Source organism: Jutongia huaianensis (assembly GCF_014384985.1).
In the GTDB taxonomy this organism is placed as follows: domain Bacteria; phylum Bacillota; class Clostridia; order Lachnospirales; family Lachnospiraceae; genus Jutongia; species Jutongia huaianensis.
In genome coordinates this window covers 1-57,671 of the sequence record NZ_JACRSX010000016.1, presented here as the reverse complement: position 1 = coordinate 57,671, position 57,671 = coordinate 1, and the positions used below count along the sequence as shown (strand labels likewise).

At 45.7% G+C, this 57,671-nt stretch carries 43 protein-coding genes and 1 CRISPR repeat array (1 of these 44 running past the window's edge); of the genes, 34 read left to right on the top strand and 9 right to left on the bottom strand.

Annotation, left to right across the window (positions count from 1 at the left end; all coding sequences use genetic code 11):
* The 20 genes from atpH to metG all read left to right on the top strand — a co-directional run.
* Positions 1-366, top strand: partial view of an ATP synthase F1 subunit delta gene (atpH, locus tag H8704_RS10965; RefSeq protein ID WP_022464301.1) — the 3' portion only. The gene continues 207 nt to the left of window position 1, outside the view; 366 of the gene's 573 nt are visible here — the last part of the coding sequence; its start codon lies beyond the left edge, outside the window; it ends in the stop codon at positions 364-366.
* Positions 367-413: 47 nt separating this feature from the next.
* Entirely contained in the window at positions 414-1,922 is a 1,509-nt protein-coding gene (gene atpA / locus H8704_RS10960; protein ID WP_249298292.1) for a F0F1 ATP synthase subunit alpha, read from the top strand.
* Between the two features lie 53 nt (positions 1,923-1,975).
* The gene (gene atpG / locus H8704_RS10955) at positions 1,976-2,854 is read left to right on the top strand and encodes an ATP synthase F1 subunit gamma (protein ID WP_022464303.1); all 879 of its coding nucleotides are present in this window, start codon (positions 1,976-1,978) and stop codon (positions 2,852-2,854) included.
* A gap of 93 nt (positions 2,855-2,947) precedes the next feature.
* Positions 2,948-4,351: a F0F1 ATP synthase subunit beta gene (atpD, locus tag H8704_RS10950; RefSeq protein WP_022464304.1), complete on the top strand. Its 1,404-nt coding sequence runs from the start codon at positions 2,948-2,950 to the stop codon at positions 4,349-4,351.
* Positions 4,352-4,362: 11 nt separating this feature from the next.
* Complete coding sequence (locus tag H8704_RS10945) at positions 4,363-4,770, top strand: F0F1 ATP synthase subunit epsilon (RefSeq protein WP_118677553.1); 408 nt, start codon at positions 4,363-4,365, stop codon at positions 4,768-4,770.
* 192 nt (positions 4,771-4,962) lie between these two features.
* Complete coding sequence (locus H8704_RS10940) at positions 4,963-7,362, top strand: ABC transporter ATP-binding protein/permease (protein ID WP_249298291.1); 2,400 nt, start codon at positions 4,963-4,965, stop codon at positions 7,360-7,362.
* 44 nt (positions 7,363-7,406) lie between these two features.
* On the top strand, positions 7,407-9,878 hold the full coding sequence (locus tag H8704_RS10935; RefSeq protein ID WP_249298290.1) for an ATP-binding cassette domain-containing protein: 2,472 nt from the start codon (positions 7,407-7,409) through the stop codon (positions 9,876-9,878).
* A gap of 69 nt (positions 9,879-9,947) precedes the next feature.
* Positions 9,948-10,982 (top strand): tRNA dihydrouridine synthase, encoded by a 1,035-nt coding sequence (locus tag H8704_RS10930; protein ID WP_249298289.1) that lies wholly within the window; start codon positions 9,948-9,950, stop codon positions 10,980-10,982.
* A gap of 69 nt (positions 10,983-11,051) precedes the next feature.
* The gene (locus tag H8704_RS10925) at positions 11,052-12,176 is read left to right on the top strand and encodes a glycoside hydrolase family 5 protein (RefSeq protein WP_249298288.1); all 1,125 of its coding nucleotides are present in this window, start codon (positions 11,052-11,054) and stop codon (positions 12,174-12,176) included.
* 271 nt (positions 12,177-12,447) lie between these two features.
* Positions 12,448-13,434, top strand: coding sequence for a DUF975 family protein (locus H8704_RS10920; protein WP_249298287.1), 987 nt, complete (start codon positions 12,448-12,450; stop codon positions 13,432-13,434).
* 53 nt (positions 13,435-13,487) lie between these two features.
* Positions 13,488-14,738 (top strand): sensor domain-containing diguanylate cyclase, encoded by a 1,251-nt coding sequence (locus H8704_RS10915; protein WP_249298286.1) that lies wholly within the window; start codon positions 13,488-13,490, stop codon positions 14,736-14,738.
* A 31-nt stretch (positions 14,739-14,769) separates the two neighbouring features.
* The gene (locus H8704_RS10910; protein ID WP_249298285.1) at positions 14,770-15,537 is read left to right on the top strand and encodes a transporter substrate-binding domain-containing protein; all 768 of its coding nucleotides are present in this window, start codon (positions 14,770-14,772) and stop codon (positions 15,535-15,537) included.
* A gap of 320 nt (positions 15,538-15,857) precedes the next feature.
* Entirely contained in the window at positions 15,858-17,264 is a 1,407-nt protein-coding gene (locus H8704_RS10905) for a C40 family peptidase (protein WP_249298284.1), read from the top strand.
* A gap of 163 nt (positions 17,265-17,427) precedes the next feature.
* A complete protein-coding gene (locus H8704_RS10900) occupies positions 17,428-17,877 on the top strand; it encodes an Lrp/AsnC family transcriptional regulator (protein WP_118677539.1) in 450 nt (149 codons plus the stop codon).
* A gap of 148 nt (positions 17,878-18,025) precedes the next feature.
* Positions 18,026-18,373 (top strand): zinc ribbon domain-containing protein, encoded by a 348-nt coding sequence (locus tag H8704_RS10895; RefSeq protein WP_118677601.1) that lies wholly within the window; start codon positions 18,026-18,028, stop codon positions 18,371-18,373.
* Positions 18,374-18,621: 248 nt separating this feature from the next.
* Positions 18,622-19,560 carry an L-lactate dehydrogenase gene (locus H8704_RS10890; RefSeq protein ID WP_249298283.1) on the top strand — a complete coding sequence of 313 codons (939 nt, stop codon included), beginning with the start codon at positions 18,622-18,624 and terminating at the stop codon, positions 19,558-19,560.
* A gap of 185 nt (positions 19,561-19,745) precedes the next feature.
* On the top strand, positions 19,746-20,534 hold the full coding sequence (locus tag H8704_RS10885) for an NUDIX hydrolase (protein WP_249298282.1): 789 nt from the start codon (positions 19,746-19,748) through the stop codon (positions 20,532-20,534).
* Positions 20,519-21,037, top strand: coding sequence for a cysteine hydrolase family protein (locus tag H8704_RS10880; protein WP_022464318.1), 519 nt, complete (start codon positions 20,519-20,521; stop codon positions 21,035-21,037). The genes H8704_RS10885 and H8704_RS10880 overlap by 16 nt, the downstream gene beginning before the upstream one ends.
* Positions 21,038-21,154: 117 nt before the next feature.
* Entirely contained in the window at positions 21,155-22,603 is a 1,449-nt protein-coding gene (locus tag H8704_RS10875; RefSeq protein WP_249298302.1) for a nicotinate phosphoribosyltransferase, read from the top strand.
* 157 nt (positions 22,604-22,760) lie between these two features.
* Positions 22,761-24,740, top strand: coding sequence for a methionine--tRNA ligase (metG, locus tag H8704_RS10870; RefSeq protein WP_118677533.1), 1,980 nt, complete (start codon positions 22,761-22,763; stop codon positions 24,738-24,740).
* Between the two features lie 32 nt (positions 24,741-24,772).
* Here the strand turns inward: metG and H8704_RS10865 are convergent, their stop codons facing one another.
* The 6 genes from H8704_RS10865 to H8704_RS10840 all read right to left on the bottom strand — a co-directional run bounded on the left by H8704_RS10865 (position 24,773) and on the right by H8704_RS10840 (position 30,273).
* Positions 24,773-25,429, bottom strand: a complete 657-nt coding sequence (locus H8704_RS10865; RefSeq protein WP_249298281.1) for a phosphatase PAP2 family protein — start codon at positions 25,427-25,429, stop codon at positions 24,773-24,775.
* Complete coding sequence (locus tag H8704_RS10860; protein WP_249298280.1) at positions 25,413-26,231, bottom strand: phosphatidylserine decarboxylase; 819 nt, start codon at positions 26,229-26,231, stop codon at positions 25,413-25,415. Before H8704_RS10860 ends, H8704_RS10865 begins: the two co-directional genes overlap by 17 nt.
* 26 nt (positions 26,232-26,257) lie before the next feature.
* Positions 26,258-26,962 carry a CDP-alcohol phosphatidyltransferase family protein gene (locus H8704_RS10855; protein ID WP_249298279.1) on the bottom strand — a complete coding sequence of 235 codons (705 nt, stop codon included), beginning with the start codon at positions 26,960-26,962 and terminating at the stop codon, positions 26,258-26,260.
* A gap of 2 nt (positions 26,963-26,964) precedes the next feature.
* Entirely contained in the window at positions 26,965-28,020 is a 1,056-nt protein-coding gene (locus H8704_RS10850) for a lysylphosphatidylglycerol synthase transmembrane domain-containing protein (protein ID WP_249298278.1), read from the bottom strand.
* Between the two features lie 197 nt (positions 28,021-28,217).
* On the bottom strand, positions 28,218-28,925 hold the full coding sequence (locus H8704_RS10845) for a LytR/AlgR family response regulator transcription factor (protein ID WP_249298277.1): 708 nt from the start codon (positions 28,923-28,925) through the stop codon (positions 28,218-28,220).
* A 79-nt stretch (positions 28,926-29,004) separates the two neighbouring features.
* Positions 29,005-30,273: a sensor histidine kinase gene (locus H8704_RS10840; protein WP_249298276.1), complete on the bottom strand. Its 1,269-nt coding sequence runs from the start codon at positions 30,271-30,273 to the stop codon at positions 29,005-29,007.
* A 198-nt stretch (positions 30,274-30,471) separates the two neighbouring features.
* Here H8704_RS10840 and H8704_RS10835 point away from each other — a divergent pair, with 198 nt between their 5' ends.
* From H8704_RS10835 to H8704_RS10795, 9 genes are all read left to right on the top strand, one after another.
* Positions 30,472-33,519 (top strand): leucine-rich repeat protein, encoded by a 3,048-nt coding sequence (locus tag H8704_RS10835; RefSeq protein ID WP_249298275.1) that lies wholly within the window; start codon positions 30,472-30,474, stop codon positions 33,517-33,519.
* A 218-nt stretch (positions 33,520-33,737) separates the two neighbouring features.
* Complete coding sequence (locus H8704_RS10830) at positions 33,738-34,940, top strand: transcription initiation factor TFIID subunit 1 family protein (RefSeq protein ID WP_249298274.1); 1,203 nt, start codon at positions 33,738-33,740, stop codon at positions 34,938-34,940.
* A 136-nt stretch (positions 34,941-35,076) separates the two neighbouring features.
* Complete coding sequence (locus H8704_RS10825) at positions 35,077-36,975, top strand: OPT family oligopeptide transporter (protein ID WP_249298273.1); 1,899 nt, start codon at positions 35,077-35,079, stop codon at positions 36,973-36,975.
* 5 nt (positions 36,976-36,980) lie between these two features.
* The gene (locus H8704_RS10820; RefSeq protein WP_249298272.1) at positions 36,981-38,423 is read left to right on the top strand and encodes an aminoacyl-histidine dipeptidase; all 1,443 of its coding nucleotides are present in this window, start codon (positions 36,981-36,983) and stop codon (positions 38,421-38,423) included.
* 28 nt (positions 38,424-38,451) lie between these two features.
* Positions 38,452-39,234, top strand: a complete 783-nt coding sequence (locus tag H8704_RS10815; protein ID WP_249298271.1) for a sugar phosphate isomerase/epimerase family protein — start codon at positions 38,452-38,454, stop codon at positions 39,232-39,234.
* Positions 39,224-40,234: a sensor domain-containing diguanylate cyclase gene (locus tag H8704_RS10810; protein WP_249298270.1), complete on the top strand. Its 1,011-nt coding sequence runs from the start codon at positions 39,224-39,226 to the stop codon at positions 40,232-40,234. The genes H8704_RS10815 and H8704_RS10810 overlap by 11 nt, the downstream gene beginning before the upstream one ends.
* A gap of 20 nt (positions 40,235-40,254) precedes the next feature.
* Complete coding sequence (locus H8704_RS10805) at positions 40,255-41,253, top strand: TIR domain-containing protein (RefSeq protein WP_249298269.1); 999 nt, start codon at positions 40,255-40,257, stop codon at positions 41,251-41,253.
* 54 nt (positions 41,254-41,307) lie between these two features.
* Positions 41,308-42,828 (top strand): adenylate/guanylate cyclase domain-containing response regulator, encoded by a 1,521-nt coding sequence (locus H8704_RS10800; RefSeq protein ID WP_249298268.1) that lies wholly within the window; start codon positions 41,308-41,310, stop codon positions 42,826-42,828.
* Complete coding sequence (locus tag H8704_RS10795; protein ID WP_118689408.1) at positions 42,807-43,865, top strand: hypothetical protein; 1,059 nt, start codon at positions 42,807-42,809, stop codon at positions 43,863-43,865. The genes H8704_RS10800 and H8704_RS10795 overlap by 22 nt, the downstream gene beginning before the upstream one ends.
* Here H8704_RS10795 and H8704_RS10790 read toward each other — a convergent pair whose 3' ends face one another.
* Together H8704_RS10790 and H8704_RS10785 are read right to left on the bottom strand one after the other, a co-directional pair.
* Positions 43,866-46,298, bottom strand: a complete 2,433-nt coding sequence (locus tag H8704_RS10790; RefSeq protein ID WP_249298267.1) for an ATP-dependent DNA helicase — start codon at positions 46,296-46,298, stop codon at positions 43,866-43,868.
* A gap of 15 nt (positions 46,299-46,313) precedes the next feature.
* Complete coding sequence (locus H8704_RS10785; RefSeq protein WP_022464339.1) at positions 46,314-46,868, bottom strand: restriction endonuclease; 555 nt, start codon at positions 46,866-46,868, stop codon at positions 46,314-46,316.
* Between the two features lie 251 nt (positions 46,869-47,119).
* Between H8704_RS10785 and H8704_RS10780 the strand changes: the two genes are divergently transcribed.
* The 3 genes from H8704_RS10780 (at position 47,120) to H8704_RS10770 (ending at position 50,243) form a co-directional block, all read left to right on the top strand.
* On the top strand, positions 47,120-49,096 hold the full coding sequence (locus tag H8704_RS10780; RefSeq protein WP_249298266.1) for an Ig-like domain-containing protein: 1,977 nt from the start codon (positions 47,120-47,122) through the stop codon (positions 49,094-49,096).
* 336 nt (positions 49,097-49,432) lie between these two features.
* Positions 49,433-49,732 carry an AAA family ATPase gene (locus H8704_RS10775; protein WP_243101857.1) on the top strand — a complete coding sequence of 100 codons (300 nt, stop codon included), beginning with the start codon at positions 49,433-49,435 and terminating at the stop codon, positions 49,730-49,732.
* Between the two features lie 88 nt (positions 49,733-49,820).
* Positions 49,821-50,243 carry a DUF234 domain-containing protein gene (locus H8704_RS10770; RefSeq protein ID WP_243105518.1) on the top strand — a complete coding sequence of 141 codons (423 nt, stop codon included), beginning with the start codon at positions 49,821-49,823 and terminating at the stop codon, positions 50,241-50,243.
* Between the two features lie 333 nt (positions 50,244-50,576).
* Here H8704_RS10770 and H8704_RS10760 read toward each other — a convergent pair whose 3' ends face one another.
* Positions 50,577-53,579 (bottom strand): leucine-rich repeat protein, encoded by a 3,003-nt coding sequence (locus H8704_RS10760; RefSeq protein ID WP_249298265.1) that lies wholly within the window; start codon positions 53,577-53,579, stop codon positions 50,577-50,579.
* A 279-nt stretch (positions 53,580-53,858) separates the two neighbouring features.
* Between H8704_RS10760 and H8704_RS10755 the strand changes: the two genes are divergently transcribed.
* Both H8704_RS10755 and cas1 read left to right on the top strand, forming a co-directional pair.
* Entirely contained in the window at positions 53,859-54,164 is a 306-nt protein-coding gene (locus H8704_RS10755; protein ID WP_022464214.1) for a DUF1292 domain-containing protein, read from the top strand.
* A gap of 346 nt (positions 54,165-54,510) precedes the next feature.
* Positions 54,511-56,386: direct repeats of the CRISPR family, unit length 36 nt; unit sequence GTAGAAAGATAGAAACCCCGAAAAGGGGACGAGAAC.
* A 49-nt stretch (positions 56,387-56,435) separates the two neighbouring features.
* Positions 56,436-57,440, top strand: coding sequence for a CRISPR-associated endonuclease Cas1 (cas1, locus tag H8704_RS10750; protein ID WP_022464207.1), 1,005 nt, complete (start codon positions 56,436-56,438; stop codon positions 57,438-57,440).
* Positions 57,441-57,671 lie beyond the last annotated feature (231 nt).

The window sequence follows — 57,671 nt, the reverse complement described above, 5'->3', positions numbered from 1 at the left end:
AGTGATGAGCTGACGGGATTTTTCCTGACCATCGAGGATAAGGGCAGATTTAAGGAAATCTATGATATTTTGTCCTATTTCGTTGATGAGTGCAGAGAATATAAAAAGATTGGCGTAGCACATGTGACATCGGCAGTGCCTTTGAAGGATGCGGAAAAGGACGCTGTGGAAAAGAGACTGCTTGAGACGACAAAGTATGAGTCGTTTGTGATGAAATATGAAGTTGATCCGGCGCTGATCGGTGGAATGAAGATCCAGATCGGCGACAGGGTAGTGGACAGCAGTATAAAAACAAAGCTGAATAATATGGCGAAATCCTTGTCGGAGATTCAGTTATCGAATGAAACAGGCAAATGCAAAGAATAAAAAGTCTTCTGTGTTTGCTGAAATAGCAAGTTGAATGGAGGAGTATCATGAATTTGAAACCGGAAGAGATCAGTTCCGTGATCAAGGAACAGATTAAACATTACAGTACCAAATTCGATGTATCTGATACTGGTACTGTCATTCAGGTGGCGGATGGCATTGCCCGTATTCATGGTCTGGAAAATGCCATGCAGGGCGAGCTCCTGGAATTTCCAAATGACGTATTTGGAATGGTACAGAACCTGGAGGAAGATAATGTCGGTGCAGTACTCTTAGGTGATCATAAAAACATCAATGAAGGTGATGTGGTTAAGACCACAGGCCGGGTGGTTGAGGTACCGGTAGGGGATGCCCTGCTGGGACGAGTTGTCAATGCACTGGGACAGCCAATTGATGGAAAAGGACCTATCGAAACCGAGAAATATCGTCAGATCGAGCGTGTGGCATCGGGCGTTATTTCCAGAAAGTCCGTAGACACACCGCTGCAGACAGGTATTAAGGCGATTGATTCCATGGTGCCGATCGGAAGAGGACAGCGTGAGCTGATCATCGGTGATCGTCAGACAGGAAAGACGGCCATTGCCATCGACACGATCATCAATCAGAAGGGTCAGGGAGTAAAATGTATTTATGTTGCCATTGGCCAGAAAGCATCTACCGTAGCTACCATCGTAAAGAAGCTGGATGAGTACGGTGCGATGGATTATACAACGATCGTTGCGGCAACAGCAAGTGAGCTGGCACCGTTACAGTATATCGCTCCGTATTCCGGATGTGCCATCGGTGAAGAGTGGATGGAGTCAGGAGAGGACGTGCTGATCATTTATGATGATCTGACCAAGCATGCAGCAGCATACCGTACCCTTTCCTTACTGCTCAAGCGTCCACCGGGACGTGAGGCATTCCCTGGAGATGTATTCTATCTGCATTCCCGTCTGCTGGAGCGTGCAGCCAGACTTTCTGACAAGCTGGGCGGCGGTTCCCTGACAGCTCTGCCGATCATTGAGACTCAGGCAGGCGATGTATCAGCATATATTCCGACCAACGTAATTTCTATTACAGATGGTCAGATTTATCTGGAAACAGAGATGTTTAACTCCGGATTCCGTCCGGCAGTAAACGCCGGACTGTCTGTATCCCGTGTTGGTGGCGCAGCGCAGATCAAGGCAATGAAGAAGATTGCCGGACCGATCCGTATCGAGCTGGCGCAGTTCCGTGAGCTGGCAGCATTCTCCCAGTTCAGTTCTGATCTGGACCCGGAGACAAAAGCACAGCTGGCACAGGGAGAGCGTATCCGCGAGATCCTGAAGCAGGATCAGTATAATCCGATGCCTGTAGAAAACGAGGTTATGATCATTTATGCAGCAACCAAGAAATATCTGATCGATATTGAGCTGGATCAGATCCTTGAGTTTGAGAAGGGACTCTTTGAGTATGTCGATACCAGGTATCCGGAAATTCCTGACGAGATCCGCACGAAGGGCGAGATGAGTAAGGAGATTGAGGAGAAGCTTGTAAAAGCCATCGAGGAGTTCAAGGCAGATTTTGTAAAATAAGCTGCTGTCGCAGATGTATCGTAGAAAGAAAATAGAATGGAGGAACAAATCATATGGCCTCTATGAGAGATATTAAACGGAGGAAGGAGAGCGTACAGAGTACGGAGCAGATCACTAAGGCAATGAAGCTGGTGTCTTCGGTTAAGCTGACCAAGGCAAAGCAGAATGCCGAGGAATCCAAGCCGTATTTTGATACGATGTATGAGACGGTAGCCGGAATGATCGCAAAGTCCGGACAGATGTCTCATCCTTTCCTGCAGAAAGGAACGTCGGACAAGAAGGCTGTGATCGTTGTGTCATCCAACCGTGGACTGGCAGGTGGTTACAATTCCAACATTGTCAAAATGATCTCCAAGGATGATCGTTTTACCCCGGACAATACAAAGATTTTTTCCGTGGGAACCAAGGGCCGTGACGCACTGGAGCATCTGGGATATGAGATCGTAAATGATTATTCGGAAGCCATGAATGGTCCTATGTATGATGATGCGATTGCTGTGGGAAAAGATGTCCTCAGCCAGTTTACCATGGGCAATATTGGTGAGATCTATCTGGTTTACACCATATTCAAAAACACTGTGGTACAGATTCCGACAATGGTAAAGCTTCTGCCGATCGATGCAGACGATATTACATCGGAGAGCGAGGAGGCGGCTGATCCGCTGGAGCGCATTACGCTGATGAATTATGAGCCGGCGGCAGAGGAGGCTTTGGACGCCATTGTGCCAAAGTATATCAACAGTCTGATCTTTGGCGGTCTGACCGAGGCGTATGCCAGCGAGAATGGAGCCCGCATGCAGGCGATGGATTCTGCAACGAGCAACGCGGAGGATATGATCAGTGATCTGTCCCTGCGTTATAACCGTGCCCGTCAGGCGTCTATTACACAGGAGCTGACAGAGATCATTGCCGGTGCTTCGGCGATTCAGTAATGATAAGAAATGAAAAAATGATTGAAACAGTACCTTGCTGAAGGATAGGCAAAGTACAGCAGAAATATAGTAAAAAGGAGTGAGATAAGAAAGATGGCAGATTTAAAGACAGGTAAGCTGACGCAGATTATTGGTGCCGTCCTTGATATCAAATTCCCAGAGGGTGGACTGCCTGAGATCAACGATGCAGTAAATGTCCCATTGGAAGATGGGAAAAAGCTGGTGGTTGAGGTGGCACAGCATCTGGGAGATGACACCGTGCGTTGTATCGCCATGGGTCCTACTGATGGATTAAAGCGTGGTATGACAGCGGAAGCTACCGGCGGTCCGATCAGTGTACCGGTTGGTGAGGCAACGCTGGGACGTATGTTTAACGTACTGGGTGAGCCGATCGATGAGAAGCCGGCACCAACGGACGTACAGTATGATCCAATTCATAGAAAAGCACCATCCTTTGAGGAGCAGTCTACAGCCACAGAGATTCTTGAGACAGGTATTAAGGTCGTTGATCTTCTGTGTCCATATCAGAAGGGTGGTAAGATCGGTCTCTTTGGAGGTGCCGGTGTAGGTAAGACCGTACTGATCCAGGAGCTGATCACAAATATCGCGCAGGAGCATGGTGGATATTCTGTGTTTACCGGTGTAGGAGAGCGTACCCGTGAGGGTAACGATCTTTATTATGAGATGATCGAGTCCGGTGTTATTGACAAGACCACCATGGTATTCGGTCAGATGAATGAGCCGCCTGGAGCGCGTATGCGTGTAGGTCTGACAGGACTTACTATGGCAGAGAATTTCCGTGACCGTTCCGGTAAGGATGTCCTCTTGTTCATTGATAATATTTTCCGTTTTACACAGGCTGGTTCTGAGGTGTCAGCACTTCTTGGACGTATGCCTAGTGCCGTAGGTTATCAGCCGACACTGCAGACCGAGATGGGTGCGCTGCAGGAGCGTATCACATCTACCAAAAAGGGATCTATCACTTCGGTACAGGCTGTATATGTGCCTGCCGATGACTTAACAGACCCTGCTCCGGCCAATACCTTTGCACATCTGGATGCAACAACTGTACTGGCGCGTTCCATCGCAGAGCTGGGTATTTATCCGGCAGTAGATCCGCTGGAGTCCACATCGCGTATCCTTGATCCGCATATCGTAGGAGAGGAGCATTACCGGGTAGCCAGAAGCGTACAGGAGCTTCTTCAGAGATATAAGGAGCTGCAGGATATTATCGCCATTCTTGGTATGGACGAGCTTTCCGAGGAGGATAAGCTGGTAGTAAACCGTGCAAGAAAGGTACAGAGATTCCTGTCACAGCCGTTCCATGTAGCAGAACAGTTTACAGGACTTCCCGGCAAATATGTACCGGTATCTGAGACAATCCGTGGTTTCCAGGAGATTCTGGATGGTAAGCATGATGCGATTCCGGAGAGCTATTTCCTGAATGCCGGCAGTATTGATGACGTCGTAGAGCGTGCAGCTTCGGCATCCAAATAAGGGGGGCTTAGATGGCTGAAAAAACATTTCATTTGCAGATCATCTCTCCGACCCGTGTGTTTTTTAATGAAGCTGTGGATATGGTAGAGATGAAGACCACAGAGGGCGAGATCGGTGTGCTGGCGGGGCATATTCCGCTGACGACGATCCTGGAGCCGGGTGTGCTGCGGATCAAGACGGACGGAAATGTCCGGGAGGCAGCGCTTCATGATGGTTTCGTGCAGATCCAGAAGGACAAGGTCACTGTGCTGGCGGAGTCATGCGAATGGCCGGATGAGATCGATGCCAACCGTGCCCGGAAAGCGAAGGAACGTGCAGAACGCAGGCTGACAAGCGGTTCCAAAGAGGTAGATATGGTCCGTGCAGAGCTTGCACTGAAGAAGGCATTGATCCGAATTGATCTTGCCGGAAAGCATTAAATAAAATCTTAAGAAATTTGTAAGAATTTAAGAGAGATACGAATAAAAAAGATTGAATAATTCGTGTAATTTTGATTCAATAATTCGTGCAACTGAAAAAATCACTGTAAATTTTATGAAATTTGCAGTGATTTTTTTTGCTTTTTTCTATGATAGGATTGATGTAGCGAAATGGACGAAAGGAGAAACGATATGGCAGAGACGATATTGCGGCTGCAGAATATCAGCAAATATTATTATTCCGATACATCTGTCACGCAGGCACTGCGTAAGATCAATCTGGAATTTTCCATGGGAGAGTTTGTGGCGATCACCGGAGAGAGTGGAGGAGGAAAATCCACTCTTTTGAACGTGATCAGTGGAATGCTTCCTTTTGATGAAGGAGAAATGTACTTCCGGGGAGAGCCGACCTTCCAATATGATGATCAGGATTGGGAGGAGTACCGGCGCAATAAGATCGGATTTGTGTTTCAGGATTACAGTCTGATCAATCACTATACGGCACTGGATAATATTCTTGCGGCATTGGTGATCCAGGGAAAGGACCCGGAAAGTTCGAAGGAAGAGGCAATGGCTTATCTGGAGCAGGTAGGTCTGACGGAGCAGGCGGCGCAGAGAGCATCACAGCTTTCCAGCGGACAGAAGCAGAGGCTTTCGATTGCCAGAGCGCTGGCAAAGAATACCGATATCATTGTGGCAGATGAGCCGACCGGCAATCTGGACAGTGAGACGGGAGAACAGATTGTGGAGATTCTGGAGCGGTTATCCCATGAGAAACTGGTGATCATGGTAACGCACAATTATGATCAGGCGGAACCGTATGTTACCAGAAGAATCCGGCTTCACGATGGAGAGGTGGTAACTGATGTTCCTGTGAATAAGCGGGATGAAAATGTGGATCAGGACCACCAGAATCCCTCCGAAGGTGAAATTAAAAGCAACTCAGGAGAAAAAACGAAAAAAAAGCATCTGGAGAATTTTTTTGCGTTAAAAAATATCAAAATGCAGAAGGCAAGAGCGGGACTGTTCTTTACCTTTTTTCTGATCACGGCAGTAGTGTCATTCCTGTTTATCGGGGAGTTGTTGGTGTATCGGGATGACAGAATCACAAAGGAGTATAACAGTGATGCTTATCTGCAGAAAAATGATACCCGTCTGGTAGTGCGTCATCCGGACAACAGTGTATTGACCGAGAAGGATCAGGCGGCAATCGCCGGTGTAAAATATGTAACCATGACAGATCTTTGCGATTATGCCAATGATATCAATTATTACATAGAAGAGGATAAGGATTACGAAAAGACTCACGGCAGTCAGGATAAGCAGATTACAAATGTGGATAACGATGGTATGACAGAGGAAGAAAAGAATCAGGGAATCCGCTTGTTGGACAAAACACATTTTATGAAATCCTCCACGGCGATCACCAAGTCGGATCTGGCATCAGGCCGCCTTCCGAAGGAACGAAATGAGATCGTGCTGTATACCACAGACAAAAAGAAGCTGAACAGTCAGATCCGGTGCTATTTTTCATCCGAAAATTTGTGGAAAGAGGGAGAAAGCTGCTTTCAGGATCTGAAGATCGTGGGGATATTAAAGGACAATACAAGACAGGTGTATTTTCATCCGGAGCTTTGCCAGATGTTGACATATGGTATGGATAAGTTCGTGGTGTGGGGAGAGTTTTGCTGGGACATGAGATATGAGAAATATTATGGGACCATGAAACCGGTGTATGTCGTTGTTGCCGATGATCTCAAAGACAATCAGGTGCGTGTTTCAGAGAACTATATCATACCATCCACCGGTTATGGACTTGTTCCGAGTGATCTGAAAATGGCATTTTCGGGGCAGCAGGGAGTTCTTCATATAGAAAAGGAAGAATCCGGTAACGATACGGCCGGTGCGCAGGCGGATGAGATCGATCAGAATATGAAAGCAGCCGGTCTGGAAACAGATTCGGAGGAAACATCCCAAAAAGCCAATCGTATCTCGATAGATATTGAATATGCCGAAGATTTCAGTCAGCAGGGAGGAGATTTTATCGAGGTCAGCCCGGAGATTTACCAGAAGCTGAGGGATTATTACAATATCGGAACCACACAGGCAAGTGTGTATATTGCAAATTACAGCAAAACCGATAAGGTGCTTCGGGAGCTGCAGGATATGGGTTATGATGCCATCAGCACATATCAGGTAAGTGCCACAAAATATGTACAGGAAAAGGTATATAAAAGACTGGAGGTTATTGGAATCTCCACTCTGATCCTGATCGCACTTGCAATCTTGCAGATCCTGATCATTCGCTCCATTTTGAAGATTAAGAAAAAGGATTACAGTGTATTGCGTTTTATAGGAATGAGGCGCAGGCAGATGGGCAGGATCACGTATCTGGAAATGGGAATTCACTGTATTGCAGCGGTGATCGTTACAGCGATCATTATGGTGATTCTGCAGCAGACAGGTGTATCCTTTATCCGCAATATGATGTTTTATTACGGAATCATAGGCTTTGTTCTGTTTATCGTATATAATGCGGTCCTGCTGTTTTTGACGGTATTCTTTTTTAATCGTACGTTGAGACAGGAATAAGTCGGTTCCGGTCATTAAACGGGGACAGAATGGAGGAATAAGAAATGATAAAAATAGAAAAACTCGATAAATATTTTAATAAAGGCAAGTCCAATGAAAACCATGTATTAAAAGAGGTCAGTCTGGAGCTGGGGGACCGGGGGCTTGTGTGTATTCTGGGAGAGAGCGGATCAGGAAAGACCACTCTGCTGAACACCATTGGAGGACTGGATACCTTCAAAAGCGGCACAGTCAAGGTTGATGATGTGGTGCTTCGAAAGTATGAGCAGAACAAGATCGAACGTCTCCGAAACCAGAAATTTGGTTATATTTTCCAGAATTATTATCTGCTGCAGGATTATACGGTAGCATACAATGTGAAGCTGGCTCTGAATGTATTTGATCTGACGGAGGAGCAGAAAGATGAGCGTGTGGATTATGTTTTGGAGGCATTGGGGATGTCGCGCTACAAAAAGAAGCGCATCTCGCAGCTTTCCGGAGGACAGCAGCAGAGAGTTTCCATTGCAAGAGCTCTTGTGAAGTCGCCGGAGATCATTCTGGCGGATGAGCCTACGGGCAATCTGGATGAGGAAAATACGCTGAAAACCATGAGCATCCTGAAAAGTATTTCAAAAGAATGCCTTGTGATTTTAGTTTCTCATGAGAAGGCGATCGCTAAATTTTTTGCTGACCGTATCATTGAAATTAAGGATGGAGAGATCAAGCGGGATTATGCCAATGATCCAAGCGGCGGCTATCAGAAAATTGATGATTCCGATATTTATCTGAAAGACATGGAGCGGCAGAGGGTAGAGGAAGATTTTATCGACCTGTCCTTGTACCGGGAAAAATTCCATCGGGATGATCCGGAGGGGCAGCCGGATGGAAAGCTTCACATCAATCTGGCATGGAAGGACGGAAAGCTTTACATTCAGACAGAGGACAATGTGGAGCTGGTGCTGACAGGAGAGGAATCCGGCTGTGTAATGCGGGATGCAAGCCGTCCAAAGCTGGATCAGAGCCAGATGGAGGAAATATCTTATCATTTGCCAAAACTCAAGGCAGGACGGAGTATGGGGCTGCCTGTGGGACAGATCTGGAAGCTTGCCTGCGAAAACATAAGAATGCTTGGGAAAAAACATCGTTTTATCGTGGGGATCCTTTTGGCAACCTCTGTTCTGCTGGTGCTTGCACTTGCAGATTTTATGATGCAGCATGACATCAACAAGCAGGAGGTCGTGACGCAGGATTCGCATTATGTGACGGTACAGTTGGAGCCGGCAAACGGGGATGACAGCGAGGTGTCTAAGGCAGTAGAAAAATATTGTCAGGAAACGCTGACTTCCGATATCAAATATAACGCATTGCAACAGGGAACATTAAACCTGAGCTATGACGGCTTCCGTCAGTTGAAACAGGTCAATGCTAAAATTGATAATTTTTCAGCGGTAGATTACAGTGAGCTGAAGGAGGAGGATCTGGTATGCGGACGTCTGCCAAAGAACCGGAAAGAGCTTGTGATTGACAAGTGGCTCTTATCTACCTTCCAAAAGTCCGGAAGCGTTGTAGCGTCTCTTTACAACAAGGAAGAGTCTTTGCTGGGTTTAAAGGTCATTACCACAATTTCAAATCTTGAGCTGGAGATTGTAGGTGTATCTGACACAGGAGAGCCCTCTGTTTATGTGAGTCCGTATGTAGCCTTCGGAATGAATTACGGAGACAAAAAGATTATGTCGGATGAGGAGCTGCGCCAGACGTATCCGGAAGAATATGGAGATGTGAAGCTGAAGGGAAATCAGATCCTTGTGGACGAAAATCAGTATCAGGACTACGAGCACCAGAAAAGATGGCAGAGTGGTGAGATGATCACGGGTCAGGCAGAGCAGAAGCTTGGACTGGATACATGTAAGATCGTAGGGAAATGTCCGTTGGACAGTGGTGCGGAGTATGTGATTCCGAAGGACAAATGTGAGGAGATCCGTATGGCTTATGTGGTAAATGCCAAGCAGTTTCAGGTATATACCGATGATGTAGAGGGAACCATAGCCTGTTTTGAGAAAAAAGGTAAAGACTATAAGGATTATTTCAAAGTGCGGGCACAGAGTAATGCACAGCTTCAGATCGAGGAATATCAGAAGGAGCAGAAGGAAAGCGGCCTGAATGCCGGATATATTGTGACAATAGCAGTTGCAGTATTATCACTGATTATGATATATTTTACTATAAAGTCAAATGCAATGGCACGAAGCGAAGAATTGACAGTTTACCGGCTGATCGGTATTTCGCCGGGAAGTATTCTCAAGGCATATATGCTGGAGATGGTCATGATGACAGCGTACACATGTATTCCTGCCATCCTGATCACCAGTGGAGTCATCAAATTTATCACCTCAATTCCGTCGCTGGAGATTTATCTCCTGTTCCCATGGTGGATGGCGGCATTGTTGATCCTTGCTATGTTTACTGTCAACATTATAGTCAGTATACTTCCGGTCCGGAAGATACTTCATACACCACCGGCACAGCTGGTACAGTAGAAAGAAGCGGTCCGGTGCCACAGCATGACTGAAATAGGAACGATATTTATAATAGAATGGAGAACTGTCATGCAGGTGTATTTTGCACCCTTAGAGAGTATTACCGGATATGTATTCCGGAATGTTTTTGAAAAATATTATGGAGGGATTGACCGCTATTTCACTCCCTTCATTACAGCGACAGACAGCAAACGTCTGAGAAATAAGGAGATGAGAGACATCCTGCCGGAGAATAATCAGGTGGGATGTCTCATTCCGCAGATTATGAGCAACCGTGCGGAAGAGTTTTTGCGGGTAGCCGGGCAGATGGCGGACCTGGGCTACGATACGGTTAATCTGAATCTGGGCTGTCCGGCCCGGACTGTGGTTTCTAAGGGGAAGGGATCCGGTTTTCTGGCAAGAACCGTGGCGCTTGACCGGTTTCTGGAGGAAATCTACCGGGAATGTCCGCTGAAAATATCCATCAAAACAAGATTAGGAGTGGATGATCCGGAGGAATTTCCGGAGATCATTGATATTTATAATCAGTATCCGGTGGAGGAGCTGATCATTCATCCGCGGGTGCAAAAGGATTATTACAAAAATACACCAAATCTGGATATGTTTGCGGAAGCGGTGCAGCGCTGTAACATGCCGTTGTGCTACAATGGTGATATCTGTTCTCTGGAGGATTATGACCGGATTTGTGCCCGTTTTCCGGAGGTGACCCGTGTTATGATCGGACGGGGGCTTCTGGCTCATCCGGAGTTAGCGTTGCAAATACGGGAGAGAGAGGCGTATGGCAAAGAACAAACTGCTCCCTCGTCAGATGAAGGTGCGGGGAATGGGCCGCAAAACATGTCCGGAGCCGGCGGGATGAGAAATTTGTCCGAAAAAGAAAGGCTCAACCGGATCGGCGCATATGCCAATGCGCTTTGCAAGGCATACTGCGAAGCGTATGGACCCGGTCAGCCGGTGCTTTTTAAGATGAAGGAGCTGTGGGACTTTCTGGCAGACAGCATGCCGGATGGCAAAAAGCTTCGCAAGAAGGTGCATAAGGTGCAGCGTCTGGATGGATATCAACGTCTGATGAGGGAAGTGTTTCCGGAGATTGATCCGTTGTAAACAAGTCTTTGCTATATGATATTTCCGCGATATCCTGCTACGCGAAACAGTATTGGAATGGAGGAGTAAATGAGTCAGATGAAAGAGAAAATGAATCAAATGAAAAGCCATATTGGAAAGATATTTATGGCGGCTGCGTTTATTGTTATTGTTGTCGGTTTGACGGGAGCGGTTCTGGCAGAAATTTCCGGTAGAAATCCGGCAGAGAAGAAGAGTCAGTCAGGCACAGTTGCGTCTGTGGCGGCAGATGTTACGGGAACGGTAAGTGATGAGCTGACCGGAACAGCACAGGCAGCAGGGGTCACTCCGGTGAAACAGCATGGGGCGCTTCATGTATCCGGAACGGATCTGAAGGACAGCCATGGTGCGAAGTTCCGGTTGAAGGGTGTCAGCACCCACGGCATTGCATGGTTTCCGCAGTATGTCAATAAGGACGCATTCCAGACACTTCGGGACAACTATGGCATCAATACGATCCGTCTGGCAATGTACACCAATAAGTCTGAGGGATATGGTCCGGATGCAGTGAACAAGGTCCGGGAGGGCGTGAAATATGCGACGGAGCTTGGAATGTATGTGATCATCGACTGGCATATCCTCAATGACGGCAATCCAAATCAGCATAAGTCGGAAGCAAAGAAATTCTTCACGAAGATGTCGAAGAAATACGGCGGTCAGAAGAATGTCATATATGAGATTTGTAATGAGCCAAACGGTAATGTCACCTGGAATAAGCAGATCAAACCTTATGCAAAGACCATTGTAAAGACCATTCGGAAACACAGCAAAAATGCCGTGATCGTGATTGGAACACCAACCTGGTCCCAGGATGTGGATGTTGTGGCGCAGAGCCCACTGAAGGGAAAGAATCTTATGTATGCCCTTCATTTCTATGCCGGGACGCATAAAGAATGGAATCAGGAAAAACTGAAGACAGCACACAAAAAAGGTCTGCCGGTGATGGTGACTGAGTTCAGTATCTGTGATGCATCAGGAAACGGTGCGCTTGACAAGGCCTCCGGCAATCAATGGCTGCGTCTGCTGGACCGGTACAATATCAGCTATACTGCGTGGAGTCTGTGTAATAAGAACGAATCTTCTGCGCTGATCGCCAGCACCTGCAGCAAAACGAGCGGCTGGACAAACGGCGATCTGTCAGCAGCAGGCAAGTGGTATTTTAACAAAACGAAATAGGACAAAAAAATGGAGGTCACCCGGGGGAAGTGGGTGACCTCTTTATAAAGGGGAAACAAATAAAAGATAATATGTAAAGTTAACTCTTCCTTTATACGTTATAATATATTACCGAAAAATGCAATACCTTTTTAAAAAATATTTTGTGAATTTTATGAAAGAATTTTAATAAACTATGAATGAAATGTAAAAAATCAGTTGTCTAAGACGGGCTGTATATTATATAATATAAACAAATTCATAGCGCAAAAGGCGCAGAAAGAGGTAACAGATGATAACATGGACAAGGGAAGAATTGAAATCCAGAGGAAAAGCGACTGTAAAGATGTATTATTGGAAGCTGGTGCTGGTTTCATTGATTTTATCGGCAATTACAGGAGGAGCGACAAGTGCCGGCAGAAATGGTGTGAAAAATTCTCAGAGTGCGTCAACCGGAAATGTGGATGTATCGGGAGTGTTGAGCGGCATTAATCCCATGGCAGTGATGGTGGCTTCTATTGCAGTACTGGTGATCCTGCTTCTGGCGTTTGCGATCAGGATATTCGCTTTGAATGTGCTGGTTGTAGGATGCAAGGGATTTTTCAGTCAGAGTATGAACGGCGAACCGGAGTTCGGAACACTTGTAACCAGCTTTACCGGTAATTACTGGAACTGTGTAAAGACCTGTTTCTTACGGGACTTATTTGTGGGACTGTGGAGTCTGCTCTTTGTGATCCCGGGAATTGTAAAGAGTTATGAATACCGTATGGTGCCATATCTTCTGGCTGAGCATCCGGAGATGAGCAGCAGCGAGGTATTTGCACAAAGCAAACAGATGATGAACGGTAATAAATGGGCAGCCTTTGTGCTGGATCTGTCCTTTATCGGATGGGCACTTCTTGGTGCGATCACGATGGGACTTGTATTTATATTCTGGACTTCACCTTATATGAATGCGACAGATGCTGCATTATATCACAGACTGAGTGGTCAGGACAGCTATGGTAACGGTGGTTATGATCAGGGCGGCTACAGCCAGACCGGCTATGCTCAGGATGGTTATACACAGACTGGCTACAGCAATCAGGATACTACAGGCTGGGACAGCTATGATCAGACCGGCTACAGCAATCAGGGTACTACAGGCCGGGACAGCTATGATCAGGGGAATTATACACAGACCGGTTATGACCAGACCGGCTACAACAATCAGGGAAGCGCAGATCAGGCACAAAATGGCCAGAGCGGTTACGACCAGAGTTATTTTTCTGATAAGTAATGACCGAATCAGGTATCTGAAAGGTTGTTAGAAGGTATGAAAGGGGGGAGTGCATGGGAAAAGCCAGACGAGGAATCAGGCATAGTCTGATTTTAATGGTGACCCTTCCCACAGTGATCCTGTCAATATTTGTATTGCTCTTTGGAGCGATGATGTTTTATCACTTCTACTGTCAGAGTATCCGGGATGAGCTGGCAGCCACCACCAATATGATGGTGGAATGTCTGGATCTCACCGTCAGAGGCGATTATAAGTATGAGGATGGGCGATTACTGAAAGGAGATTTAAACATCACAGATTCCACTATGCTCTACAGGGTGCGGGAAAAGTCTCATATTGACACTACCATTTTCTGGGGTGACACCCGTGTGATCACGACGGTGGAGGATGAGGATGGGATATCGGCAGCAGGTACAAAAGCGGAGCAGACAGTTGGTGATGTGGTGCTTGCTACAGGACAGGATTATTTCTCGGATAAAGTGGGAGTTAATGGGACTAAATATATAGGGTATTATAAGGCACTAAAAAATGATGACAACTCTGTTGTGGGGATGGTCTTTGCCGGCAAAAGGAGAAGTACCGTGTATCATAAGATTTTACGGATCCTGTCATGGTTTTTGGGATTTTCTGTCGTGGCAGTTTTTGTGGCAGTTCTGTGTACCCGTAGGTATTCTGCAGGAGTTCTTACAGATATTAACTCCATAAATCATTTTCTTCAGACGATCTCAGAGGGAACTCTGGGAGAAATACTGGATGAGAGGATCCGTAAGCGAAAGGATGAACTTGGAGATATTGGTATTTATGCAGATAAGATGAGAAGCAATCTACAGAAGCTTGTGGAAATGGATGCCCTCACTTCTTTGTATAACCGGCGGAGCGGCAACCATATGATGGCGGCTCTGGTAGAACAAAAAGCAGTATATACGGCGGTAATGTGTGATATTGACTTTTTTAAGCGGATCAATGACACATTTGGCCACGCAGCAGGAGATCAGGTTTTGATCGAGGTATCCGCAGCTATCAGGAACAGCGTCGGAGAAGAAGGTTTTGCCAGCCGTTGGGGCGGCGAGGAGTTTCTGGCAATCTATTGCCTGGATCTGACCGAAGCAAGGGAACGGGTAGAAGCTTTGCAGCAAAGTATCCGGGATCTGGTAGTAAATTATGGTGGTACGGATATACAGGTTACTATGACCTTTGGTGTCACGGAAAGCACACCGGCAGAGTCTTATGAAAAGGTTGTCAAGAGAGCGGATGAGAAGCTGTATGTAGGCAAAAATGGTGGAAGAGACCAGATTGTAATATAGTCAGCGGGCTGAGAAAGGAATGGAGATCTGTATGAAAAAAGTAATTATGCTGCTGATGGTATGCGTATTGATATTAGGAGGCTGTGGAAAAAAGAAAAATACAGTACATTCTTTGGATGATCTCAAAAATAAATCCATTGGCGTACAGATGAAAACAACAGGCGATATTTATGTGAGTGACATCGAAGGGGCACAAATAAAAAGATTTAACAAAGGTCTTGATGCAGTAAAAGCATTGCGAAAGGGTGTTGTGGATGCGGTAATGATCGACGATGCCCCGGCAAAGGTTTTTGCAGAGCGGTTTGATGATGTGGAAATTTTATCCGAACCATATGCGGAGGAAGAATACGGCATTGCTGTCAATAAGGACGAGCGGGAGCTTTTAGGGCAGATCGATCAGGCGCTGCAGGAGTTGAAGGATGATGGAACACTCGGTAAGATTGTAAAGGCATGGCTTCAGGATGGAGAAACGCAGACGGCATATGAGACCGGCAAAAAGAAGTCCGGCCGGAAAGAGCTGGTCATGGTAACAAATGCGGAGTTTCCACCATATGAAAGCAAACTGGATTCCGGTGATATTGTCGGCATTGATGTGGATATTATGAAGGCGGTCTGTGACAAACTGGGCCGCAGGCTGGAAATTACGGATACCGCCTTTGATTCTGTTGTCGCAAATGTTGAGAGGAAGATGGCAGACGTGGGTGTGGCTGCGATGACCATTACCGACGAAAGGAAGAAAAGTGTAGATTTTACAGAGCCTTATATGAAAGCCACGCAGGTAGTCGTTGTGCGTAAGTAACGAAACAGTGGACATATATGACCACAAGGGTAGAACAAATTGTAAATTTGGAAATATATGGTAAAATATCTACATAGGTAGAAAGCTTTGTCTCTTGCGGAGGCAGAGCTTTTTTGCTTTTTCCAGTTAATGTGCACAGAAATATGTAATAATTTCTTAAAATTTTCACAAAATGCTGGTTGACAAATTAGAGCAGTGTTACTATAATTGTTAATAACGTGTAACAATTATGTAATAATTTATCAGACACAAAACTTTATACAGAATAAGGAAAACATAGAAATTATTGAGAAGTACGATTTACAGAAAGGATTTTTGGTATGTTAAAGTCGAGAAGATTGAAAAGGAAAGCGGTTTGTTTAGGTCTTACGGCGACACTGGTTGCTGGTTTTGCAGTAACATTTGTCGTTCCTACAGCAGCGAATATCTGTCGTGAATTAAATATGGCAGGCATTTCACTTTCGCTGGATAAGTTTTCATCTAACAATAAGGATTCGATCATAAATTCATCTGTGTCCCAGCCGGCACAGACAGCAACGGAGTCATCCGTATCTGCTACACCGGAGACCACAGCGGAAGTAACGGCAGAGCCGGCGAAGGAGGTAAAGAAAGCTCCAAAGAAGGACGATTCACCAAAGCGTGTGGACAAGGGGCTGATCACAGATATGGATGTGAAGGCGATTTCTACAGCCAGTGACTATGTTCATGTCCGCAGAAAGCCAAACACACACAGCAAGATTGTCGGCAGACTTTATAAGGGCTGCTCGGCTGATGTATTAAAGGTAAAGAATGGCTGGGCAAAGATCCGTTCCGGCAATGTAACAGGATATATTAAGAAAAGTTATCTGGCGATTGGAGACAATGCCAAGAAGATGATCGGCAAATACGGTCAGAAATATGTTCGTGTTAAGACTACAGTAGTCACATTGAATGTTCGTAAGAAAGCAGACATCAAATCAAAGATCCTGACACAGATTCCGATCGAGGAGAATTACGATGTATTGAAGTCTACCGATCACTGGTACAAGATTGAGATTGATGGTGATACCAAAGGATATGTTCGTAAAGAATATGTAACACTTCATGTAAGATTTAAGCATGCAAAGTCTATGGCAGAGATTAAGGCAGAGCATCGCAGAAAGCTTGCAGCCAAGAGAGCAGAGAGACAGAGACTTGCAGCACTTGCAGCATCCCGTGCTTCCAGCAGTTCTTCTTCCAGCAGCTCCTCTTCCAGCAGCTCCTCTTCCAGAAGCAGCTATGGAAGTAGTTCCAGCAGCAGATCATACAGCAGTTCAAGCTCACGGAGAAGCTCCAGCAGCAGTTCAAGTAGTTCCAGCCGTTCCGGATATACAGCATCTGCAAGTGGATCTACCGGATCTGATATTGCAAGCTATGCACAGAAATTCGTAGGAAACCCATATAGATGGGGTGGTACCAGCCTGACAGGTGGTGCAGATTGTTCTGGTTTTACTATGACAATATATGCCCAGTATGGTTATAGTCTCCCACATTCCTCAGCATCACAGGCAGGATGTGGACGCAGCGTAAGTCTTTCCAGTGTACAGCCGGGAGATCTGATCTTCTACAAGCACGGCAGCAGTATTGGCCACGTTGCAATGTACATTGGCGGTGGACGTGTTGTACACGCACAGTCAGCACGTACAGGTATTACTACATCCAGTATGTATTACAACCAGCCGGCATGTGCAAGACGTATCGTTGGCTGATGAATTGACAAAATTAACAGAATATGCTATATTTTATTTATACAACGGCGTAGTTTTATAAAAACTATGCCGTTTTGTGCATTTATACACAAAAAAATAAAGTAAAGTACCAAAATAAGTAAAGTACAAAATGCCGGACTGAACAGGATGGGAGGTTTACGAAATGAAAAGAAATGAATTAGACCATATTGATTACGAAATTTTAAAAATGCTGCAGAAAAATGCCAGGGTACCGTTGAAGGAGATCGCCGAGAGAGTATATCTGTCATCGCCTGCTGTCTCTGCCCGTATTGATACACTGATGAAGAAAGGATACATCGAAGGTTTTCATGCACAGATCAATCCTCAGGTAATGGGATATCATATTAAAGCGTTTATCAATCTGGAGGTGACGCCACAGGATAAGAAGCAGTTTTATCCGTTTATTAAAGAATGTAAAAATGTGGTGGAATGTAACTGTGTCACAGGAGACTATTCTATGCTTTTGGAGGTGCTGTTTCACAGCACGGCGGAGCTGGATCAGTTTATTGGGGAGCTGCAGGAGTATGGCAGAACCAACACATTGATCGTATTCTCTACCTCTGTGGAGCATCGTGGGTTAATTATGGGCTAGAACCACAGAAGCCTTCCTTGTATAAATGGAACATTGATTTTTTTGAATATTTGTATATAATAATAGATGTTTAGCAGAAATGTATTGGTTTGAAATGCTTCCGGAGATGCCGGAAGCATTTTTCACAGGATTACAGGAGGTAATGATTATGGCATTTTTTGACAGTATGAAGGAGACTCTGACGACAGCAGGCAGAGATGTAAGCCAGAAGGCAAAGGAAGTATCCGGAGTGGCAAAACTGAAGCTGGATATTAAGTCCAAAGAGGATGCGTTAAATAAAGAGTATATAGCTCTGGGAAAACGCTACTATGATATGCACAAGGAAGGCGAAGTGGCAGATGAGCAGATGGCAAATATCAGCACACTTTTGAATGAGATCGCAGACCTTAAGGACGAGGTGGTGCGGATTCAGGGTGGCAGCAGTTGTCCTCAGTGTGGCGCTGTGATTCCTGATGGGGCAGCATTCTGCAGCAAATGCGGTGCAAGGATAGAGTAGTAAGACGGCATAGGTGAAACCGGACGTTTGGCTTGATCCTTGCATCATAATATCTTGCACAGAAAACAATCGGAAGTATTTTTAAAATATTTCTGATTGTTTTTTTGATTTAAAAGAAACAATCATATTATTTATATTTCGGGAAATAATAATCTTGCTTTGAAGTGTCCGGCAGATTTTGAAGCTGCCGGGATTAAAATGTATGTCTGTACTATTTTGTGGACAGATAGAAAGGGCTGGTTAGAAATATGAATAATAGAAAAGTCGCAATTATCGGATGTGGATATGTGGGAGCAGCGACGGCATTTTCCATTATGCAGAGAGGTCTGTTTTCGGAGATGGTACTGCTTGATGTGGACCGGAAAAAGGCAGAGGGAGAGGCAATGGATATTATGCACGGTATGCCGTTTGCCATGCCGATCCATATTCATGCAGGTGATTATGATGATATTGCAGACAGTGCCATTATCATTGTCACTGCGGGATGTAATCAGAAGCCGGAGGAGTCGAGGCTGGATCTGGTTCACAAAAATATCGAGATTTACCGTCAGATCATGGGGGAGATCGCAGCAAGGAAGGTGGAAGGTATCCTTTTGGTTGTGTCAAATCCGGTGGACATTCTTACCTATGCGGCGTGGAAATTCTCCGGATTGCCAAGGCATCGGGTAATGGGCTCCGGCACAGTGCTTGACACGGCGCGGCTGAAATGTATGCTGGGAAATGAGCTGGGGGTGGATGCAAGAAGCGTCCATGCGTTTATTATCGGAGAGCATGGAGACAGTGAGCTCGCGGTATTTAGCAGCGCCAATGTGTCGGGAATTGATCTGAAGGATTTTTATGATATGTGCCAGCCGGACGAATATCATGAAGACACGGAACGGATCTATGATCAGGTGAAGGACAGTGCGTATAAGATCATCGAGAGTAAAAAGGCCACATACTTTGGCGTGGCAATGGCAGTGAGGCGTATCTGTGAGTGTATTATGCGGAATGAACATTCGATTCTGACGGTATCCGGTGTTGTGGAAGGGCAGTATGGAGCCAGTGATATGGCACTGAGTCTGCCGGCGATCGTGGGAAGTCAGGGACTGGAGCAGATCATTCAGATTGAACTGGATGAAAAGGAAGAGGAGCAGCTTCAGGAGTCGATCCGTGTGCTGGGAAACGTGCTGGATGAGTGTATGTAAAGGAGCAGACGACGATAGAATTTTATAAAATGATCAACAGCCCCGGGTTGGAATGACAAAATATGTCATTCCAACCCGGGGCTGTTAGTATAAAAAAGACTTGACATAATACTCCAAAAGAGTATAATATTGCCTATGAAACAATTCTCAAAATGAGTATAGCGAAAAGGAAGGAGAGAATATAATTGGACGCACGGGATCAAAACGGGATGACAGAGACGGAATTTTTAAGGCAGTATGATCCGGACCGCTACGAGAAGCCGGCCGTTACAGTAGATATGCTGATCTTTACAGTTAATCCGGAGAGAGATTATTCTCTGGAGCTGTTGATGATCGAGAGAGGAGGTCATCCTTATCTGGGAAAGTGGGCACTTCCTGGAGGCTTTGTGGAAATGAATGAATCTTTGGAAGAGGCGGCTGCAAGGGAGCTGAAGGAGGAGACCGGCCTGTCGGACATTTATATGGAGCAGCTCTTTACCTTTGGAGATGTGGACAGAGATCCGAGGATGCGTGTAATCTCTGTGGCATATATGGCATTGGTATCCAAGGATAAGCTTCATCCGGTGGCAGGAGATGATGCGGCAAATGTAAAATGGTTTACCATAAAGACGCAGGAGGATGACAGCCTGATTCTTCTGGCAAAGGGAGTAACACTGACAGAGGAGAGCATTGCCTTTGACCACGAGAAGGTTATTAAGACGGCACTGCAGAGGCTGAGAAACAAGGTGGAGTACACGGATATCGCTTTTGAACTGGCGGGAGAGAAATTTACATTGACACAGCTCCAGTCGATTTACGAGGCGATCCTGGGACGTAAGCTTCACAAGTCCAATTTCCGCAGGGGGATTGTGGACCGTTTGGAAAAGACCGAAGAAAAGGAGACAAAAAGCTCGAACCGCCCGGCGTGTATGTATCGCAAAAAGGATATTGGAAAAGCAAAACAGAGAGGTGATCAGGTATGGGTAAGGTGTTAGTTGTAGTGGATATGCAGAACGATTTTATTTCCGGCAGTCTGGGCACGAAGGAAGCACAGGCGATCGTGCCGGCAGTCGTAGCGAAGATCAAGGAGTATCAGAAAAATGGAGACAGGGTAGTATATACATATGATACCCACGAGGAGAATTATCTGGAGACACAGGAAGGACGAAATCTGCCGGTAAAGCATTGTATCCATGGAACATGGGGCTGGGAGCTTGCGGATGAGATTGACGAACTGGCAAAGGAGGCAGAGAAATACGAGAAGCCGACCTTTGGAAGCCGCCGTTTGATGGAGGAGCTGGCAAAATGGAATCCGGATGAGATCGAGTTTGTGGGGCTGTGTACAGATATCTGTGTGGTATCCAATGTACTTGGAACAAAGGCATGGCTTCCGGAGACACCATTAACTGTGGATAGCTGCTGCTGTGCCGGGGTGACACCGGAGAGCCACGAGACGGCACTGGCGACCATGCGGTCATGTCAGGTAAAGATAGTGTAACAATTTTGCATTGGCAAAGGTGAAATATAAACAGCAAGGGAGTAATCCGTGACACCGGTTGAAGAAGGAAAGTGTCCATAAAGAAGGACATGGTGATATAGAAAGGTCGTGATGACAATGAAGCAGTTTGACAAACGCAATTTGACAATGGTAATGGATTTTTATGAGCTGACTATGAGCAACGGATATTTTCGGGAGCAGGACAGAGATACCCGTGTGGCATTTGATGTATTTTACCGCAAAAATCCGGATGGCGGCGGATATTCCATTTTTGCGGGACTGGAGCAGATCATAGAATATATTCAGGATCTTCATTTTGATGATGATGATATTGCGTATCTGCGGGAGCAAAAGATCTTTGAGGAGGATTTTCTGGAGTATCTGCGGAATTTCAGGTTTGAAGGAGATCTCTATGCATTCCCGGAGGGGACGATCATGTATCCGAATGAGCCGATCCTGACGATCGTAGCACCACTGATTGATGCGCAGCTTGTGGAGACGGCAGTGCTCTTGCAGGTCAATCATCAGTCCCTGGTAGCAACGAAGGCAAGCCGTATCGTCCGGGCGGCGCAGGGCAGAGCTGTCTCTGATTTTGGTGCCAGACGTGCCCACAATATGGATGCGGCAGTATATGGTGCCAGGGCTGCATATATTGGCGGTGTCAATGGAACGGCGACAGTGCTCTCCGGAGAAATGTTTGGGATTCCGGTAGGCGGAACTATGGCGCACAGCTGGGTAATGTACTATGAGGACGAGTACACGGCATTTAAGAAGTATGCGGAGACATACCCGGATGGAACGGTGCTTCTCATTGATACCTACGATGTATTAAAGAGCGGCGTACCGAATGCGATTCGGATTGCCAAAGAGGTGCTGGAGCCGATGGGCAAGCGTCTTAAGGGCGTGCGCATTGACAGCGGTGACCTGGCGTACCTTTCCAAAAAGACCCGGAAAATGCTGGATGAGGCCGGGCTCACAGACTGCCAGATCGTAGCCTCCAACAGTCTTGATGAGTACACGATCTCTTCCCTGATCGATCAGGGGGGTCGTATTGACAGCTTTGGCGTGGGGGAGCGTCTGATCACTTCCAAGAGTGAGCCGGTCTTTGGAGCTGTTTATAAGATATCTGCCGTAAAGCGTGATGGCGTATATCAGCCAAGGATCAAAGTTTCGGAAAATGTGGAGAAGATCACGAATCCGGGGCTGAAAAAGGTTTATCGTATCTATGATGAGACAGGGAAGGCGGTAGCGGATCTTATCGGCAAGTATGATGAGGAAATAGATCTCACCAAGCCGTTCCGCTATGTGGATCCGGTTGCTCCATGGCGTCAGCGTACCTTTGATAACTGCACGGGAAAGGAGCTTCAGGTGCCGATCTTTAAGGACGGAAAGCTGGTTTATAAGCAGCCGTCTCTGGAGGAGATCCGTGCCTATGTCAAGGAGCAGATGAAGGAGGAGATGTGGCCGGAGGAGCAGCGTTTTGAAAATCCTCATGTGCACTATCTGGATATGACACCAGATTATTATGATATGAAGATGGAGCTGCTTTATGAGGTACAGAAATAGTTGACAAATCGGGGGAGGAATACTAAAGTAAATAAGATAGGGTTATTGTCGGCAAAATGACAAAGAAGCAAGCTTACAGAAAAACGGATACATTTCGTATCGAAGAAGTCATGACAGGCAATAATAAATTAGAAAATTAGGAAAAGAGGGACAGCAGATGGCAGAGAAAAAGAGATTTTATCTGACAACCGCGATTGCGTATACGTCAGGAAAACCACATATCGGTAACACATATGAAGCCGTTCTGGCAGACAGTATCGTGCGTTTCAAGAGACAGCAGGGATATGATGTACGTTTTCAGACAGGAACGGATGAGCATGGCCAGAAGATCGAGTTGAAGGCAGAGGAAGCCGGAATCACACCAAAGAAATTCGTAGATGATGTTTCCGGGCAGATCAAGACGATCTGGGATCTGATGAATACGTCTTATGACCGTTTTATCCGTACGACGGACGAGGATCATGAGAAGCAGGTACAGAAGATCTTCAAAAAGCTTTATGATCAGGGCGACATTTATAAGGGATTTTATGAGGGCATGTACTGTACACCTTGCGAGTCCTTCTTTACACAGTCCCAGCTGGTGGATGGAAAGTGTCCGGACTGCGGACGTCCATGCCAGCCGGCAAAGGAGGAGGCATATTTCCTGAAGCTCAGCAAATATGCAGACCGGCTGATCGAGCATATCAATACACATCCGGAGTTTATTCAGCCGGAGTCCCGCAAAAATGAGATGATGAACAACTTCCTTCTTCCGGGACTGCAGGATCTGTGTGTATCCAGAACCTCTTTCAAATGGGGTATCCCGGTAGATTTCGATCCGGATCATGTAGTATATGTATGGCTTGATGCGCTCAGCAACTATATCACCGGTCTCGGTTATGATGTGGACGGAGAGGACCGCCTCGATGAGAATGGAGAGGATCTTTATAAGAAGTTCTGGCCGGCAGATCTCCATCTGATCGGAAAGGATATTATCCGTTTCCATACAATTTACTGGCCGATCATTCTCATGGCTCTGGGTGAGCCGCTGCCGAAGCAGGTATTTGGTCATCCGTGGCTGCTGCAGGGCGATGGCAAGATGAGTAAATCCAAAGGAAATGTAATCTATGCAGACGATCTTGTAGATATGTTTGGTGTAGATGCTGTCCGTTATTTCGTACTTCACGAGATGCCGTTTGAGAATGACGGCGTCATCACATGGGAGCTTATGGTAGAGCGTATGAACTCTGACCTTGCCAATACACTGGGAAATCTGGTAAACCGTACTATCTCTATGACCAATAAATATCTTGGCGGTGTTGCAGAGGATAAGGGTGTTACAGAGGTGGTAGATGATGATCTGAAGGCCGTGGTACTGGCAGCACCAAAGAAGGTGGAGGAGAAAATGGATAAGCTCCGTGTAGCTGATGCCATCACAGAGGTATTCACCATCTTTAAGAGATGTAACAAATATATTGACGAGACAGAGCCTTGGATCCTTGGAAAGGATGAGGCGAAAAAGGACCGTCTTTCTACAGTGCTTTATAATCTTCTGGAAAGCATTACCATTGGTGCAAGCCTGTTGGAGTCCTTTATGCCGGATACGACAGACCGTATCCTCGCCCAGATCGGTGCGGCAAAGCGTCCGTTGGAGGAGATGGATCATTTCGGCGGTTATGTAAACGGTACAAAGGTAACAGAGAAGCCGGAGATTTTATTTGCCCGTCTTGATATGGACGAGGTAAAAGTGAAGGCGGAGGAGATTCAGAAGGCACAGGCGGCAGCCAACGGCGGCGGTGTTCCGGAAAATGTTATCGACATTGAGGCGAAGCCGGAGATCACCTTTGACGATTTCACGAAGATGCAGTTCCAGGTAGGCGAGATCATTGCCTGCGAGGAAGTAAAGAAGTCCAAGAAGCTTCTGTGCTCCCAGGTGCGTATCGGCAGCGAGGTCAAGCAGATCGTATCCGGAATCAAGCAGCACTACTCCGCAGAGGAGATGGTGGGCAAGAAGGTTATGGTTCTGGTAAACTTAAAGCCTGCGAAGCTGGCCGGAGTTTTGTCTGAGGGAATGCTTCTTTGCGCAGAGGATGCGGACGGCAATCTGGCACTGGTAACACCGGAGAAAGAGATGCCGGCAGGTGCGGAGATCTGTTAAAAATTAAATCATATAGAGTGAAAAGGGAGCTGTCATGGTGTGGCAGCTCCCTTTTTGCATTGTCCTCTGGTATTCAGAATCCTTCCCGCAATCCGGAATCCCACCTCAAACACCAGAATTCCTCCGAAAACATCAACGATCACATGCTGCTTGATCAGCAGGGTCGAAGCAAAGACGCCCAAAGACATCAAGATCGTAATAATTTTGTAGGTGCGGTTTGATTTTTTTAAGAGAAAGGCGGCACGAATACATGCCCAGCTTTCCAGACAGTGAATGGACGGAAAAAGATTGACCGGTGCATCAATAGTGTAGATTAGCTGTACCAGACGGCTGCACAGATCGGTTCCGGAGATTTCCGGACGGGTGAGCGTGGTTGGGAACAGCAGAAAAAAGAAAAGACAGATTATTTTGGCGTAGATATTACTGATGGCAAAACGATAGCACAGCTCCCGGCTGTCTCTGGCAATGAGAATATAACTGACACCCCATTGTACAAAAGCCAGAATATAAAAAAACACAAAAGGAGCAACAAAGGGAAGGGCTTTATCAAAAGAAGTCTCCCAGGAGGAAAAGGTCAGAAAGTGGCGTAGCTGCCCCACTCCGGTATAGACGCAGGTGTTGACCAGAAGAGCCAGCCCCAGCGGGAGAATGGCATATTTTGGTATCAATGATTTAAGCCTGCTTTGCATGTCCGATCACCTCTCCCATTTTTACTGTGGTTTCCCTGCCTGACAGAGAATGCGTTAAAAGATCCTGACGGATCCGCACCTGATCCGGTTCGATCAGCAGAATGATCGTGGAGCCGCCATATTGAAAAAATCCCTTTTCTTTACCGCGGACAGCAGTTCCCTCATTCTCGTGATTTACAATGCGTCCCACCAGCATAGCGCCCACCTCCATCTGGGTCACAGTACCGAAATGGGAGGTCCGGATCAAGGTGTATTCCCGGCTGTTTTCTGTGAAAACGGGTACCTGTTCCAACGCAACGGGGCGCACCGTATGCAGTACGCCGGGGATAAAAAAATTTTTGCTTTTAGGTCCGGAGTCCACGTAGCAGTAGCGGTGGTAATGGTCAACGCAAAGGCGAAAGACAAGACAGTATCCACCCTGATAGCGGGCTGCCAGCTTCTTGCTGTGCAGCAGGGACGGTAATGTGTAGTGACTCTGCTTAATGGGAAGCACGGTGTCTCCCTGAACCGGCCAGACTGATATAAGGCCGTCGCACGGGGCGATCAGATGTTCCGGATCCCGGTCGATGGGACGGAGTCCATCCCGGATCTTTCGGGAGAAGAAATCGTTAAAGCTTTGAACATTGTCCATTTCATAGTCAGACAGCCTGATCCGATTATGACGTGCAAATGGTCTGACCAGAAAATGGGACAGCTTTGAATCCAGAAAAGCACCGCAGGCCCTTGATAATGCAGGCGCCGTCAGGGGCTTTAGAAGCAGTCTGCCCGGTGTTGTATGATAAAGAAAATGAAGTGTATTCATAGTATTCTCCATTATTTAGCAAATAATTAATGTCTCAGGCACAGCAGTTTCAAGATCAGAATAATAAACTCCACAGCACCAAAGGTGATCAACAAGGCAATTCCACGATTCTGCGGTTTTTTGATCTGTATTTTGGACAGGAAGAAAAGCCCTGTCAGAATCATAACTCCAAAGTAAAGAAGTGTCAGATCGGCGCGGAGCAGAAGATGGAACAGCAATACCGCCGGGAAGATCAGGGCTGCAGATGTCACAGGCAGTCCGGTGTAGATCTTGGCACCTGTTTCGTCCCGGTTCTGGTCTTCCTCCTCCATCACGTTAAAATATGCAAGACGGATCATAGCTGCCAGCACATACAACACAGCAATAAATGTCAGAATAAACTGCGTTGGCTTCGGATAATGCGTTAAGACGTAACTGGTAAATCCGGAAAGCCCCGGCATACGCAAGGCATAGCGGAGCATGGAAATTCCGATACTGGCAGGGAGCAGGCCAAAAGCGACCAGATCTGATAAAGAATCAATTTGAATGCCGAAATTTTTCATTTGTTCGGTGCGGTTCTTTTTGGTACGGGCAACCTTGCCGTCAAAGGTATCACATAAACCGGAAAACAACAGAAAGAACATTCCCAGATAAGGGTGTCCGATCCCATTCAGGCAAAGCATAATACCGGTTGCTCCCGACATCAGTGAAAGGTAGGTAAGAACTACTGTGTAATCATAAAATCCAATCATTTTCATTTCTCCATTTTCATTTTTCTTTTGCGAAGTACAATATAACCTGCGATCACCGTGACGAGACTCACGAGAATGCAGATATAGAAGGAAAGTCCGCGGCTTAAGATCTCCAGCCGGAATGCCTCATCCCTCGGCATAAGCCGGCAATAGCCCTTGAGCATCAGATAATCCGTGACTCCCATACCTCCAGGAATCGGTACGCAGTTTGATCCCAGCACCACATAGATCTGTGTAGCCAGCAAATGAGGCAGCTTATGCAGATCGCCATGCATGGCACCAAAGGAAAATAATGTAACAATGATCTGTGACATTCGCTGCAGTACATTGAGAAGGTATACCCTCCAAAGCATCCTGCGTCCCCCCAGTACGGCATCAACACAATGGCTGTACTTCTCAAGGGAAACAGAAAGCTTGCGTTCAATGCGTCCTGCGAGGCGGTGGCAGTGAAGCCGGTGCAGTAATCCGGTAATGCCGAGACAGATCGACTTCATAAGTTCCTGCTTTCGCAGCAGCATATAAAACAATATGCCGAGTCCCGCCAGAATCACACCTCCCGCCACGATCAAAATACGGCAGGCAATACTGAAATTCAGAAAGATCTTTGGAAAGATCAGAATGTCAGCAATACTAATGCTGATGATCGCCAGTGTGTACATGATCAGATTCAGCAGAAGAGCAGTCATGACTGCTGTGACCGGAATGCCATCCTGTACCATAAAGAATGCACTGGCAGGCTGCCCGCCGGAAGCCGAAGGGGTAATGGCAGAAAAATACACATCTGCGGCGGAATAAATAAATCCCTGTGACCGTTTCACCGGATAGCCCATATGCCGCAGGATTACCCGCAGAGCATCCCCTTCAAACCAGATAAATCCAAGCATGCTGACAGCGGCCGGTACAATGCCCGCCCAGGAGGACTCCCGGAGACTGGAAACCAGTTCATCCGGCGAAATACCGCTTCCTTTAAATACTGCGTAGATTGTGATTAAAGCGAGAATCAAAGTGACAATAAAACAGATAATTTTGTTTCTATTTTTATGTATTATTTCTTTCATATATTAACGCTTGTGCAAGTGCACGATCTCTTGTTGCGGATAATGATAATAAGCTACTTTCTTACTATAACATAAATTTAATGATAAAAGGGGTGTTATCATTAAAAAGAAGAAAAATTTAATAAATATAGATTATAAGGATGTTGTTTACCGGAAGAAAGGAGGGATAACAAACCCGCATTTCTGATGAGTTATTCTTATCGGAACATATAAGAAAAATATGCTTCCTTAAAGGCGGCATAATTATTCCGGGAAATGGGAATAATTATGTCGTTTTTGGTACTGATCTGAGTCTTGGTAAACTGTTCTACGTGGTTTAGATTTACGATATAGCTGCGATGGCACTTAAAGAAGCCCTTTTCCAGACTGAAGATTTCTTCACATTTGGAAAAAAGCTCTCGTATTTCTATGTCCGTATCATTGGACAGGGACACCAGGACTCTTTTGTTCTGTGCCTCCAGATAATCCACGTCCTCCAGTGTGATCCTGCAAAAGCCTGTGTCGGTCTGGGCGGCAAAGGATTCGCGGGCTGTGTGGGTTGTTTCCCAAAAATCATCCAGGACACGAAAAAGATGATCGCTTTCAAGGGGCTTCATCAGGTAATGAAATGCCTTGACATCATAAGAATCCACTGCATACTCACGGGAGGAGGTCAGAAAAATAATCGGGACCGACTGATGATCATGGCGCAATTCTCTCGCGGTATCCATTCCGTTGAGAAGAGGCATAATGATATCAAGAATGATCAGGTCCATACAATATGTCTGGTGTGCCTGGATCAGGTCATCTCCATTGGTGAAGCGGTACGGGGTGATATCAATTCCCCGCTGATCTGCCCATTGTTTTAAAAGACGTTCTGTTTCATCTAAATATGATAACTCATCATCACAAATTGCTATCTTCATAAAACGGTACCTCAAAAAATAATATCCATGCTTTGCCGAAAAGCCATAAAACTTGAAGCGCAGGCACAAATAGCAGTTCTCAAATTATAATTCTTAATATAAATGTATGATTCAATACAGAAAAATGATACTGTCCGTGCAGCTGCTCTACATAGTATACAATACTTTTAACTCCAATGCCATGCCCTTTTTCGCTGGATGCGGGAATTCCGTCAATAAATTTTGGAACCTTATCCACGGGATTCTCGATTTCCAAGAGAAGCTGGTGATCCTTCTGGGTCAGGGAGAGACGGGCCCATTTGTCGTCGGACTGCAGCTTTTCCAGAGAGTGCATGGCATTTTCAAGGGCATTGGACAGGATCGTACAGATAGCAAGATCCGGGCAGGAAAGCGTTTCGCCGGTGCGTATCGTACAATGCAGCGCGAAGCCCTTGTCCGAAAAGCGCATCTGATAAATAGAAATAACAGAATTGATCATTTCGTTACGGCTGTATCGTTCAATGATCGTCTCATCATAAGCATCACCGATTTCTTTAATATATTTGCGTGCCGGTTCGGTAGAATCTTCCTGTAGCAGTGTCATCAGAATATTCAGGTGATGGCGCATATCATGGCGCAGGATAGAAAGCTCCTGTTTGCTGTTTCGAACTTGGTCAATCTCTTTTTGAATGGATAAAAGCTGAATTTCCATAAGATCGCTGTATTGACGGATTTCCTGTTTCTTTTCGAATTCTTTATAGTACACCAGCAGAAAGATCAGATATGCAATACAGAATGCAAAGCTCATAAACTCTACGACAGCCTTATTGCCGGAGTAGAGCAGATGGGAAAATTTCGTTGTGGCATAATCAAAAATATAATAGGTTAGCGGAAGAAAACCGATCACGCAAAGCTCTCGTTTTTCTTTTGCAAATACAGCCGCAGTTGTGCGGCACACAAAACGGCAGAGCAGAAAAAAAGTCACAAGCGTTGTGATAATACGCGCCGTATAATAGCACCAGTCCTGCCCGGTAAGATCCAAAACAAACAATCCGACCCAGGTGCTTACCTGACAGCATAAGTAAGCGGAAAATATCGAGGTAAAGCAGGAGAGCAGCGGATATTTATAATATAAAAAAAGAAAGATTGCCAGAGGCAGGTGAACGATCAGCGGATAGATCTGCCGCGCAAAGGAATCGCTGATGGTCAGAGAGAACAGGAGATAGGTAAGTCCCTCTCCGCAAAAAAATAAAAAAAGGATGCCGGTATTTTTGTAATTCTGACGGACACCCAGAAAAAAGGCGGAGATGTAAATGCCAAACAGTAATGTCGTCAGGTCGTGTGTCATAGATAAAATTTCAACGGGCATTGGCAGTCCTCCTTTATGTCATAGTTTAATTATAAAAGAACTTTATAGGAAATACAACAGAATCCTTTTACCATTCACGCCATATATGCTCCGTTCGCGCAAAAAACAGCAACGCAGATGCGGAAATGATATACTAATGTTGTTAAATAATGAAAAAATAATTTTCCGGAAGGAAAGCAAGAACAAGGAGGAAAATGCATGAAAAGATTATTAAAAAGATTATCAATATGTTTCATGATGTTATTAAGTCTGACTGTGTTTATGCAGGTAACACCTGCAAGTGCAGCAGACGATCAGGAGGTCACGATCTATGATATCAGAAGTGATTATGGGGTCAAGGTCAAGGTGCCGGCAGATCTGCCGAAGGAATATCAAATACCGGACTATGTTAGGGGTACCCGGTACGAGGTAGTGTCTGGATCTGATTCTGTGACTGTATCAGCGAAAGGTTTGGTTACGGCCAAGCGCAGTTATTGGAAGATATATGAGAACGGATGGGTGCTGGCTGCCAGTCCGAGCAACTATGATTACTATACGATCACACCCGGCGATGCAGTGATCGAAATTACTTACAAGGGTGAGACGAAAAGCCTGACGGTGCATCTTGTAAATTATGAATCTGTTTATGTGGATCAGGTAATACAAGATTACATTGATGCAAATATCAAAGATGATATGAGTGACATGGATTTGGTAAATGCGATTGCGAAGTTTGCAGCACAGTATGATTATCTCAAAACATCTTCTTCTCTTTCGGATATGGTGATTTTGAAAAGCTGTAATGATAAAGCTGCAACAGAAGCGGTTGTCAAGTTGTCTGAGAAACTGGGATATGATGCCTGGTCGATTGATGAAACGAAAAAGGATTCCAGCAGGAAGCTTGCTCTGGTAAAGATCAACGATCAGTATTATCAGATTGATGCCGGTCTGAATCAGGAAAAGGACAGCGGATATCGTCCATATGCGGTTACGAAAAGGAACACGCTTTTCCGGTATGAATTAGACGGGGAAAATGCAAAGATTACATCCTATGATGGAAAAGAATCTCCAAAGATTTTGGAAGTGCCATCCAGGATTGATGGATATACAGTGACCGGTATCGGCTTCAAAGGTCTTGGGAATCTGGACTGCACGAAGATTGTTTTGCCGGATACGTTAAAAACATTGGATGGACGTGTTTTTTATAATTGCAAGAATCTGAAAGAGCTGGAGATACCGGCGTCAGTAGATACAATTTCTGCTGCGATCACAGACGGCTGCATCAATTTGGATACACTTACCGTAGCAAAGGACAATCCGACATTTATGTCCAAAGATAATGCAATTTACAGTAAGGATGAAACAGAACTTGTTACTGTGACAATTGTTTCAGAGTTTAAAGTTCCTGATACGGTAACAGTAATTGGACCGGATGTATTTTTCAATAATACAAATCTGATCAGCGTGGAGATCCCGTCAAGTGTAGTGAAGATAGGTGATTCCGCATTTAACAGTTGTAAGAACTTAAGAAGTATACAGCTGCCGGAAAAATTGGTGGAAATTGGTGAAAACTGCTTTTGGGGAGATGACAATTTATCGGTGGTTCGGATCCCGGCTACCGTAACAAATATTGGATATGGTGCATTTCTCAACTGTAAAGGATTGACTGCGGTATATTTTTATGGAGACCTGCCACAGTTTCAGTCGTCTGAACCGACAATGCGTGCCAATATGATTTTTAGCAGCTGCAGGAAACTCAAGACAGCATATTATCCAAGTGGAAATACGACCTGGACAGCAGACGGTGTTGCGAAAAAGCTGTCATACCAGGTAGAAACAGGTAAAACACTCACTTGGAGTACCTGGGATCCAAGCACGGTGCAGTCTATTTCAAGTGCCCAGATTACTCTGCCGGCTGCAACATACACATATACAGGAACAGCGTTTACTCCTGCAATTACTGTGACTTTGCAGGGTAAAACTTTGACAAATGGAACCGATTATGTAGTAAGTTATTTTGATAATATCAATGCCGGTACTGCCCAGATACAGGTAACCGGATGCGGCAGTTATGAGGGTGTGGCAAAAAACATTTTCCAGATTAACAAAGGATCGCTTAAGGAAACTCCACTTGTAACAGTGAATAAATTAATGGTGGGAAAGACAGCTCGATTTACAAAGATTTCCTCTGTTGAATGGCAGTTTCAATCAGACAATACAGAGGTAGCAACCGTAACATCCGAAGGTGTGATCACAGCAATAGCACCGGGTACAGTTCAGGTTACAGCGATTTATCCGGGCGATGAAAATTATAATATGAAGGGCGTCAGCTACTCTATTGAAGTTATTGCAGATCCGAATGCAACTCCGACACCGGTACCTACGGCAACACCGGGGGCCATTACCACGGCAACACCGGGAGCCATTAGCACAGCAACACCGGGAGCCATTACCACGGCGACACCGGGAGCAGTCACTACAGCAGCACCGGGAGCGGTTACTACGGCGACACCGGGAGCAGTCACTACAGCAACACCGGGAGCAGTTACCACGGCGAAACCGGGAGAGAGTAGTAAGCCGGCCGGACCGTCAGGCAGTGGAAAACCGGATGTAACGGCGAAACCGGGAGAGAGTGATAAGCCGAATGTACCAACCGCAGCACCGGGAGAGAGTGGTAAGCCGGCGAAACCGTCAGCATCACCGTCAGAGAGCAACAAGCCGAATGTGCCAACCGCAGCACCGGGTGGAAGTGATAAGCCGGCGAATCCAAGCGCAGCGCCGGGTGCATCAAAGAAGCCGTCTTCAACAGCAGTACCAACCCAGAAGCCGACCTCCACAAAAGCACCATCTTCAACGAGGAATGGAAAAACATCTGTAACCGTTGGATCTACTGTAACTTACAAAAATGCAAAATATCGCATTACCGGAAAGAATACTGCTGAATTTGTCGGTATTGTTAAGGGCAAGACAGTAAATATACCAGATACCATTACCGTGGGAGGGAAGGTTTATAAGATAACCTCTATTGCTGCCAACGCATGTAGAGACAATACAAAGATTACGAAGCTTGTCATTGGAAAGAATGTAAAGAAGATTGGAAAAGAAGCATTCAGGAATTGTACAAAGCTGAAGAGCATTAATTGCAAGACGAAATTGTTAAAGGCAGGTAAAGTCAAGAAAAACGCATTTAAGGGCGTGAACAAAAAGGTTGTTTTGAAGGTGCCAAAGGCACAGAAAAGCCTTTATAAAAAATTGTTTATTTTCTAAGGTCAGATAAAGGAAAAGGAATGAACCGTTGTAAGTGGGTTATGCCGGGAGGTGTAACCCGCTTATTTTGTGTTCTTTTATCCTGCTTTATGAAAAATGTCGTTTTCTATGGAAAATAAAGGAATTCACGAAATTTGCCGATTATTATAGTAAGGATATGTTGTATCAGAACATGGATGTGTGCGCAGACCGAAGGTTTGCTTTCAAGGAGAATGAAAATGAAACAGGGAATGATTACAGGGAATATGGACGGTTCCTATCGCCGGGGCAGGACGACAGTGACCGGACATTCCAAAAGCCGGAGAACTTCAGCAGAAAAAACAAGGCGTACGGCGTCAACAGGTATAGCGAATGGAAAGCAGGGTGCTGTGGATCGCAGAGGCATTTATGATGAGAATGTGCAGTACGATGTGTCGGAGGGCAGAAGCAGAGTAGCGCAGATCTTAAGGCAACAGCAAAATATGTATTCCTATGAGGAAGACAGCTGCGTTACCGATCAGGGGGCAGGAGCGTCGGAAGACGCTGTACCGGAAAAGGGACAGATGACGAACCGGGCAAATGAAAAAACTCCGGTGAAGACGGGCACTGTGACTGCGGAACAAACAGCAGAAAGCGAAGCGGAGACTGACGGGGAGGATGTATCGGAAAATGCAGATACCCAGGGATATTCTGAGTCGGATATAGAGTATATGGAGCGTCTTCTGGAAAGCATGCGCAAAAGCAGGGAAAATATATCTAAAACCAATGCAAATGCAAAGAAGACACTCACCTATAATTACCGTAAAGTTTCCGGTGCAATTATGCGTGCCAAAACCAGAATCCAGGCGGGAAATGCCCTTGCTTCTGCAAAGTCAGAGCTTTCCGGTCTGAAACGCAAGGCGGGGTCCGGACAGTATAAGGACGAGGAACTGCAGATTGCGATCAATCATGCCAATAAAATGATCCGGACGGCACGTCGGAAGATGTCTCATCTGAAGCTGGAGGAAATGCAGAAAAAGAGTGACAACGATACGGTACACAGCAAAGAACGAAAAAATGAGAATATAAAAAAGCAGGAGCATGTACAAAACAGTACCGCAGTCAAAGCGGATCTGGATCAGCAGGTGCTCCAGTTAAAAAAGAGATTAAAGCAGATCACCAAAGCGGAGAAGAACGGGCATCGTCGTTCTGAAAATTATGACCTTCTGCAGGCAGACATGGAATATTTAAAAAGAAAGATCGATCTGCTCCGGCAGGATCAGTCCGGACAGAGCAGCGATACAACGCAGCAGAATGGCATGGAGAGTGCAGCGGGAACGGATATTGTGACCGGGACAACGACAGTGACGGGGACAGATACTTCTCAAAATGCCTCTGCGGCACAGGTGGCAGAGCAGGGAATGGCAGAACGGGCAGATTCCCCGCCGGCTACGGTTTTATAAAACAAAATACAATGTTATCTTACACGGCGCTTCGGCGCCGTATTTTAATGACATTAACGAAAATATGTGGTATAATTTGAAGGACAGACAAGCATAATATAAACAGAAGTATGATTATTATGAATAGAGGTCTGTTATGAGTAAAAATGAAAAATGGAAACCTATCATTCCGGCAGATAAAACACTGCCGGAATTTACACCAGTTTCTTTGATACTGGGACTGATTCTTGCTGTCGTATTTGGAGCGGCCAATGCTTATCTGGGATTGCGGGTTGGTATGACAGTTTCAGCGTCCATTCCGGCAGCAGTTATTTCCATGGGGATTTTGCGGTATCTGCTTCGCAGGGATTCCATCCTGGAAAACAACATGGTGCAGACCATTGGGTCGGCGGGAGAGTCTCTGGCGGCAGGAGCCATCTTTACCATGCCGGCGTTATTTATGTGGGCAGAGGAAAGCCATGAGGTGGCGATGCCGTCGTTTACGGAGATTGCTGCGATCGCAGTCTGCGGCGGGCTGTTGGGTGTCCTGTTTATGGTACCCCTTCGCAATGCGTTGATCGTGGAGGAACACGGGGCATTGCCGTTTCCGGAAGGGACAGCATGTGCGGAGGTGCTTCTGGCGGGAGAAGAAGGCGGTGCAAAATCAAAGGTAGTTTTTGCCGGGCTTGGGATTTCAGCACTGTATAAGTTTATTACAGACGGTTTGAAGCTGTTTCCATCGGAGGTACATTGGAATCTTCGTTCTCTCCGTACGGCGTTTGGTCTGGATGTGCTGCCGGCGCTGGCAGGAGTCGGTTATATCTGTGGCCGGCGGGTAGCGGCAAATATGTTTGCCGGTGGTGTGCTTGGCTGGTTTGTACTGATTCCGGCGATCGTTCTGTTTGGCGGCGATAATATGATCGCACCTGCTGCGGACCGGATTTCCGAAATGGACGTAATGAGCATCTGGGGAAGTTATATCCGGTATATCGGGGCAGGAGCCGTGGCGGCAGGAGGTATTATCAGTCTGATCAAGACATTTCCGGTGATCCTGCGGACCTTTACCAAGGCGGTCAGGGGCATTGGAGTACAACGGCAGGACGCTCTGCGCACCTCAAGGGAGCTTCCTATGGGAGCGGTTCTGGCAGGTGTATTGCTGATCGCCGTGGTGATCTGGCTTCTGCCGTCTGTTCCGGTCCGTTTGTTTGGGGCAATGCTGGTGATCATCTTTGGATTTTTCTTTGCGACGGTGTCCAGCCGTATGGTGGGGCTTGTGGGGTCCTCCAATAATCCGGTCTCCGGTATGGCGATCGCAACTCTGCTGATCGCGACGGCACTGTTGAAGGGAACAGGAATGACCGGGTATACCGGTATGGTATCTGCGATTTGTGTGGGGACGGTGATCTGTATCGTGGCAGCAATGGCAGGAGATACATCACAGGATCTTAAAACAGGCTTTATCGTGGGAGCCACTCCTATGTGGCAGCAGATCGGAGAGCTGATCGGTGCGGTTGTGGCGGCACTTACCATTGGCGGTGTGATGTATCTGCTTCATGCGGCATGGGGTTTTGGTAATTCGTCACAGCTTCCGGCACCGCAGGCAACCCTGATGAAGCTGGTGGTAGAGGGCGTGATGGGTGGCACATTACCTTGGGGGCTTGTCTTTTGCGGAGTTTTTGTTGCCATTGTGATTGAGATCCTGGGGCTCCCGGTATTACCTGTTTCCATCGGCCTTTATCTGCCGATTCATCTGTCAGCTCCGATTTTTGTGGGAGGAATGATCCGGAAACTGGTAGAATCCCAAAAGGCGGACACAGAGGAAGCAGCCGCTTTAAAAAAAGACCGCGTGGACAGAGGTCTTTTATACAGCTCCGGTATGATTGCCGGAGAGGGACTGATTGGTATTTTTCTTGCCGTTCTCGCAGTAATTCCGATGCGGGGAGGAACGGTAGCACAATATATACAGCTTAATTTTTCATTGGGAAATGCAGGAGGCATTGTATTTTTTATTTTCTTGCTGCTTTCATTTTTAGGTATTGTTAGAAAGGTGAGGTAATTTGTATGGCAGTATTAGAAGGATTGGAACCACAGGAGGTTTTTCGATGGTTTGAGGCAATCTGCGGGATTCCCCATGGTTCATCAGACGCCGGAAGGATCAGTGATTTTCTGGTGGATTTTGCGGTGCAGAGGGGACTCAAATACCGGCAGGATGAATGGAATAATGTCATCATATGGAAAGCGGCTTCTCCCGGATATGAGCAGTCGGCACCGGTGATGCTGCAGGGGCATATGGATATGGTCTGTGAGAAGGAAGCGGACTGTGATATTGATTTTGCTGCAGAGGGACTCCGGCTGAAGCTTCAGGATGGTGTGATTTTTGCAGAGGGAACGACACTGGGTGGCGATGATGGCATTGCGGTAGCGTATGCTCTGGCGATCCTTGATGCAGAGGATATTCCACATCCGCCGCTGGAGGCAGTCTTCACAGTAGACGAGGAGATTGGTATGCTGGGGGCGGCAGCCATGGACTGCTCTGATCTTCATTCGCGGATCATGCTGAATCTCGATTCGGAGGATGAGGGACATTTGCTGGTAAGCTGTGCCGGGGGTGTCACCACAGAGGCGCATCTGCCGGTAGTCTGGGAGACTGCGGGCGGAGAAGTGATAAGACTTACCATAACAGGCTTGCAGGGCGGTCATTCCGGTGTCGAGATCGACAAGGGGCGTGGTAATGCATGCCGTCTGCTGGGCAGGACACTCTATGCGTTGAAGGAGGCAGGGAACTTCCGGCTGCTTCGGCTGGATGGAGGCATGAAGGACAATGCCATACCGAGGGAGGCTGTGGCAGAGCTTGTGTGTGAATCGGGAGATTACAGCAGAATCATAGACGGTTTGAGGGAGATGTACCGGAATGAGTACAGACAAACGGATCCGGATATTGACATATTATGGGAAAGACAAGGGGTCAAAACGGGACAGAAGGCTATGACGAGCCGGGACACAGACCGGGTGATCGCTGCACTGGTAAATCTGCCGGGCGGGATTCAGAGGATGAGCTTTGATATTCCGGGACTGGTGCAGACCTCGTTAAACCTTGGTATTATGATCACGAAGCAGGAAGAGGTGTCCTTCTCCTTTTCTGTCAGAAGCAGCATTGGCTCCGAGAAGGAAGAACTGGTACAGAGAATACAATGTCTGATGGAGGCTTTGGGAGGAAGTGTTACATGCACCGGGGCATATCCGGCATGGGAGTACCGGCAGGATTCCCCGCTGAGGGATCTGATGATACAGATCTATCAGGAGCAGTATGGAGAGAAGCCGGTGGTAGAGGCACTTCATGCCGGAGTGGAATGTGGCCTGTTTGCCGGAAAGCTGCCGGGACTGGACTGTGTATCTTTTGGTCCGGATATGGATGATATTCATACACCAAAAGAGTCTATGAATGTGGAAAGTGTACGCAGAACCTGGAAATATGTTCTGGAGATCTTAAGAAGGTTAAAGTAAAAGTGCAGCAAGAGAAATGGGGAACGTTATGGGAAAATATTTGGTTGTTTCCAGAGTGGAGACACTTCGGGAGCATATGGCACTGAGCAGAGAGTATGGGGTTGGATTTGAGATCAACGATTTCTTTGATCCGGAGTTGTTAGAGAATCCGGAAAGACAGCAGGAGATCATAGATACTTATCTGGAAGCGGGACTTCCGGAGGGGAGTACTATGCACGGTGCATTTCTGGATGTGACGGTATTCAGTCAGGATCCGCTGGTCCGGGAGGTATCGCAGAGGCGGATGCGCCAGAGCATGGAGATTGCAAGAAAGCTGCAGGTGAAGGGTGTGGTATTTCACACCAATGTCAATCCGATGCTTTCCTCCAGAGAATATGATATCCGGGCCATTGATATGACGGCAGATTATCTGAAAATACTTCTGGCCAATTTTCCGGACATAGAGATTTATCTGGAAAATATGTTTGATGCTTCCCCGGATATTCTGGTGAGGATTTCAGAGAGGCTCATGGATTTTCCTAATTACGGTGTCTGTTTTGATTATGCCCACGCTGTGATCTATGGATTTCCGATGGCAGTCTGGATCCGCCAGCTGGCACCGTATATGAAGCATATACATATTAACGATAATGATCTCAAGCATGATCTTCACCTGGCTTTAGGCACAGGCAAGATCATATGGAGCCAGTTTTTTGATTATTATGATACATATTTTAGTAACTGTTCGGTGCTGATCGAGACACCGCAGCCGGAAGCACAAAGGATATCATTAGAATACTTGACAGATATAGGAGGCTTATATGGAGAATAGGCGGGTATTAAATGCAGAGGAACTATTAGAAAAGATATTTTTCTTTATGAATGAGATGGTAGATACGAAGGATTTCGGGTCTACGATCCTGCTTTTGACAGAACTTGGGCGTACTCTTGCCAATTCGGAAAGAGCCTCCTTCTGGTACTGGGACAGAGCCAAGAAAGAGTATTGGACACTGGTAGCGCTTGACAGTCCCCGTATCGTGGTTCCGGAGGGAAGCGGTATCGTGGGAGCCTCGATAGCCGGCAATGAGACGATTCTGATCAACGATCCTTATCAGGATGACCGGTTTAATCAGGAGGTGGACAAAGAGACGGGATACCAGACCAGATCCATTCTCTGTATTCCGGTGACGAACTCCAAGGGGGATGTGATTGGGGCATATCAGGCGATCAATAAAATGGATGATCAGGGATATTGGTATTTTGATGACCGGGATGAAAAGCGACTTGCAATGGCGGCTGTTTTTTGTGGCAAAACACTGGAGTCCCAGATTTTGTACAGTGAATCGCAGCTTGATCAGTTGACGGGGTTGAAAAACCGCCGGGGATACTATGAATATTATGAAAAGAATGTCCATCCTTATCTGTTGAAACAATCCTGTTCCATTGTGATGGCAGACATTGATTTCTTTAAACGTGTCAATGATACCTATGGACATAATGCAGGAGATGTTGTATTGAAATGCATTGCTTCTATTCTCAGAAATATGGCGGGAACATCCGGTGAGGTGATCCGCTGGGGCGGCGAGGAGTTTGTGATCCTTTTAAAGGAGTGTGCCGTGTCCCAGGCGGCAGCTTTTGCTGAGAATGTCCGCAAAAAGGTAGAGTCTTCCATCTGTTATTTTGAAGATGTGCCGATCCGCGTGACTATGTCCTTTGGTGTGAAGGCACTGGATTCCAATTTGTCACCGGAGGAGAATGTAAAGGGTGTGGATGAGAAGCTTTATGAAGCCAAAACGGCTGGACGCAACCGGGTAGCGGTTGATGAAATCTGATGTAGGGGGATAGATTGGGTATGGGAAAATCCGTTTTTATCAGTTACAGCTCAAAGGATGAGCGATACATAAAAAAAATGACACAGATGCTGGAGAAAATGGGGATTTCATATTGGATCGCACCGGATATGATACCGGCGGGTTCAAATTATGCCAGAGAGATTCCAAAAGCGATCCGGGATTGCGAGATATTTTTGCTGGTTCTTTCCCAGGCATCCCAGCAGTCAATCTGGGTAGAAAAGGAGATTGACAGTGCCATTTATTACCGGAAAACTATTGTGCCGTTTCAGATTGATGACAGCGCAATGACAGATATGTTCCGGTTTTATCTGAATAATGTGCAGACGATTCGTTGTGCCAACCGGCCGAAGGAAGCGATCGAGGAATTGAAGCATCGTCTCAGATCACTTTTGATGGGACCGAAGGAGGTTGCAGGAAATATAACTGTACCAAATAGCGGACAGAACAAGGATAGACAGGCAGGGAAAGGATCAGAACAGCATAGCGCAAAGCCGGAGCCGTCCAAGGAACAGGAAACATCAAAAACAGAGAATGTGACCAAATCGGAGCCGCAGGAGAAGCCGGACCCAAAACAGCACAGTACAACGGGAATCCGCAAAAAAAGATCTTCATTTCTGGGATCAAGCGGCATTCCCACAGAGTGTAAATATTGTGGCGGGAAGCTGGAGAAAATCTCTCAGGGAGTATACCGTTGTAAAGAATGTGGCAAAGAAAATTATGATTATCTCCGGACGGTACGCAATTTTCTTCAAAGAAACGGAGCAAAACCGGCGTTTGTGATCGAACGGGAGACCGGTGTCCCCCGGAAGGTGATCGAACAGCTGATCTCGCAGGAGTATCTGGAGATACCGAAGATGGAGACCGCAAGGCTTTCATGTGTGCGCTGCGGAGCATCGATCCGGACAGGTACTTTATGTGACCGGTGTAAAGAAATTGGAATCCGGACAGGAAGCTCTTCTTCCGGAACGGGAGGCTGGCATTCCTCCAGACGTCGATAACTGCTATTTGTTTGAGGAAAGGTAAATAGTTTTGATGGTAGAAATGAGGATTATATGGGGAGAAATATATGGGTGATCGGCAATGACCGTCAGGAAATGATAGAAGCCCAGCGCAGGATCAATTCTACGGGTGGCATGAGAGCGGTCTGCAAGCTGTCTCTGGAAGCGGTACAAAGATCCATAGAGGAGAGGCAGCTTGTGGAAAAGGCAAGTCAGGAATGGAGAGAAGCACCTTCCTTGATTGTGGTGGATTATGGTATGTCCCAAAAAGAGGACTTTGCTACAGTATCCTATATTAAAAAGCAGAAGGATCTGGCGGGTGTTCCGTTATTTTTTATGACAGAGGCGAGAACAAAGCAGCTTGATCGGGAGTGCTATTCATGGGGAGCGACAGTAGTTTTACATAAACCGTTTTCCAGAGAAGGGATCATGCGTATTGAGCAGACGGCATGGCAGCATGATGTGACGAAAAATTACGAAAAGCTTTTGGTACAACAGGCAAACCACCTGCGGGAACAGGAGGAGATCGTAAAGCTGAACCGCCAGCTGGAAGCAAGAAACAGTCTGCTTCGTCAGGTGTTTGGACAGTACTTTTCCGATGATATTTTCAATGAGATCCTGGAGCATCCGGAGGGAGCAGCCATCGGTGGCAAAAAGCGGGAGCTGACAGTTATGATGGCGGATCTCAGAGGATTTACTTCTATTTCCGAGGGGTTGTCGCCGGAGAAGGTCACGGATGTATTAAATTACTTTTTCCAGAGCATGCTTCCGGCATTGACTGAGCATAAAGGGACGGTGATCGAGTATCTGGGAGATTCGATCCTGGCGGTCTTTGGAGCACCGATCGCTTCAGAGCATCAGACAGAAAATGCCATTGCGGCAGCGATCAAGATGCAGAACAATATGGAACGGGTCAATGAATATTGCACCCGGAACGGATATCCGCTGATGGAAATGGGAATTGCCATTCACCGGGGAGAGGCATTTATCGGGAATGTGGGTTCCGAGCAGCTGATGCGGTACAATGTGATCGGCAGCGTGGTCAATGAATGTTCCCGGATTGAAAGCTTTAGTGTAGGCGGGCAGGTTTTGGCATCCAGAGATTGTCTGAGCCGTATTAATGCACCGGTGGAGATTTCCTCCCAGCAGGAGATTCAGGCAAAGGGAATGCAGTATCCTATTACGGTGTGTGAGATCCGGTCTATTCGGGGCAGTTATAATTGCCGGATCAGGGAACAGAGAAATGATGTACTTCATTTAGTAGACAGATGGGTGCTGTTTAATATGTATCCCATTGAAGGTAAACTGATACAGGATATCTGTGTCACCGGAAGACTGTGCCGTTTTTCGTACAAGCGTGCTGTGGTACAGATGGACGAAAAAGAGGAATATGATCTACGGATAGGGATGGATGTGGAAATATTTGCCGCCGGGGATGACGGCAGGGCATTATTTACGGAGATTTATGCTAAGATTATTGAGATTAAGGATGGATTCCTTACCTTACGCTTTACCCATGTAAACCGAAGCTTTCGCAGTTTTGCAGGGCAGATATGGGAGAAACAGGAGGAGTAATGGGAGAAGAGAAAAACACAAAATGGAAGTATGTACCGGATATGGGACATCATATGCTTCCACAGGCGGAGATCTGCTGCAGGGATCAGGATGAGAAGCTGGTGGCGGCACAGATTTCGGAGGAGCAGGCAGCGCAGTTCTTGAAGCATTCGGAAACGGAACAGGAGAATGCGGTGTGGGATAATGGATGGCTGCAGGAAAAGCTGGATATGCTCCGTGCATCGGGCAATCATTTTCTGCTGCTTTTGTGGGGAGAACATGAGGAGAAATGTCTGCTGTTTTTGAGTGATACAAAACGGGTGCGTCCGCTGGAATTTCTGGATTATCTGATGCCGGACTTTGGGCTGATCCGGGGAGATGTGTCCTGTGCCAGTGTACGGGTATCATCGGTGATACTCAAGCTGCAGATGGAAGCACAGGGGACGGAGAAAACCATTGAATATCTGATGAATCAGGCAGAGTCCTATTTTCGGGACTGTGATTGGATTGATGCGAGGGAGTATGGGGAAGCCCATACAGAGGAAATTAAGTCATTTGAATATTATCGTAAGAAACGGGTGGCGTGGGCTTACGTCAAAACAACGGACGTGTCTCCGGCGGGAACAACCTTGTGGATCCGTTCATTGGAAAATGAGTCCGGGCTGGAGATTACAGCGGCAGAGGATACATATATTATGATTGGCTGTAAGGGCGAGATTTACGATATTGAGCGTCAGAAGTTTGAAAACAGCTATGAAACTACCAATGAGCCGCTGGATGTATTTACGCAGATGATGGACTTCTGGCCGGAGCTTCAGAAGCTGCCGGAGCAGGACTTTATCAGCATTGATGAGTATGCCCGTTTATGTTATCCGAAGCAGGAGGCCGGAATTTATGCCCGCCGTCTGGAAAAACGAACGAAGATTTTCCCGGTGGGGAAAAGCCATGAATATTTCCTTGGCCGAAAGGGAGATTATATGGCGGTGCGTCCCGATGATCTGACAGATATCTATGTGATCCGGGGAGATATTTTTGGGCAGACATATGAGGAAAACTGATTATCTATCCCAAAAATCGGACAGATATTTCCCCATAGAGTCTGCGGTGACGACATCATAAGGGAACCATTCTCTTGGAAATAATGACTGATAACTGTTTTGCAGGAAGCGTTCATCCAGCAAAAGGATGGCACCCCGGTCAGAATCGGTACGGATCACACGACCGGCGGCCTGCAGGACTTTATTCATACCCGGGTACTGGTACGCGTAGTTGAATCCGGTACCCTTTTTTTCGTCAAAATAATTCCGGAAAAGTTCATTTTGTGTACATACCATAGGCAGCCCGGTTCCTGCGATCACTGCACCGATCAGCCGGCTGTCCTTAAGATCGATCCCTTCGCCGAAGATTCCGCCCATTACACACAGACCGATGGTGGTTTTTGTCGGTGTGTCCTCAAAATGGGACAGGAACTCCTCCCGTTCCGTTTCACTCATGGAAGTTTCCTGAACATAAACATTGACACATTCCTGACAGTAGGAGGAGCTTTCGATATAACTCCGGATGTCCTCCAGCATACGGTAAGAAGGAAAAAAGATCAGATAATTTCCCGTTTTTGCCTGGATGAAACGTAAAATATAATCGCTGATGCGCTGATATTCTGCCGGGGTTCGCCGGGTATATTTCGTGCTTACGTCCCTTGCGATCATCAGAAGGCGGTTGGAGGAGGAAAACGGGGAGGGAGCGTAAATAGCATAGTCATCCTCCCGTCCTGCCAGCTGATCCCGGTAGTACTGTACCGGAAGCAGGGTTGCCGAAAAAAAGACGGCGCAGCGTCCCCGTTTCAGGTAACTGTCCAGATTGCCGGAGGGGTCCATACACTGCAGATGGAGATAAAATGCTCCGGCAGGATCGTAGTCTCCGTAAATAATATATTTTTCATCTAATGTTTCGTAAATGGACAGAAAATAGCGCAGCTCAAAATAAAATGCCAGAACATCCTCTCTGGAATCATTGTCCAGAGGCAGCGCAGCCGGATCCCCCGGTGTAATGTCGGGGAGTGCTGTATAATCTCCGGAGTCCGTCCGGCTGTGGAGATATTCTTCTAATAGGGAGGAGAGGCGCAGCGCCTTCATTACAAATGGTTCAATCTCAATGGAATCATAAATTTTTCGTTCTTCGCATTCCCGTTTTAACTCCAGAAGCTCTTTGTTACAGCGTTCCAGACTGCGGGCAATTTTGCGGGAGTGAGTGGTCATGATCTTTTTGATCTTGAGAAAATCCTCCTTGATCAGCGTAGAAGAGTACATTTCACGGGCGCGGTCCACCAGATTGTGTGCCTCGTCGATCAGGAATATATAGGGGTTTTCTGTCTCCTGGGCAAAGAAACGTTTCAGGCATGCCGTGGGATCAAAGGCGTAATTGTAGTCACCGATGATGGCATCGCACCATGTACTCACATCCAGGCTCATTTCAAAGGGACAGACATTATGCTTCTCAGCATAGGAGAGGATCATATCACGGGAGATGGAATCCTCCTGGGTCAACAGATCATACACGGCATCATTGACTCGGTCAAAATGACCCAAAGCTCTGGGGCATGCCTGAGGGTTGCACTGGGGCTTATCTAAAATGCAGATTTTTTCTTTGGCGGTCAATGTGATAAATTTGAGCCGCATGCCCTGTGCCGCAAGGAGAGTAAAGGACTCCTGGGCAACGGTCCGGGTAATGGTCTTGGCAGTAAGATAAAAAATTTTTTCGGTGATTCCCTCGCCAATGGATTTGACGGCAGGAAACACAGTGGAGATAGTCTTACCTACTCCGGTAGGTGCTTCGATGTAGAGACGTTTCTTCCGAAGAATACTTTGATAAACACCCTTCACGAGAGTCTGCTGTCCCTCCCGGTAATCAAAGGGAAAGCGTAAGCTCCGGATCGTGCGGTTGCGCTCCTCCTGCCATTTGATCTCCCAGGCAGCCCATTTGGCATACTCCTGTACCAGATCCAGAAACCAGTTCTCAATCTTCCGGAAGGAAATGCGTTCCTCAAAGATGCGCACCTCCTCTGTGGGAATATGGCAGTATGTCATCCGGATACCGATATTCTTGAGCTTGTTTTTCTTTGCGTAGATATAGCCGTAGCACATGGCCTGCGCCTTGTGGACCAGAACCGGTTCCTTCAGACGGGAGACATGACGGTAAATTCCCTTGATCTCGTCAATGGTCATGCTACTTCCGTCCTTTGCCGGGAAAATGCCGTCGGCGCGCCCCTCCACAGTAATTTCAAGGGAAACCCCATCATAGGTTACAGGTACAGTAATGTCTAAGGGAACCTCGGCCAGATAGGTGGAGCCCATGCGTTTCTGAAGCTTTTTGTGGATCCGGGTACCCTCCTGCATGGCGTCGGGATCCGCCAGACCACTTTCGGACGCAACAATATCGCCGCTTCGCAGAATAAACTCTACGAGATTACGCACAGAAATTTTAACGCAGTGCACGGGATCCCTCCTTTCCTATAGCATCTTCTCCAGCATATCGCGATCCCAGAGAACAACCCCGATCTTGTCTGCCAGCTTACGGGCGGCAGGGGTAAAATATTGATTGGTCAGAACCATCGCGACATGACATTCATAAAATGCGCGTCCCGCATATACCTGCTGGACAGCTTCGATGCCCACGTCGTAGTTGTATCGCTTGCACTGGATCGCAAAGGAAATTCCGTCCCGGTAAGCAAGAACATCTACGCCGAAATCGCCGCTTGCCTTCGTGTTCTCTGCCAGCTCAAAACCGTTGGAGGCAAGAATGTCGCAGGTCAGAGCTTCAAAATCCGCACCGGAGATATCGTCCAGATCGGTCAGTGACCAGTCCCCGCGAATATAGCGGCTCCGGGAACGAAACAGAGAGTGGATCTTGCAAAGGCAGAAGATCATAAAAAGAAGTCCTACGCAGACTGCCGGGGCAAAAAAATCCCGCGGTGCTCCCAGAAAGAGAAATACAAGTCCCACAGGAACCAGTGCCGCCAGCATACCCCACAGGAATATATATAAAGTCAATCGCTTATGTCTCATAATAAATTTTAATCCTTTCCGAGTCCTTAAAATTTGGACTGCAGGAACAAAGTCACCGTGTGAAAGTTAAGTTTCACAACATTCTTAAATAGATTACAGAATGTTTGTTCGGCAAAGAATATATTATATGATGGCGGAAGAAAATGCAAGGCGGAAAAAGTGAAAAAAACGGAAAGAAAATAAAACCATGTGTGTGATACACTATATTTGCAGCTTGTTTTATGATAGGAAAACATAAGGAGGAACTATTTATGAAGAAGGGTTATAAGGCAATCGCAGTGACTCTCAGTATGGTGCTGGCGTTGACCGGTGTTGTTGGAGGGGCTCCTATGAAAGGCGAGGCAAAAGCCAAAATTAAACTGAACAAGAAAAAGGTGACATTGACTGTAGGTAAAAGCGTGAAGCTGAAGCTTAAGGGTACCGGCAAAAAGGCAAAGTGGTCATCCAGCAATGAAAGCGTTGCCATGGTGAGCAGTACCGGTAAGGTTATGGCTGTGAGCGTGGGAAAAGCGAAAATAAGAGCCAAGATTAAGAAAAAGAAATATTCATGTAGTGTAACCGTTAAAGGAAAAACAACAGAGCCGGAGGAATTCTGGCCTGTAACACAGACAAAGACACCGACTGCCACAAAGGCACCGGCAGCGACGGCACCGGTAAGAAAGACAAATGCTCCGTCCAACACAAAGAATCCGGCAGGAACCGGCAGGCCATATGGGACAAATGTACCGGGAAAGACGGACGCACCGGAAGTAACAAAGACCCCGGTTAAGACAGAGGAGCCGGAGGAGACAAAAGCACCGGCTAAGACGGAGGAGCCGGAGGAGACAAAAGCCCCGGTTAAGACGGAGGCACCGGAGGAGACAAAAGCACCGGTTAAGACGGAGGCACCGGAGGAGACAAAGGCACCGGTCAAGACAGAGAAGCCGAACGATACAGCGTCACCGGTTAAGCCGAGAGTGGTTTATCAGTTTGTCGGAAGCATAACAGGATGGGGAGGGCCGGATACCTATCCGTCATCCAAGGATCACGAGCAGGGAGACGGCGGATCCAACTCCGTGAATGAGAGTCTCACAAACATCAAGGTAGGGATCGGCAGCTATAAGTGTGGTCTTGAGCTTATGAACAAATACAGTGACAATTTTATCGGAGCATCCAATGAGCTGTCACAGATCATTAAGGGAATGACAGATCCTGTCATCCGTGTGACATTGGAAAATGGTGGTGCTGCATCCGCTTATAACTGGTATGATGAGCTGAAATGTCCAAGTGGAGAGGAAGTAGCTCTGACCAAAGAATTCCTGAGAAATGAGTACGTTGGCCTGTTCGGAAATGATGATACGATCACAAAGGTAGAGATCTATGACCGTGCCGCTGCCGCAGTAGAGCCGGAGCAGCCGGAGGAGACAAAAGCTCCGGTTAAGACAGAGGAGCCGGAGGAGACAAAGACCCCGGTTAAGACAGAGAAGCCGAATGATACAGCGTCACCGGAGGATACAAAGAAACCGGAGCAGACAGCGTCACCAGAGAATCCATCCCGGCCGGAAGAAAGTTATACACCGGACATTCCGGTTGTTACACCGGGATCGGCAGATGCGGATAATGAAGCGCTTGCAAGTAATATGAAGGCAAGTCTTCAGAAATTGTCAACGGGTCAGATACTGCTGAAATTGGTCAATAATAATGATGTCACAGTAAATTATTTTGAAGTGACAGTTGTATGGAAGGATGCACAGGGAAATGCATTGACATATGATGACTACGGTGAGATACATACGGATCAATCATCTTCAGATGGATATTTCCTGGAAAAGAACGGATTGTATTATAACCTGATATCTCCTTCTAGTGAGAATAAAGACAAAATAGATCTGTCAAAGAGTGAGATTAGTATCAAGGTAGATCAGACATATACAGAGGAGTTTTGCTCCCCTTTAACATCCAAAATTACAGTAACCAGTCGGAAAACGGTTGATGAATATGGAGACAGTCAGATTGATTATGAAATCAAGAATGATGATTCGAAAGAAGCACGTATAGATTTGGTTTGCTTGTATAAGGATGCACGGGGAAATGTAATTGGTGTATGTTGGTCATATGAGAGTCCGAAGGCAGGAGAAACTGTCAGCGATTATATGTATATTCCATATGATGAGAATGGTGATGAGCATATCGACTTTGCTTCTTATGAAATTTATATCAATGGATGTTTGTATGATTCAGAAAGTTAAATGTCCGTCAGTCTGCAATTTTCATAGATAATATGGACATAATATAATAAACCTTTTTAAGGGCGCATATCGAATTGTTTCGATATGCGCTCAAATTATGCCATGAATAAGCCGGAAATTCTGCCTTCGCAGCTGGTGCAAGCGAGGTGTTATGAGTTCTCCGGGGGTTTTTCTGTTTGACAGGGGATTTGTAGGAGAGTAAAATTTAATTTAAACCGATTTGATTAAAATTGGTTTGAATTAAATCAATTTGAATAAAAAAGCAAAAAGTACATTGATAATGAATGGGCTGACAAGAATCTATATATTATTCTTTGCGGTTCGGCACTCAGCTTTATGGAAGACAAGGTGCTCAGCGAGAAAAGTCCGTTGTTTGGACGGCGGGATTCCCAGATCAAATTGGATGCATTTGATTATCTGGAGTCTGCATTATTTGTGCCATCTTATACAAATGAGGAGAAGGCCATCTGTTACGGTGTAACAGGCGGTGTTGCAAAATATCTTTCTATGATCGATCCGGAGAAGAGCTTAGATGAAAATATTAAGAAGCTTTTTTTCCGGACCGATGGATATCTGTATGATGAGACACGAAACTTCCTGATGCAGGAATTTTCGGATATTATATTCTTTAAATAAGCTGATCAGTGTAGGGCTTGTGGAAAAAAGACGCTGTATTACAGAAGAAAAAAATAAAAGAAAGACAAAATATGTTTTAAAGGATTCCATGTTTAAATTCTGGTATGAATTTATTCCAAAGGCATGTAGTGTCATAGAAATGTGCCAATATTATACACTCAAAGAAGGAATCGCAGGGAAATTTAACTGCTTTCTGACAGAGACCGGAACCTGGTGGGGGACGGAGGTGCTTGTGGATGAGCAGGGAGGTAAAACAACCCGGCAGGCGGATATTGATGTGGTAGGCCTGTCCGCCATAGATAAGGTGATGGTTGTGGGAGAATGCAAGTTTAAAAACGAAAAGATTGACAGATCCATTTATGAAACTCTGGTCAGAAGAAGTAAAGCGATTCCGGCAAAGTACCGCATAACCAGATATTTATTCTTTTCGCTGAGTGGATATACGAAATGGTTTGATGAGATTGACCGGAATGAGGTCTGCCTGTTTACGCTGGACGATCTGTATCGGTAGATTGCCGGTTTAAAAGACAGATGCTTGGCGGGGTTGCTGCGTATAGGCACAGAAAGGAAGGGACAGCATTGTTAATTTAAAAAGGGTCCGCACCTCAAAAGGCATGAGTCTGGATGTGTATCTGGTGAGGGTGTAGATGTAAAGCATAAATGTTTTGATAAAAAGCTTCTGATCACAGTCATCGGAGCACATATCATTCGTATGGTGCCGCCACTGATCCTGACGGAAGAGGATTGCGACAAGGCTTACGAGATCATTAAGGAGTCTGTTGAAGAATTAGCCGAATAAGCTGGCAGGCCTTCCGAAATATAAAGACCTGCCAGACCGTGTTGTTTATTTCTTCACTTTAATCTTTTTAACCTTCGTCCACTTGCTGTAGATCTTTTTCATTCCCTGAAGCTTATAAGCACGGACGCGGACGAAATAGGTTTTGGATCGCTTTACTTTTTTTACAGTACAATAAGTGGTTTTTACTGTCTTTTTCTTTAAGGACCTGGTAAATTTCTTGTTCATTGCGTACTGCACTTCATATCCCTTGACCGTGGTCTCCGGCAACCAGGTGATGATAAGCTTTAACGGCTTTTGGTTTACAATACGAAGTCCCTTGACGGCTTTTGGAGCAGACGCTTTGATGGAAGTCTCTGAGGAAGCATCCTGTGTACCAGAGGAAGCAGACGGCTTCTTTGTTGCGGATGGTGTATTGGAGGAAGACGGCTTCTTTGTGGCTGCCGGTGCATTGGAAGCAGCCGGAGTGTTGGAAGTGCCGGGTTTATTGGATGCTGCCGGTGTATTAGAAGTGTCAGGCTTATTGGATGCAGCCGGTGTCTCCGATGCAGTTCCCTTCTTTGGAATGACTTCTCCCTGTTGCAGGACCTTCTTGCAGGCCTTACAAATGGTATCACCTGTGTATCCTTCTTCGGTTGTCGTAGCAGGTTTTTTGTTTACAACCTCTTTCTCCCAATGATAGTCAGGATCGATCGGAAGAGTGATTACTTCACTTTTGCCGCATTTTGTGCAGGCGCGGGTTGCAGTTCCCTCCTGGGAACAGGTTGCCCGTTCAATGACAGCGGTCTGGATCCACTCGTGTTCACAGGCATCTGCCCGTTTCCAATGTGCATAGAGGGTGATGTTTCCGGTACTTCCTTTGGCAATCTCAGTAACCTGTTGTGTCAATTCTTTATCAGAGAACCAGCCGAGGAAAGTATAGCCCTCCCGAATAGGATCCTTTAACGTGATGGTATCTGAATTATTGGTATAAGCTGCCGGATTATCGTTTTGTACATTCGTTGCATTTAAAAAATATGTGATAGTGTAGTCTGTGACCGAACTGTCTTTCCACATGGCATATAAGGTGATTTCAGCCTGATCTGTTTCTGTCAGTGGATAAATCTTGGCCTCATCCCGATAAAAAGTACCACTTCCGTCCGACATGGTGTTCCAGCCTGTAAAGGTATAGTTTTCCCTTGTGTAGGCGTTTTTGGAAAGAGAAAATGTAAAGCCGTCAATCATACACGTCTGTGCATCCATCGTACCTGCGGCGGCCCCATTTCCATCATAGATTATGGTGTAGGAACCCTTTGGAAAACTGATCGAGCGGCCGGACCAGACACCTGTTGCTTTGTCTGCCATAGCATTGATATCCGCTTCCGGAATAACGGAATAGATATATAATTTACCGGAGCTGCTTTTTTTGGCAAGAAATGCATAATCACCGAATTCTTCCAATGTGGCCGGTAAATAAAGCGTTTTCAATGCATCCATATTTGCACAGCCCGAATCAATGATTTTTGTGATGGCAGTTTCTCTCAGGTCAAGCGTTTTGATCGCTGTTCCGGAAAATGTCAGGTAGTTGATTTCTTTCAAGGTCTTAGGCAGGATCACTTCCTCCAGACTGGTACATGCTCTGAAAATACTTTGTCCTGTCTGTTCCATGGTACTGCTCGACAGATCGATCTTTTTCAGTTTGGAGCAGTTGTAAAATGCGTAATTTTCTATAGAAGAAATATTTGTTTTGGAGCAATCCACTGTTTCCAGATTCGTACAATCCTGAAAAGCATAAGCATCAATGGAAAGATTTTTAGGTTCGCCCCAATATACGGAGGCGAGAGAAGTACAGTCTTTAAAAGCCTCATCGCAGATTCTGACTACGGAGGTGCCTCTGAAGTCAACGGTCTTTAAGGAGGAACATCCTAAAAATTCCTGGGGTTGAATAACCTGGATGGATTTGGGTATATTGATCTCTTCCAATGCGGTGCAGTTTTTGAAGGTTTGACTATAAAATTGTGTAACGGTATCCGGAAGCGTTACAGTTTTTAATTTAGTACATCCTTCGAAGGTTCCTGTAGTGGAAGAGAACAATGACACAATCATTTTTATGGAAGCTTCACTGAAATCTACTGATTCAATATCTGTTCCGGCAAAACCGTCATAGACTTTGTGAACCGGTACACCATCGATATCTGTCACTTTCACATTCTTTGAATAATCGTCACCCCATGGTCCAAACAGCGTGAGATTCCAGTCCGTCATATCCTTCCAGGTGTCCAGATCTAAGTCGGTATTGAAGCTGCTGTCATTACAATGGAAGGAATATCGTAAGCCATCCTTTACGAGGTAGCCACAGGAATATACCATATAGGCGGCCCGGTTCAGCAGCATTGTCGGTATCGTCATATCGAAGCCGGCACTGTTATATCCGCCGGAGGTCCAGAGCTCCTCTGCATCCGGCAGAACCTCGCTTGTATCGTCGTCTCTTTCCAGATCATAACGATTTCTGGAACATACGGTTGCATCAATATAGATCCAATAGTCAGAATCCTTGTTATAAGCAATGCTATAAGCATGGGTTTTGGTGACCAGTCCAAAGCTTGGAATGCCACGGGATACCAATAAAGTGTTTAAAAGATTAGTATATCCGCCGCACACCGCCTTCTTGGAGGACCAGACATCATATGGGTTATCTGATGTGAGTTCTGTTCCGTGTTTTGGGTTGTAACGTTTATCGTTCAGATTATAAGACACGCGGTTTGCAACGTAGCGGGATACGGCTTCCATCTCTTTATATGTGGTGGTGATATCGCACTGATCAAGATAGGTCTGCAGATCATCCGTCATCTCTTTAAGCTGGTCGTCGGTGTAAGTTGATTTATTCGGATCGATACAGTCCTTGAGCAGGTACTCCTGAAAGATCCCATCCAGCTTTTCAAAAGCGGAAATTTCCTCCTCTGATGCAGCCGCAAATGCAGTGGGTACATTTATGGTGATCGTAAGTAATAAAAGCACCAGTGCAGGGAAGAACAAGCCCGGGAAATATTTTGGTATATTTTTTTTATTCATATCGTATCCTCCTTGTATAAACTCAAAATAAAATTCTTCTTTATTATATGATTATATGGGATAAATCAAGTAAATGAGAATATTTGCGTGAACGGTTCATATATGGCGTGAACGACGTGTGTTCTTTTTATGTGGAATTCGGCACAAGTAAATGAAAAACACCTTGAGCCGGTGTCGGAAAACGTGTACAATGAAATTGTTGCAAAACGCATCTTGAGTTATTAAAAATGGGTTTAATTTTTAAAAGAAATCATTATAGCAACAGAAAAGAGGGTTAATATGGCAGAGAAAGAAAGCAGTTATGGATTTGAGGAGACAATGGTAACACTGACAGATGAGGATGGTCTGGAGAAGGATTTTTATGTGGACGAGATCTATGAAGTGGATGGCAGACTCTATGCAGCAGTTATTCCGGCAGATGTGGAAAATGTTACAGAATATTATGTATTCCGTCTGATCGATCTGGGAAATGATGATTTTGAGATGGAGGATATCGAGGAAGAGGCAGAGTATGATGCGGCAGCAGACGCTTATGAGGAGATTCTGGATACCCGGATGTGGAACCGGGAGTTTGAAGGGGAATAGAGCGGGCGTCTGCAGTGGATGTTGCATTTTTATGATCTAAAAATAAAATATAGTCGTACAAATATCCGGGAGTTATTAAAGTATACTTTAATAACTCCCGGATATTTTATAAAATATACTTGTATTTTCATAGCGGAGATATTAAAATATAATATAGTAATTTTGGTGGAATTATAAAAGTATATAAAATTAATTTTAAGAGATAACAGATATATGGAGGTGGTACGATGGCAATTGTCAGTGATGATCAGGTGATTAAGGTGCTGCGCCAGTATAATACATGGTGGCGTAATGTGTCTGAGGTAAAAGAGGAAAGTAAAATATAGCAAGGGATGTAGAGGGAAGGGTAGAAAGATAGAAACCCCGAAAAGGGGACGAGAACCTAAAGCGAGATTTCTTTCCAAAAAAAATATAATGTAGAAAGATAGAAACCCCGAAAAGGGGACGAGAACCTTCAAGAACGCATTTATAACTTTTGCTTCTACCAGTAGAAAGATAGAAACCCCGAAAAGGGGACGAGAACTGTGTATCATTTGCGTTTATATAAATTATTCTTTGTAGAAAGATAGAAACCCCGAAAAGGGGACGAGAACACTTTATTATATAATTCAACAAATGCACTATTCACGTAGAAAGATAGAAACCCCGAAAAGGGGACGAGAACCCTTTCAGATATACCCTACACTTACCATTCTTTGTAGAAAGATAGAAACCCCGAAAAGGGGACGAGAACCATATCTTCGATCTCTAACCGCCCCATAACTTCCGTAGAAAGATAGAAACCCCGAAAAGGGGACGAGAACTTGGTGATACTGCTGTCACAGTGGAATATTGTAACGTAGAAAGATAGAAACCCCGAAAAGGGGACGAGAACGTAGTGGCGTAGCTAAAAGTTAAGACATTTTTAGTAGAAAGATAGAAACCCCGAAAAGGGGACGAGAACGATAATGGGAAATCCAACTGTCTGAATAGCATCGTAGAAAGATAGAAACCCCGAAAAGGGGACGAGAACTTACTATCTCGATTGCTTCCTTCACCATCACTTGTAGAAAGATAGAAACCCCGAAAAGGGGACGAGAACTACTACCTAAAAAAAGGGTATCCAATTACAACATTTCGAAGTAGAAAGATAGAAACCCCGAAAAGGGGACGAGAACTTCAACCTGTCAATAATAAGCTCAGCTTGCTTCTGTAGAAAGATAGAAACCCCGAAAAGGGGACGAGAACGACTTAATCTTTGCACACTCCACTTGCAATGCCTGTAGAAAGATAGAAACCCCGAAAAGGGGACGAGAACGCCTTGTTTAATTTGTTCATTGTATTCATAGTGAATAGTAGAAAGATAGAAACCCCGAAAAGGGGACGAGAACGCCAATGCGCCACACATAACAATCGGAAATCCCACGTAGAAAGATAGAAACCCCGAAAAGGGGACGAGAACTTTCGTAGCCATATGCCATAAAATTTGTCATTTCGATGTAGAAAGATAGAAACCCCGAAAAGGGGACGAGAACAGTTTCTCCGTTTTTGTTTGTGTACTGGTACATAAGTAGAAAGATAGAAACCCCGAAAAGGGGACGAGAACTACTATCGCTTAAACCATACGGCAAGCGGTTAAGAGTAGAAAGATAGAAACCCCGAAAAGGGGACGGGAACGCCAGCCTTGCTTATTTTGCGATTTTAATTAAAGTAGAAAGATAGAAACTCCGAAAAGGGGACGAGAACCTACACACCCATAATCTTCGCAAAACTTCATCTCCGAATAGAAAGATAGAAACTCCGAAAAGGGGACGAGAACAACCAAGTGAACCGTATCAAACAATACCACATGGCATAGAAAGATAGAAACCCCGAAAAGGGGACGAGAACTCTTTGGTCTCTTTAACTGTGCCATCCCACAAATCAGTAGAAAGATAGAAACCCCGAAAAGGGGACGAGAACTTTGACTTGACGTCATAAACATCATCAACATAAGGTAGAAAGATAGAAACCCCGAAAAGGGGACGAGAACGTTGACCGCCTACCCCCTTGCGGTGATTATATATTATAGAAAGATAGAAACTCCGAAAAGGGGACGAGAACAGTATCAATGAAATACACACCGTCATATTTTGCCTATAGAAAGATAGAAACCCCGAAAAGGGGACGAGAACGGGTTGTTCTTCGGTTTCAAATCTGGGAAATTGGTAGAGAGATAGAAACCCCGAAAAGGGGACGGAATGTATAGGATATAATTAAGTAAAATGGATATTTTGCAGAGAGGAGGATTGTATGAGTTATCTATATGTGTGCGAACAAGGTGCTTGTGTGGGAATTCAAGGTAATCGATTTCAAGTGAAATATAAGGATGGTATGTTAAAGAGCATACCTGCGGAAACTTTGGAAGTAATTGAAATTTTTGGAAAGGTTCAGCTAACGACACAATGTGTGACAGAATGCTTAAAGCGTGGGGTAAATGTTATTTTTTATTCTGTTAATGGTGCCTATTTTGGAAGATTGATTTCCACAACCCACGTGAATGTACAGAGGCAGAGAAAACAAGCAGAGATTGGAAATAATGAGACATTTAAACTGGAATTTTCACGAAAAATCATTTCAGCCAAAATAAGGAATCAAATGGTGGTTTTACGTCGATATGCCAGGCGACGTGATGTGAATATTGATCGCCCTATGGTAGAGATGCAGATTATGCAGAAAAAAGTCATTTGTGCGAATACCATTGAGCAGGTAATGGGATATGAAGGAACGGCAGCAAAAATATATTTTAAAATGTTGTCACTGTTGATTGATCCAGAGTTTACATTTTCTGGCAGATCCAGACGTCCTCCGATGGATCCGTTTAATTCTTTAATTAGCTTAGGCTATTCTATTATATTGAATGAATTATACGGAAAGATAGAGGGAAAGGGGTTAAATCCGTATTTTGGAATCATGCACAAGGATCGGGAAAAGCATCCGACGCTAGCTAGCGATTTGATGGAGGAATGGCGTGCGGTGTTAATTGATTCGACGGCACTAAGTATGTTAAATGGTCATGAATTATTGTTGGAAGATTTCTATTCGGGATCAGATTGCCCGGGAGTATTTTTGGAACAGGAGGGATTTAAAAAGTATATCAAAAAATTAGAAGGAAAATTTCGGACAGATAGTCGTTATCTTTCATATATAGAGTATGCAGTTAGTTTTCGGAGAGCACTTGATTTTCAAATTGCACAGTTTGTGAAGGCGATTGAAACAGAAAATGTGGATGAATATATGCCAATTGAAATTCGTTAATCAAGGAGGAAACGTGATGGAAAATTATTTCTGGAATACAGAGGAAAAAGAAACAAGAAAAAAGCTGTACATTCTTATAATATATGATATTGTAGATAATAAAAGAAGAATTTGGTCCTATGTCAAGATTTAGTACAAGTTAAAATGAGTTTTTCTCATTCTAACCTGCCAGCAATTCCGAAGTTGCCTGTTGATACAATCTTTCAAAATCATCGGGGGACATATAATCGC

What these genes read in the sequence shown, in the direction of transcription:
- H8704_RS10835 (WP_249298275.1), top strand. Translation starts at nt 30,472, where the DNA reads ATGAAAAGATTATTAAAAAGATTATCAATATGTTTCATGATGTTATTA.
- H8704_RS10825 (WP_249298273.1), top strand. Translation starts at nt 35,077, where the DNA reads ATGAGTAAAAATGAAAAATGGAAACCTATCATTCCGGCAGATAAAACA.
- metG (WP_118677533.1), top strand. Translation starts at nt 22,761, where the DNA reads ATGGCAGAGAAAAAGAGATTTTATCTGACAACCGCGATTGCGTATACG.
- atpG (WP_022464303.1), top strand. Translation starts at nt 1,976, where the DNA reads ATGGCCTCTATGAGAGATATTAAACGGAGGAAGGAGAGCGTACAGAGT.
- H8704_RS10905 (WP_249298284.1), top strand. Translation starts at nt 15,858, where the DNA reads ATGTTAAAGTCGAGAAGATTGAAAAGGAAAGCGGTTTGTTTAGGTCTT.
- H8704_RS10940 (WP_249298291.1), top strand. Translation starts at nt 4,963, where the DNA reads ATGGCAGAGACGATATTGCGGCTGCAGAATATCAGCAAATATTATTAT.
- H8704_RS10900 (WP_118677539.1), top strand. Translation starts at nt 17,428, where the DNA reads ATGAAAAGAAATGAATTAGACCATATTGATTACGAAATTTTAAAAATG.
- atpD (WP_022464304.1), top strand. Translation starts at nt 2,948, where the DNA reads ATGGCAGATTTAAAGACAGGTAAGCTGACGCAGATTATTGGTGCCGTC.
- H8704_RS10820 (WP_249298272.1), top strand. Translation starts at nt 36,981, where the DNA reads ATGGCAGTATTAGAAGGATTGGAACCACAGGAGGTTTTTCGATGGTTT.
- H8704_RS10770 (WP_243105518.1), top strand. Translation starts at nt 49,821, where the DNA reads ATGTTTAAATTCTGGTATGAATTTATTCCAAAGGCATGTAGTGTCATA.
- cas1 (WP_022464207.1), top strand. Translation starts at nt 56,436, where the DNA reads ATGAGTTATCTATATGTGTGCGAACAAGGTGCTTGTGTGGGAATTCAA.
- H8704_RS10795 (WP_118689408.1), top strand. Translation starts at nt 42,807, where the DNA reads ATGGGAGAAACAGGAGGAGTAATGGGAGAAGAGAAAAACACAAAATGG.
- H8704_RS10840 (WP_249298276.1), bottom strand. Translation starts at nt 30,273, where the DNA reads ATGCCCGTTGAAATTTTATCTATGACACACGACCTGACGACATTACTG.
- H8704_RS10945 (WP_118677553.1), top strand. Translation starts at nt 4,363, where the DNA reads ATGGCTGAAAAAACATTTCATTTGCAGATCATCTCTCCGACCCGTGTG.
- H8704_RS10755 (WP_022464214.1), top strand. Translation starts at nt 53,859, where the DNA reads ATGGCAGAGAAAGAAAGCAGTTATGGATTTGAGGAGACAATGGTAACA.
- H8704_RS10855 (WP_249298279.1), bottom strand. Translation starts at nt 26,962, where the DNA reads ATGATTGGATTTTATGATTACACAGTAGTTCTTACCTACCTTTCACTG.
- H8704_RS10890 (WP_249298283.1), top strand. Translation starts at nt 18,622, where the DNA reads ATGAATAATAGAAAAGTCGCAATTATCGGATGTGGATATGTGGGAGCA.
- H8704_RS10805 (WP_249298269.1), top strand. Translation starts at nt 40,255, where the DNA reads ATGGGAAAATCCGTTTTTATCAGTTACAGCTCAAAGGATGAGCGATAC.
- H8704_RS10925 (WP_249298288.1), top strand. Translation starts at nt 11,052, where the DNA reads ATGAGTCAGATGAAAGAGAAAATGAATCAAATGAAAAGCCATATTGGA.
- H8704_RS10810 (WP_249298270.1), top strand. Translation starts at nt 39,224, where the DNA reads ATGGAGAATAGGCGGGTATTAAATGCAGAGGAACTATTAGAAAAGATA.
- H8704_RS10830 (WP_249298274.1), top strand. Translation starts at nt 33,738, where the DNA reads ATGAAACAGGGAATGATTACAGGGAATATGGACGGTTCCTATCGCCGG.
- H8704_RS10865 (WP_249298281.1), bottom strand. Translation starts at nt 25,429, where the DNA reads ATGCAAAGCAGGCTTAAATCATTGATACCAAAATATGCCATTCTCCCG.
- H8704_RS10785 (WP_022464339.1), bottom strand. Translation starts at nt 46,868, where the DNA reads ATGAGACATAAGCGATTGACTTTATATATATTCCTGTGGGGTATGCTG.
- H8704_RS10780 (WP_249298266.1), top strand. Translation starts at nt 47,120, where the DNA reads ATGAAGAAGGGTTATAAGGCAATCGCAGTGACTCTCAGTATGGTGCTG.
- atpA (WP_249298292.1), top strand. Translation starts at nt 414, where the DNA reads ATGAATTTGAAACCGGAAGAGATCAGTTCCGTGATCAAGGAACAGATT.
- H8704_RS10875 (WP_249298302.1), top strand. Translation starts at nt 21,155, where the DNA reads ATGAAGCAGTTTGACAAACGCAATTTGACAATGGTAATGGATTTTTAT.
- H8704_RS10920 (WP_249298287.1), top strand. Translation starts at nt 12,448, where the DNA reads ATGATAACATGGACAAGGGAAGAATTGAAATCCAGAGGAAAAGCGACT.
- H8704_RS10910 (WP_249298285.1), top strand. Translation starts at nt 14,770, where the DNA reads ATGAAAAAAGTAATTATGCTGCTGATGGTATGCGTATTGATATTAGGA.
- H8704_RS10815 (WP_249298271.1), top strand. Translation starts at nt 38,452, where the DNA reads ATGGGAAAATATTTGGTTGTTTCCAGAGTGGAGACACTTCGGGAGCAT.
- H8704_RS10860 (WP_249298280.1), bottom strand. Translation starts at nt 26,231, where the DNA reads ATGAATACACTTCATTTTCTTTATCATACAACACCGGGCAGACTGCTT.
- H8704_RS10850 (WP_249298278.1), bottom strand. Translation starts at nt 28,020, where the DNA reads ATGAAAGAAATAATACATAAAAATAGAAACAAAATTATCTGTTTTATT.
- H8704_RS10880 (WP_022464318.1), top strand. Translation starts at nt 20,519, where the DNA reads ATGGGTAAGGTGTTAGTTGTAGTGGATATGCAGAACGATTTTATTTCC.
- H8704_RS10895 (WP_118677601.1), top strand. Translation starts at nt 18,026, where the DNA reads ATGGCATTTTTTGACAGTATGAAGGAGACTCTGACGACAGCAGGCAGA.
- H8704_RS10760 (WP_249298265.1), bottom strand. Translation starts at nt 53,579, where the DNA reads ATGAATAAAAAAAATATACCAAAATATTTCCCGGGCTTGTTCTTCCCT.
- H8704_RS10915 (WP_249298286.1), top strand. Translation starts at nt 13,488, where the DNA reads ATGGGAAAAGCCAGACGAGGAATCAGGCATAGTCTGATTTTAATGGTG.
- H8704_RS10930 (WP_249298289.1), top strand. Translation starts at nt 9,948, where the DNA reads ATGCAGGTGTATTTTGCACCCTTAGAGAGTATTACCGGATATGTATTC.
- H8704_RS10775 (WP_243101857.1), top strand. Translation starts at nt 49,433, where the DNA reads ATGGAAGACAAGGTGCTCAGCGAGAAAAGTCCGTTGTTTGGACGGCGG.
- H8704_RS10800 (WP_249298268.1), top strand. Translation starts at nt 41,308, where the DNA reads ATGGGGAGAAATATATGGGTGATCGGCAATGACCGTCAGGAAATGATA.
- H8704_RS10845 (WP_249298277.1), bottom strand. Translation starts at nt 28,925, where the DNA reads ATGAAGATAGCAATTTGTGATGATGAGTTATCATATTTAGATGAAACA.
- H8704_RS10935 (WP_249298290.1), top strand. Translation starts at nt 7,407, where the DNA reads ATGATAAAAATAGAAAAACTCGATAAATATTTTAATAAAGGCAAGTCC.